A 57,671-nucleotide genomic window follows, 5' to 3' on the forward strand; every position below is an offset into this window, starting at 1 on the left:
TGAGAAACCAGAATCTAGTCCATGGTCTGATAGCGAACAGCCTGCTTCTTGAAAATAATCTAGTCTTTTTTTAATCGACTCTTGGAATGTTTTAAGGTCTGTTATTTTTTTGTTTGTTAATTCCTCTAACTTTTTAAGCCATTGTAAATAGCCATCTGTTTCGAAAGCCAGAATTGAGTCACTTCTTAATGATGGCAACACCGTAATTTTACTTTCACGATTAGATATGGTACGATGCGCTTCCAATTGATCTAGCAAATCATCAGACGTACATAAAATTTCGCTATTCCATTTATTCAATATATCAATTACACTAAAGCCTTCTTCACCCAACATGGCATTACATTCATCCCAAATTTTTAATGGATCATCATTCAACAAATCTATTCCGGGGCCAAAAATATCCTTTATTTCTAATTGCGACCAATGATAAAGGGGGTTGCCCAATGTTTTCGGATAAGTTCGCATCCATGCTAAGAACTTCTCTTCATCTGTTGCGTTACCAGTTATAAAATCTTCCGAAACGCCATTAATCCTCATCAGTCTGTGCTTATATTGATCATCCCTGATCCATAGTTCAGTAATATTTTTAAACCTCCTATTTTCCAACATCATTGCCGGGCTTAAGTGATTATGATAATCTATAATGGGCAGTTTGCATGCTACTTGGTTGTAAAGTGTTTTGGCTATATGATTATTCAAAAGAAAATCTTCGGCTAGCGGTGAAGTAATTTCTCTTAAATCAGAATGGTTGGTGTTTAGCATGATCAGAAAAGATAGGTTGCTATGATGTTTAGATAATTTGGTTAGTGAATGCAGTATTATTAATGCTTGATTAAAAAATTAAGCGATTAACAATCAAATGTATTCTTTATTAAATGTTTTAGTTTTCATTTTTTTTGCAAAGAATTGAACTGTATTTGCGAACATGTGCTTAAATTATTAATGAATTGTTTCTAATAAGCCATAAGCAAATGTATATATGATAAAATTGAACTATATTGCGGCAAACTAACCAAATTATTAATTTTAGGGCATAAATATTATGGAACCAAAATTTTTGCAGAAAAACACTAGGTCTGCAGAACATTCATTCTTTTGTAAATATGCTGAGGTTCCCCATACCTACGACCAATTTCATTACCATAAGGAATATGAGTTGCTATATACGCTTGAAAACAAAGGAACAAGATTTATAGGTGACAGTGTTGAGTCTTTTGCTTTTAAAGACCTGGTTCTAATTGGACCTGGTTTACCCCATTATTGGCAAAGTGATAAGGAATATTACGAAGAAAACCCTCTTTTAACAGCAAAAGTTGTATTGGTACATTTTGAGATTGATTTTGTGGGCAATGATTTTTTTAATGTTCCAGAAATGAAAAATGTAAATGCGATGTTGTCAAAGGCAAATCGTGGAATTCATTTCAGTGCTGAACACGCTATTCAATTAGAGCCTATCATTACAGGTTTAATTGCTAATAAGGGATGGAGACAGGTTATTGACCTGATAGAGATCTTATCGCTAATGTCGGAGAAGCCCTATACCTTATTAGCCTCTGAAGGATTTTCAGAATCTTACCACGGATCAAATAATGAAGAGCGGATAACTGGAATTTATAATTATATGATTAAAAACCATGACACAAATATTTCCCTAAACAATATAGCGAATTATGCTAACATGAACCCCGCCGCATTTTGTAGATATTTTAAGAAGGCTACCTCCAAAACCTTTTCAGACAGCCTAAATGATATTCGTGTTGGAATTGCTTGTAAAAAACTCATCAATACAGAGTTGAGCATTGCAGAAATAGGTTATGCCTGTGGCTATCAAAGTATTTCTTACTTTAACAGACAGTTTAAGAAAGTAAAAAAAGTCAATCCCTCAGAATATCGAATGAAATATTTGGTCAATAAGTAGTCAACCACTTAATTACTTCAATTCTTTAAGCTTGAAATAACAGAACAATGGCCAGGTATGGGGATGAGAGCAATAGCCTTGAAATGCGGTTTTCAAGTTAGGGACACCGACCCAAAATGCATAGATGCCTTCCCTGTACAAGGTAGAATTAATTTCATCTGGAGCTGTCCACTGCCCTACCCAATAATCAGGATATTGCGTGGCGAAATTCTGGAAGGAAAACTTCATCAGAAGAGCCATTGCCTCTTCCTTATCAAAACTAGCCACACCCAAAAGCAAAGGATATTCTAAAGAATACCAAATCCCTCCATCCTCTCCATCAGGGTTTCTGCCCCATAGCGGCCTCTCCCTTGTCCTTATACCAATTTTTTCTGGAGCAGATATTTTACGCTTTACATATTCATAAATCTCCTTTTTTCTATCAATGGGCAATGAAGGAATCTGTAGCAGATACCCTTGTGGTTCTATGCAGACCTCATCTACGCCAAATTTTAAATTATCATTCAAAAAAGCTCTTGCAGCAAATTTTCTATTTCCTAGATCATTCATAAAAGCTATATCTAAACTTTTTCTATAATTTTCCATTGCGATGATCAATTCCTTGGCATTAGAATTACCCGAGCTTTCCAGTGCCTTGATCAACTTAGGAAACACAGCAAGTACCATTGCAGAGTTAAGGTGCGACTCGGCAGTGCCAGCATAAACATTTGGTGAATATTTATGAAAAAAACTATCACTCCAGTCAGAATTTAACATTTTCACCAAGCCATGAGATCCTGTGCCTACTTCATCCCTTAGGTAGATAAAATACTTTTTTACCCTATTGATAAGCAAATCCTGTTTTCCATCCTCGGCTGGATAATAGGTAACCTTTTCATTTAAGAAATTGTAATCCTTAGTAATCAAAAGATATTCGGCCAACGTATTGAAAAGGTACAGCTGAGGATCACTTTCTTTATATATTGAGGGTGGTGTATAGCCAAACCCAGAGTTTCCCCTTTTAATTTCCCCGTCGGCATCTGAGTGCTTAATGACGTAACGAATGCTCGACTTGGCCAATTCGGGATTAGTATAACAGGCAGGTAATGCCCCCTGCAAGTGATCTCTCATAGATATGTTATCGCCATAATGGTAGCTGTACACCGAACCTTGAGGAATCATTGTCTCTTTATAATACTCACTATACTTGGCAGAAGCTTCAATGACATGCGCATTCCAAAGCATTTCCCTACGTAAGATTTCGTTTTTTTCCTTAGAGAGGTCAGGCAGTTTTTCCTTCCATTGTTGAGCAAATAGCCCGTCATCGGCCAATGTAGAACCTGCACCAGCAAACAAATCCATTACCTGCCTTTCAATCCCATCAAAATTTTTGACGTCCGCAAGACCAATTACAACGCTAAACACCTTTGTCTCATTGGATTTGATAACAAGCTCAATATTGCTTGCCAAAGTATCCTTTTGGGCTGTTAACGTTGAAACATCCTTAGGATTATCGTTTTTCAGTACCATAAAAACCGAAGGCGGAGCTATATCATGCATAAACCTTTCTCCTTTATCAGGTATAACAAGAAAAGTATTAGCCTTGTAATCAACTCGTGCTATTGCCATTTTTTTCTGTTGATCAATAGCGATGTTGGCATGGTACACAATAGGCCTATTTTCTGCAAGGGTGTATTGTGTCCTATTGGGAACATAATTAACCAGCATTTTCTCTGAATAGGTTAAGCGTTGAGCCTGCCTACCATTATTCTTTATGTTTATAGTAACAATAAAAGATGGATTGCCTGTATTTATTTTTTCAGATGGTTTTATGGAAAGGGTACGTGTACATTGGATGGAGTTAGGTAGTTGATAGCTATATCTTGCAAAACCCACCCCAAACAACTTTTTTACCAAAGCTTGGTTTGCTGCAATTGTATTTATGCCAGTTAAAACTATTTCCTTTTCCTTTTTATTGTTATTAAAGGTTAGACTTGCTTCATTCCAACCATAGTTGGTTTGATCGTCACCATTTATTCTGGCCCATACCCTTTCGGCTGTAATAAACTGATACCGCCCACTGGCATGGGTAATTAGGGTAGACCTATAATTACCCAATAAAAAAAAAGGATCTTCAGGTTGTTCAGCATCCTTGCCTTGCTTATCCACCGCCGAAAATGGCAATTTGCCAGTGTACTGATAAACCGGCAGACCCTTACTCGAAAAGCACCAACTCCCGATCGTTTGTGCATCAGCTTTAATATTAACCGATAGTATCAGCAGTGAAAAAAAGACGAACTTCATATTTATATTGGTTAGTTAGGCAAAAAATTGTTAAATGATAAGGTTAAATTGAATATCTATCTTTCAATAAATCTTTCATCCAAAGGTTAATATCCCATTGATTGGTAATTGGCAATTTACTAAATGGCATTAGATGTTGGTAGGGAGGCGCACCAAATTCTGGTGTAATCGTAAAGTAAGAATTTTCTTGTTCTCTCTTAAGTGAGATTAACTTATCCCAAATATTTAAATGCCTAAGCAGTATTGTTTCATTTTCGGGCGACCTGGGATCTATTACTTGAGGACCTTCCTGAAACCCCACCCTTGCATGTAGATGATCTGTATGCTGAATAGCTAACCCTAATGCCGCTTCTTGATCTTCCAACAGGCTTTCTGCTACGGCAAACCAATGTGAAACATCAAGCGTAATTCTTAATCTAGGATCAAGCTCTAAATAAGATTGAGTGATATGTGCCGCAAATGACCATTTGCCCCTATGTGTTTCGTGGATAATTTCAACAGCATGGTTTGTACTTATCTTATCTGCAATTGAAAACAGCATGAAATTCTGGTCAATGGAGTAGTAATCTTTTCCAGTTTGAGAATTTATAAAAAGTGGCTTCAAACTCACTAAACTTAACAATTGTTTCTTGAAGTCTTGTTTGTGTGCTTCAAAATCACTATCGACCGTTTGCCAATGCTGTCCAATTACCTCTAACTGATTAACTTCAAGACCATTTAAAATCTCATATTGCTCAGCCTCATCTAAGTCATACGGAAAGCCTATTTCTACACCATCATATCCTGCAGACTTTACCTTGTCAAAAAAATCTGCCCAAGACAACGATTCGCAGCCCCAACGGGGACAAAAGAATTTTAGTTTCATCACAATTAAAGATTATCGTTTATTTCTTTACGTGCAAGGTTATTTCTTGCTCTTTCGATAAAAAATCAGCACCATCAATCTTTTTCATGCCACTTTCTAATAAACAGCTATCAGCTACCACATCAATTGGGGTAATGCAAGATTTATTTTTTTCTCTAAATGGAATGTTGTAACTTAAGTTATATGCAGATATAATTGACCAACGTGACTGCTCAGATGTGTTTGCCGCAGAACGATGTAGCAAATTACTATGAAAAAACAAGACATCACCAGGTTTAAGCTCCACGTATACAAGATCACAAACTGCTGATGCGGCATCTACAAATGCTTGATCTGCTCCCTGCTGTTCTCCTGCAAAACTATGCTCAAACCTTTGCATTAAATGGCTTCCCTTTAAAACCTGCAAACAACCATTATCTACGGTAGCTTCGGTTAACGCAACCATTACTGAAATCATGGCTTCAGGATATAAAAAGCCATTTTTGTACCAATAACCATAATCTTGATGCCACTCCCAAGCACCACCAACTTTTGGTTCCTTTTGCATTACCTTTGAATGAAAATGACAAACCTCACCTTCATCTCCCAAAAGAGTTTTAACAGCATTTACCATCCTTTCAGATCTTGACATTAGTCCAAAGGAATCATCTCCGGGAGTAAACCATAAGGTTAGCCTAGTTCTATTCCCAGCCATATCGTTAAAATCCATAGAACGATCTACAACCGATTCATCACTTGCCAATTTATAAAGCAAGTCGGTCTCTTTCTTTGAAAAACTACTTCTTACAATGAGAAAACCATCTTGTTTATACTTAGCCTCATCTTGTGGGCTTAATTTAAATTTTTCCATGTCAAATTTATATTTCGTTACTCAAATATATCCTGCAAAAAATTAACGGTCTACCACTTTTTTATTTAATACTTAAACTATATTGACCATATTTGTATTTATAAAACTAAAAAAGGATAAAGAAACAGTAGTATGAAGCCATTGGTTCAGAAATTACCATTAAGCGACCAAGCATCCTTTGTAGCAAGAAAATATACTTCGCCATTTTTTGAAACAGCATGGCATCAACATGAAGAATATGAGTTGGTGTTGCAATTGGATGGAAAAGGGATGTGTTTTATAGGTAATTATATAGGTGAGTTTAATGCTGGAGATATATTTTTCTTAGGATCCAATGTACCCCATGAATTTAAAAAAGATGATGACATTGAAACCTGCAGTGCTTTGGTAATCCATTTCAAGCCTGACTTTTTAGGAAAGGATTTTTTGGCACTTCCCGAATTTTCTGAAATAAAGATATTGTTAGCTGATGCTGTACTGGGCATTAAATTTAAAGGAATAATAAATAAGCAGCTAAATTCACTAATGACTACACTTTCTAGCGCAACAGGTTTTGAAAGAATAACCTTGCTTTGCCAATGTATGTTGTTAATGAGCAGGGTAAATGAAAAAGCCACATTATCTACAATTACAGAATCTAATCAATTCTCCAATCATAAAATAAATAATGTTTTTGAGTATACCATTTTAAATTTTAGAAATCAGATTAGCCTGAAAACGATTGCTGATATTGCCAATTTAAGTATACCAGCATTTTGCAGGTATTTTAAGAGAAAAACAAAGAAGACATATATAGAATTTGTAAATGAAATGAAAATAGGTTACGCCTGTCAATCATTGATAGATTCTGAAGAGACAATTTTACAAATAAGTTATGCAAGCGGATTTAATACCATTGCCAATTTTAATAAGCAGTTTTTAAAAGTTAAAGGCATAAAACCCTCTGTTTACCGTAAAAATTTAAGACCCATAGTATTAGAAGCTGTTTAAAAATGACTGCCTATTTATTACCATCAGATTTAGTAATATACCCTTGTTGGCGGGGGCGCCAACAAGAGTCAATGCCAACACTGTCGTCCCCGCAAACGTGTTAATTTAACCTATGCCAAAGGCATCCCTTCGGGATAAATTTAAACATTACATGTCTGGTTGCTCAACCTGCAGGTAGTTGAATACCCTATAATAACCCTTCGAATGTACTCAGGGTGACGACCACTCATTATAAACTTATTTAGTTGAAATTTAAACAGCTTCTAAATGGCTTTAATTAAAAACTTAGCCATTACCAACTATTTGATAGCAAGTGCGGTCTTTCCTCTGCTATTTTTATGATAAATTCGCCAAAGAGGGTGTTAGCCCAGGCAAACCATTTTCGTGTAAAACTATTTGCATTGTCTTTATAAAAAGATTCATGCATAAAACCTGTACCTGCATGGGTTGCTTTTAACATTTTTAGGCTATCTATAATTTCGTCCTCTTTATCTGACGTCATCCCTCTAATGATGATGCTCATTGGCCAAATATTATCCTTACCTGCATGTGGACCAGAAATTCCTTGTGCAATTTTTCCTTTTGCATAATATGGATTGTCTCCGTAAGAGAGTAAAAACTTTCTGGTATTTTGATAAAGTTTTTGATTTACCTTACTAATGGCACCTAGATAAGGCAAAGAAAGCAAACTTGGCACATTTGCGTCATCTGCTAAATAAGATGATCCATAGCCATCTACTTCATAAGCCAACATTTTTCCAAATTTTTTATGATCTACAATCGCATGATCACTTAAGGCCTTGTTCACTTCACTAGCTAAACTTGTACATTCATTTGCAAATTCTGTATTGTTAAAAATAACCAAGCTCATTTCTGCCAGTTGCGTTAAAGATGCTACTGCAAAAAAATTGGATGGTATTAAATAAGGAAATATTGTGCCATCATCCGAAGGACGAAAAACTGAGCAAATTAAGCCATTAGGTTTAACTAAATTCCCGAAACCACCACCAGCCGCCGTATCACTTGTGCGATTAGTTGTGCGCTTAAATTTATATGGGCCATTGTTCTCTTTTCTTTGTTGTTCTTTAAATGTTTTCACAATTACCTTCATGGCTTCTAACCAACCCTTGTTAAAACATGACAAATCACCGTCAGCTTTCCAATAACCATGTGCCAACCTAATCACATAACAAAGAGAATCTACCTCCCATTTACGCTCATGAACCCCAGGTTTCATTGTAGTTTCCTCTTTGCGCCATGCTGCTATTTGAGACTCATTTTCATAAAACGCATTGGCATAAGGATCTATCATTATACTGTGGGCGTGCCTATTAATTACCCCTGTAACTAATCTTTCTAAAGCCTTATCTTTTTTTATAAATGGCAAGTAAGGCCAAACCTGAGCCGATGAATCCCTTACCCACATGGCATCTATATCACCCGTAATTACATAAGTATCAGCCTTACCACTTACTTCACTAAATGTTACAGTTGTGTCTAATGTATTCGGAAAGCAGTTTTCAAACATCCATGACAATTCTGGATCTTTGATTTTTTTCTTGATTTCCAGTATTTTATCTTCAATTGCCTTACTCACAAATTTTCTATTTTTAAGGACAGGACGCTGAGAAACAAAAGGTTTATCTTCTTTTAGCATTGCAGCGTATCCTAATGTTGGTGCAATAGCTAACCCAAAACTTAATATACCTGTATCTTTTAAAAATCGTCTTCTTTTCATTTTGTTTTAAAATAGGTTAGCACTTAAAATGAGGCCATACAAATAAATTCTTCGTTAATAATGATGTTTATGAGCAGATGAGTAAGTGTTTATTTACGTGTTGATAATATGTTCGTTGTTGATCTCACCAACGCATACATGTTTTATTTCCAATACTTATTTTTTTCGATGAAAGCAATCAAATCATCAGCCATCATTTGCTGCTCCTTAATTTTTGGATGTCCGTTACTGTTTTTATAGGGAAAGAAATGAACCACCACTTTCTGATCACTTAAAGATCTTACTGCCTGTTCTACATAGGATGGCCATTTAGATCCTTCTCTAGTAATGTCCATATTACCTAGGCTACAAATGATTTGTGCTTTTGGATATTTACTGCGAACAGAGCGTATAAAATCAGCATAAGCTTTAATAATAAAATCTTCTGTTGGTTTAACGGTACCAAACCTGGCCTTAAATTGCAAGTGCTCTGGCTGGTTAACTATCCAACTGTCATTCTGAAATAGATTAACCACCACAATATCAGGCTGATATTTAGAGAAATTCCATTTACTATTTGGGTTTTTTGGATTTAAACGATCAAAAATTTCAGGCATGATCTCCGGAAACCAGCTTACGGTCAAGCCAATCCCACTTTTGGCAATACAATGATATTGTGCATCAAAGTGCCTCGCCGTTAAGGCACCATAAGTTTTATAGTTGTTAAAAAATTCTGGCTTGCCAGAATCTGCACTATCAACAGGCACATCTACCCCATGGCCGCTGGTAATAGAATTTCCATAAAACTCTATTTTACGTTTTGGCTTTTTATCTGCTTCTAAAACCATGGCATTTTTGTCTAATTCAAAGCCAAATAAACGCGTGGTTGTAAAATCAGTATTACCTATTTTAAACAGTTCTATTTTATGTTTTTCCTTATTAAGATTGCTTGCCAAATGGTAAACTTTCTTGCCTTTGTCAAATTTAACCTTTAGTGCATTGTTAACTTGTCCATCGATAATTACATAGTAGTAAGAATTATCCCTTTCATCAGAAATTAGTGCGCTTACGGTTTGTGTTTTGGAAACATTGATACTAACACTTGAACCATTCCAATAAATCTCTGTACAGGAATCTGTTAAATTTACCCGCCCCATGGTACTAATTTTTTTATTGTTAAAACCGATAAATTTATTCTGAAGACTTGTTTTAGAAGCATTATCCTGGCTATTAACAATTGTAAAACTTAATAAAGGACAGACAAAAGCTATCCATTTAACAGTTTTTATAGCACTTGACACCATTTGATACATATTTATTAACGGTTATAATTCTATTCGAACTGGTTTAGAAGTTTTATTTAATTGATAAGGAACTTTAACCGTTTTACTATCTTTTGTAACCGTGATTTCATAAAGCCCAAAATGCCCCCTATCCGAAATTTCACCCTGAGAATTAGTGATTTTATTGATATTTGTTCGCCATTGTTTCAGGACTAAATCCCTCCATACGCCTGCATTAGGTTTTGGCGTCCAATTTTTGCGGTACATGGCCGCATCGGGCTTCCAGTGAGCAGGTTCCCAAAAACCCCACATGGTAAAACCTGTAACCAAGTGATGGCTATAACAAGCAATTAAAAAATCCCTTGTATAATCGGCCTGAAGATCCTCATCTGGTGTGTTTACGTCAAATTCTGTAATTTGAATTGGCAAGCCTAAATCATTAAACTTATCTAAATCAGTAATTACTTGAGCAGGATCACGGGGTTGCCTGCCTACATGTCCTTGAATACCAATAGCCTCAACAGGTGCACCGCCCTTTTTTAATTCATCAATTAAGGCCAAAAATTTATCGATGTTCCTTAAACTAGCTACACTATTCAACATACTATACTCATTGAGATACAGCATCGCTGCAGGATCTATGCTTTTAGCCTGTTTAAACCACTCAACGGCTTGGCTGCGTGGCATTACTTTAAAATAGTCGGTTTCATGCATCATTTCGTTAATTACATCCCAGCCATACACCTTTCCTTTTGTAAAACTCACAATTTCCTGAATATGGTTACGAATTGAATCGGTAAAACCAAGACCAAAATCCTTTTGCCTACTAAAAAAATCAGGTGTAAATTTCTTACCTGGCCAAACTAGGTTATGCCCTCTTAACCTTAGTTTATTTTCTTCAATCCATTTTATGGCAATTTTAGTTTGCTCCCTTTTCTTATTGTCTCTCCACCCAGGCCATTTTAAATTATTATCAATAGTGACAGCATTAAAAAGCGCTTTAAGGGAATCGAGATATTGTACAGACTGATTATCCTTCTTGTACATATAGCTTACTGTAGCGGCAGTACCAAAAATAAATTCAGGATCTACAAGACGAGCAGTTACACTAGCGCCTTTTAACGGTATTCCATTAGCATCAATTACTTGTATATTTAGTGGAGCGGTACGAATTTCTTCAATTCTTTTTAAAGCTTTTTGACGCCATTCTGCATTTGCTTCCCGACCGACATAAGAAAATTTTGTAGTTGGTAATTTTTCCAGGGCAACGTTGTTCTCGAAATTTAAAAGCTGTATATCAGAAATTTCTACCTTTTGCACTAGCGAACCATGAGATATACAAATAGAACCTGCCCCAACAGGCATATCATTTAATGCCTTAAAAGGGATGTCAATTGTTTTCCACTCCGGTCCAACACTTAATTCTATCATGATACTTTTTTCTTGCGGTGGATTTGCTTGTTGCACATAAAAATAGAGCACTGCCTCACCAGACTCTTGCTTAGCATAAATCGATCGCACAGACAATCTAGCTAACATTACATCTCCTTTTTTTATCGGTTTACCATTTAACCATGATGATTGAATATTGTAATGGCTATTTGTTGGAGAAAAAATTTCTGCCGTAAATACTGGACTACCATTTTCACTCTTCTTTACGCTAAAAACACTTGCCTGTTTATCTTTATTTCCATCATTAAACTTATAGTTTATTGCTGCATCTAGCGGGAATGCATCAACTGGTTTAAGTGCGATTAACTCTTTTTGTAACACCTGATTTTTTTGTCCGTGTACTTTTGTTAGGGCTGTTATAATAAATAAACCAGCTATAATAAATTTTATTTTCATGATGATTATTATCTAATTTTAGTTGTTTAAGCTGTTGTCTAACACTCCTAAAAAGCCTAAAGTATAGGGAGAAATTACCCTAAATCCATTCCGTTGTAAAAGTTCTCCGCCTTTATTAACCTGCGCCGTGCCTTTTAAAAAACCGTCTGGTGTTAAATACGCCCGTAAACCTTTCCAACTTTTATAAGCGGCTTGTTTACATAAATTAGGCAAAAGATTTTTTGAAGCCCCATAAGCTAAGGCAGCGGCAATACTTGCAGAGCCTGAGGTGTCTATCCCTGTTTCTGCTTGGTGTAGAAAATTACTCCATAACCCATTTTTTTGTTGGTGAATAATGACAAATTCTGCCGCCCTTTGCAATTCAGCACGAAGCGGCTGGGCTTCTTCGTTGTTTGGCAGCACCGCTAATGATTTTGCCATGCCCAATAAGTACCAACCTACACCTCTTGCCCAATTACCATATTCTGGCTTACCCTTTTCTTTGGCGTTTTGATAAATGAAATTAGGTTTTGCCAATAAACTAACCCTGGCCTTTAAGTTTGCTATAGCTAAATCTGCTAATTCTGGCTGTTTAAATTTTTGCGCCAAAATTGCCAAGGGATAAGAAATGGTATAACATTCCTCCGTTTTTAATCGTCGGTTATTTCCTGTTTCGTCTGCTATTACTCCTTCTGCATTTGTATGGGTTTTACAAAAATCAATAGCTTGTTGCAACATGGCATGTTGGGCATTTGTAGCAGCGAGTATGGCAAATGGAAGAATACTTTCTACAGTGGTTATCTTTTCAAAAGAGCGCTTATTGTTAAGGTTTTCATAGACCAATGTATCATTAGCAAAATATTTATCTAAATGTAGGTTTAAAATTTCTTGTGCGTTGATGTGTTTTTTTGACAAAGAAGAGATACCATCTAAAACGCAGCCCTCCATCCAACCAAAAGTTGATATGGAGGCCAAGGACAATAGCCTATTTTTCCATTCATGCAAATTTAAATTTCCATCTGCCAATAATAAATGAGGCAAAAATTCTTTAGGAATGTCGCTCTTAAGGTTTGCGTGGGTAAAAAACCAAAATGGTTTAGTTCCCCTGATCATTTTCAGGGTAATTCCTTCCTGTATGACCAATGGCAATAAATCAGCAGGCATTACCAATTCAAATGGCTGCATGTAATGAGCATACTGAATATCTAGTTGTCCAATTATTTTCTTGGTATTTGCTAGGGAAAGCTCAATTATACACTCTTCCCTTATGTCTGTTGCACTAGTTAATCTAAAATAGGCACTGCCATTACCTTGCAGTTTATCTTCCCAACTCAGAGATACACTAGATCCATTCGGTTTAATTTCTGATACCGACCAGTCAAATGGAAATGTATGATTACCATCAAACAACTGAGATGCAGGCTTTACCTGTGCCATCAAGTACATTAATTGTTTATGCATACTTTTTGCCCATAACTTATCTCCAACCAATAGGGTAGCCAAAGCAACAGACGAGAATTGAAACCACTCTTTTCGATTCATTTTAATTAAAAATCATTGCCCTAATGACGTAAAATGATAAACCCCTATTCTATTTATCATATAATTTTTCCATTTCATCATAATAGGCCTTTAAAACATAGAATGCCTTTTTCTTTTTTCCATTATGGTCAAATAAACCCTTATTGTTCCATCCTTCCTGATAAATAGGATGATTACGACGTGGAGAACGGAAATCATTTAAAATCCAAGGCGATAAACCCGCAAAATTAGCAGGCATACGTTTAAACATCCCTACTTGTTCCCTGTAGTACCACTCTTGAAATTCTTCTGAATAACGAGTTAAGCTATCTGCATGAAAGCCTGAAAAACCTTCTGCCCCTGTTTCACTAAAAAATATTGGCTTATCGAATTTTGTGGCCCAGCTTACCTTTCTACTGTTATCTGGCAAGCCGCCATACCAACCTATATATTGGTTTACAGCTACCACATCGGTAAATTCACCCAATGGATCTTCAATTGTCTGAACACCCTGGATTCCAAAACTCTCTAGAGCAGCAGCCACAATCCGGCTTTGGTCCATTTCCTTGGCTTTCTTTACCAGTTTGCTCATGAATAATGTCCTGTCTGCATTTACAGGCGTTTCATTACCTACAGACCATATAATAATGCTGGCCCTATTTCTATCGCGAGTAATCATTTCTTCCAACTGGGTCTTTGCCTTTGCCAATACGTCGGCACTTTTAAAGTCAATTGTCCAATATACTGGTATTTCAGACCAGACCATGATGCCTAAGGAATCTGCCGCTCTTGTCATATACTCATTGTGCGGATAATGCGCCAATCGAACCATATTTGCATTTAATTCTTTGGCCTGTCCAAGTAAATGTTGCGCATCTTGATCACTATAAGCTCGACGAACTTGGTCTGGTATTTCTTCATGTACAGATATGCCCCTTAAAAAAACAGGTTTGCCATTTAAAATCAACTTACCTGCTTGTATTTCTATATTACGAAAGCCAATTTTGTCAACTATCTTTTCATTCTTAGTACTGATGATAACCTGATATAACTTAGGTGATTTTGGAGACCATAACCGTATGGTAGAAGACTTGACATTAAATGCAACGCTATCTCCAATTACGGTCAATTCACGTTTAATCTTTAACTCTGGAATTTCCAAGGTAACTTTCTCCTGCCCCTTTCTATTCAATTTTAACCATCCTTCAATAGTCTTGGCTTTGTTGGCATAACTGCCCTTGGCAAGTTGCAAACTGTAATCTTGCACAAAATCTTGTGGCACAAAAACAAGGTTTACATCTCTTGTTATCCCACCATAATTCCACCAGTCTGTATTTATGGTTGGTATTTCGTCAATGGATCTTTTATTATCTACCTTAACAACCAAAAAATTACCTTTTGCCTGTAATAATTTAGAAGGGATTTCAAAGTTGAATGCAGTAAAACCACCTTTATGCATCCCTAGCTTTTTACCGTTCAAATAAACATCTGCCCTATAGTTAACGGCCCCAAAGTGTAAGAATATCCTCTCACTGCTCGTTCCCAAGTCAACGTCAAAAGATTTTTTATACCAAACCGTACCTTCATAGTACATGAATTTATCGGCTTGTGAGTTCCAATCACCCGGAACCTTAATGGCGTATTTATCCGTGAAGCCAAATTCTTTCCTATCTGTTTTATTATCAAACTTCTCAGTATTCCAGTAAGCTTCCCTGTCATTTACATTTCTTTCCTCACGACGATAATCATAAAAACCAGTTTCGTAAGGATCGATAATATATTGCCAGATTCCATTTAAACTAATCGTTTTTCTGTTTAGCACATTAGTAATTAGATTTGATTGGGCCTGTGAATTAGTAAAGAATGATATTGCTATTAATGCAAATAGTAAGGAAATTTTTATTTCTTTCATTTGTGTTGTATTTTTTTAATATGTAATTAAGCTTTTATCAGCAATGAGTATGGGTCCGTCATAAACTGGAATTTTTTTAAAATTGAAGATATTACCTTCTTTACTCCAATTACTTTTTGGAATTTCAAATACTTTACCTGTAATGATATCTACAAGAACAGGTTCATTAAAATTGCCATTTATGAAAGAAAAATCAAGGATCTTTACATCGTTGATATTTGTCGGAATGCCTTCATCAGACCAAATGGTATAAATTTGTTGCTTAGTTTTTCGATGTATGTATCCGTACACAGCTAAACTTCTATCAGTTCCCTTTGTATATCTCACTGCATCTTTTGCAACCATAACTTTTTTCTCATAGGTAGGATGTATATCTGTAATACGTTCTAGGCTATGGTCAAAAATTGAGGCAACAACTTGTACAGAACGGTAAGCCAACTTTGGACGGAGGATTTTTTTTGTAGAGTCTGATTGCAGTAGCCCTTTTATGTTTAACAATTTAATAGGCCCGCTAGTGTAAGCAATATCTGAGATCGTAAAAACGCTCGATTCTACATCATGACCTAAATTGCTCAGCATTCTACGTGTATTCCATTTTGCTTGAGAAAGCTCCGTCCAATTGTAATCTCCAAGAGCACCTCTGCCAAAACCAGGACCAGAGGGTGCCCCGTTTTCTCCCTGCCTTAATTTTACCTTGCTATCGTATTTTTTTAAAATGTCCCTAAGCTTTTCTACCAATAAATCATTAGCATCAGGATTATAGACATAATCATGGTAAGTAATGTTATCAAAAAGATGCAGTTTGTTTCTATCCTTCAGAATTTTAAAAAATTGGTCTGCATATTTTAAATCGATGTGCCCTAAAGATAAGCCAGATACTTTTGCATTAGGCTGTAGTTTTTTGATGATGTCAATCGTTCTGATATTAATTGCAGCTACAAAATCGGGGGTGTTTTGCAGGTTGTCTCCAAAATTTCCTTCATTCCAAATTTCCCACTCATCTACCCTATCTTTATACCTACGTACCATTGCAGTCGCAAAATTATCCCAAGCTGTTAATGCTTCTTCAGAATGAGGCAAACCTGCACCCAATGCAGAACCTCCTCCGCCAGGGTAAATTGGATTACCATACGAAATTTGCAGCCAAGGCTTTAGACCACGTTTTACGGCATCATTTATAATATGATCTAACCATTTCCAATCATATTGACCTTTAATTTTTTCCGTTTTTGCCCATCCACCTTGCAATCTAATTTTCCTGATCCCCAAAGGAACCAGATATTCTTTGTAAGAATCGTAATTTGCAAAATCACGATCCAAGGTTTCGCAACCAATTATCCAATTAGATGAATCAATCTCATTTGCCATTTTAGGTTTTACGTTACCCAAAAACGGGAAAGAAACAACTAATTCTGGTTGGTCGCTTTTTACTGTAGCAATTTTGTTTTGCTGTGCTTTACAACTATAAAAAGCAATTAAAAACCCTATTAAAACAACTATTTTTTTTGAATTATCCATCATCTTTTATTTTATCTTTTCTAACTTAATTGCAAAGCCGCCACCGTTGGCCATTTGTATTTCAAGCGAAGAAGCTTTATCAATTTTTTGAGTAGTTTTTTTATAATCGCTTCCTATTCTGTTGGCGTTAATACCGTCAGAAAATATGGTGGCTTGGTAATCACCTGCATCTAAAAAATCGAATTTAATTTTAACATTTTTACCCGTCCAATTATTTAAGCCCGCTATATGCCAAGTACTGCCTTTTCTTCTAGCAATCACCGCATGATCGCCTATTTTACCCTCTAATGGAATGGTATCATCCCAAGTATTTGGCATAGCAGCTAGGTAAGCTAGAATTTCTGGCTCTTTTTGATATGCAGTTGGCGCATCTGCAAGCATCTCAAATGGAGCATAATACATGGTAAACATAGCCAATTGATTACACCTTGTCCCTAAGGTCATTGGTCTGAAAAAGCTCTTTCTATAGTCTATTAAGTTTGAATTGTACAAGCCACCAGGTGTATAATCCATCGGCCCAGCCAACATCCTGGTAAAAGGTAAAATTGTTGCTTGGGTTAAAATATCAACCTCAGAAAATTTGTTCCATTCCAGGCCTTGCACAGCTTCAAAGTTAAGTATGTTAGGGTAGGTTCTTTCTAACCCTGTTGGTTTATAAGCTGCATGAAAATCAATGATCATTTTACGTTTGGCAGTCTCTTTAGCCAGCCTCTCATAAAAACAAACAACAGTTTGATCATCGCGATTCATGAAATCAACCTTCACCCCTTTAACTCCCCATTTCTGAAATTGATCTAACGCTTCAATCATTTGTCTGTCTAAGGTATGCCAAACGCACCACAGAATAATTCCAACACCTTTTTGCTTTGCATAGTTAAACAGATAAGGCATATCTAATGTGCCCGACAAAGCTGTTGTACCACTGGTAACTACAGAACCATCGTTTACTTTTAATAAATCGAATTGATCACTCCAACCTTCGTCCATCATGATGTACTCTAGCTTGTTCTCAGCTGCGAAGTCGATAAAATATTTATAAGTTGCTGTGTTAAAACCCGATTTAAAATCAACTCCAGTAAGGTTATTCGCATTCCACCAATCCCATGATACTTTACCTGGCTTAATCCAGGAGGTATCTTCAATTTTATTTTCGCTGGCTAGTAGATACACTAAATTGTTGTACAGAAGATCCTTATCATTTTCTTCCAAAATCATTAACCTCCAAGGAAAATCTCTGATACCTTCTGTTTCAGCAATGTAATCTGCATCCAATAAAGAAAGCTTATTAAAATTGTCTTGTCCGCCAATGGTATCCTTTAAAATAAATTTTGGAGAAATTCCTTTTAGTGTGTTATTGCCAGCATAGGTTAAATAGTAACCTGGATAATCTAATAAATCTGATTCCGTAATAGCCACCTTTATGCCGTTACTCTCTGTAACAAAAGGCAATGAGGCAATTGGCTTACCTATCAGGGAAGAAATTTTTTTCTTAAAAAACTGTTCTTCGTAACTAAACTGAAACGAATTGGTGGTTTGTATCCAAGCATCGGCGTCAGCAGTAAGCTGATAGTTAATCTGCTCCTCCTTTACTTTTATTCTGCCTGGTAGAGATGTTCTAAAACGATAAGCTACTCCATTATCAAAAACCCTGAATACGATGTCATAGTTTTCTTTAAATTTAATGATAATCTCATTGTATGCATCTCTGTAATTGGATGCCATCCCGTACAGCGGTTGAACATTTTGATTGACGTTTCTTCTGGAAGTTTTTACAACCGTATTATCTTCCCCTATTATTTTACCATCGCTTAGCAAAATAGCTAGTTTACTAGGCAATAACACCTGCTTTTGATTATGGGTTACGCTATAGGAAAGCGTTTGACCTGCCGTGATTTTCACCTCTGTTTTTGCATCAGGTGAGAAGAGGCTAAAATGCTTCTTCTGTGCAACCACTCTACTGCTGTAAATCAAGCAAATAATACCTAAGAAAAGTTTATATCTAGAGTTCATTGTGAGTTAATTATTTCAATTAGTATTTAAAGTATATCATTACTTTAAATGAATAATATAATCATTTAAAAACCGTTCATACGGGAATTTCTATGTTGGGTTAGTTAAAAATAAATTGCTTTTGGATGGATTTACCTTGTGAAATTAACACTGCGTTAGGTTGAGCACCGCCTACTGCTATATCTAAACTACCTTTCATAAGTTCTAATTTCCCAAGGCTGTTTACTTCGCTAAGTTCGTTGTAGCCCAATTTGAATTGCAATTGTTTTGTTTCTCCAGCTTTAAAATAATTACGTTGATAACCTTTCAATGTTCTAATAGGCGTTTTATACGAATTATTCTTATGAGCCAAATAAAGTTGAGCCACCTCATCGCCAGCAATTTTACCAGTATTTGTAATATCTACCGAGACCAATATTTCATTAGATTTTGGAGACTTTGAAATTTTAAGGTTGCTGTATTTAAAAGTGGTATAACTTAATCCATGCCCGAATGCAAATAATGGTTCTCCTTTAAAATAACGATAGGTTCGGTTATCCATACTGTAATCCTCGAAGTCTGGCAAATCGCTTATGTTTTTGTAAAATGTTATCGGCAAACGCCCGGCTGGGTTGTAATCTCCAAACAGAACATCGGCAATTGCTTGACCACCTGCCTGGCCACCATACCAAGCCTGTAAAATAACAGGCAAATTTGCAGCTTCCCACTCGAAACCCATTGCTCCACCACTCATGTTTACAAAAACTACTGGCTTCCCTGTAGCTTTCAGAGCTTTCATTACATCGGTTTGTATTTTTGGCAGCTCAATGTTTGTACGGTCTCCTCCTTTAAACCCCTCAACTGATACCGGCATCGCCTCACCTTCTAAACTTGCAGCTATCCCACCTACAAAAACAATCACATCGGCATCTTTAACTCTTGATGCAATGGTTGCGGGACTAGCTGTTTCGATAGTACCCATGTTAAATTCGATTTCTGCGTTATCGCTATACTGCAGGTAATCGATCACGAGTTTATATATTTTACCTTTTTGTACTTTAAGCGTATAGTAACCTCCCTTTAAATCCGTATCGATTTGCTTTTCGCCATTTACAAATAACTTTACATTATCATCACCTTTTAGCTCGAACACTACCTCTCCAGATTCATCAGCTTTATAATCCGCGGTAAAGCGCATTGAAAATTGATTGGCAATAATTCCTTCTGCAACTTGTTCTCCATCTCCCCATTGGAAGTTGATTTTTGGCACTCTTGAAACAACCGCGGGTTTGCCTTCCCATTTATTATTCTTAAAATATGCTACTTGGAATCCTGGCTTGCCCTCAAAGCTAAAATTATTACCCTTCCAGTTTGGCTTAAAAACCTTGTTATCTATCAGATTACAACCTTTTTCGTAAACAACCTCGATACCTTGTTTACTGCGAATACCATCTAAAACTGATGAAATATACGATGGAAAACCGTAATAATTGGCCAACATTACAGTTTTATCATCAGCATTTGGGCCAACGAGTGCAATCTTTTTAACTCCTTTACCGAAAGGCAAAACATTAGCACTTTTTTGCTTGAGAGGTTCATTTTTTAACAACACCATCGACTGACGAGCCATTTTTAAGGCATGTGCCTTGTGTGCAGCGCTTTCCAAAACAGAAGTGTCAATTTTAGAAAAAGGAACTTCTTTATCCTCATCAAACATACCGAGCCTAAAACGGATGGTAAAAAGTCTTTTAACAGAAGTCGTGATTTCTTTTTCGGTGATCAAGCCATCATTAACTGCTTTTAACAATGCCCTATACGTTGGGTCGCCTGAACACTCGCAATCAGTACCGTGTAAAACGGCATCAGCGGCGGCGGCCTCTTTGCTTGGATGAGTTTTATGTGTTCGCCAAAAATGACTAATCCCACCACAATCTGACGTTACATAACCTGTAAACTTCCAATCATCACGCAAAATTTTCTGCATTAATTTATCGCTTCCACAACATGGTTGACCATCAAAAGCATTATATGCACACATTACGCCACTTACTTTAGCATCAACTATCAAATCTCTAAATGCCGGCAAATAAGTATCCCATAAGTCAAAATCAGATACTTTGGCATTAAATGTACTTCTGTTCCATTCTGGACCGCTATGTACTGCAAAATGTTTTGCACAGGCTGATGCTTTGAGGTATTTGGGATGATCGCCTTCTAAACCCCTAACAAATGCTTTTCCCAATGTTCCGGTTAGGTATGGGTCTTCGCCATAAGTTTCTTGTCCTCTACCCCATCTTGGATCTCTAAAAATATTAATGTTAGGTGTCCAATAAGTTAGCCCTAAATATATACCGGTTTTCCCTTGTCTTTTAGAATCGTTATATATCGCTCTACCTTCTATTGCACTATAATTCGCCATAGTTTTAAGCGATGTTGTATCCCAAGTGGCAGCCATTGCAATAGCTTGCGGATAGGATGTTACATTGTATGAACTACGGGCTACTCCGTGTAAAGTTTCGTTCCACCAGTTGTAAGCAGGAATGTTTAATCGCTTAATGGCCGGAGAATTATTAACCATTTGAGATATTTTTTCTTCTAGCGTTAACAGGCCAACTAAGTTATCTACCCTTACTTCTGTTGGTAAAGTGCTATTTTGAAATGGGTATTGATGCTTCTTTTGAATTGAAAATGAAAGGAAGGTAAAAATTGAAATTACAAAAGCTATTGCTAAAATATTTTTAAATGACATCTGTGTTTTAATCAAATTTTATATTAAATAAACCATTTCTACAAATTAATTATTGCAGGATTTCGTGCCAAAATATTTGCAAAAAATTTCTTAAGATATTGATTAAATACAGAAATTAAATATTTGGCCGTGCATCTTTTGAAATAATCAATAATTTGATCATTATCCTTAAATGCTTGTTAACAAAAATAGAATAGAATAGCGCATTGGCATTTATCTATATTTGCACTTCTTATTATTATATTTGCTTTAGTGATAAATTTCCAAAAAAAAACTCCATTTTTTTCTTCTTATGTAAATTTTGTGGATATGAACTTTTATGATTATTGTCTACTTAAGATTATTAAATTCCGCCATTCGCTAAAAACCCTCCATCAACAGCAATGGTAATTCTAGTTACAAAACCTTAAGCTTCATCATCTAATAAATAATAGTTCCTAATTTTCCATTTTAAGTTTGAAATTAGCTCTTATAAAATATTAAATTAAGTTATAGTACTCTAATAATTCCAGAACCAGGTACATTAATTTTTACCAGTCCATTAAAATTTATCTTTTCTTTTCTAAGCAAAACCCCAGTACAGGTATACACCATAATGGTTCTTGTGCCAAAATTCTTGCTGAGGTCAAGTACCAGTTTATCTTGATGAGTTCCATTCACAATCAATGCATTTTTTTCTAATTTTCGAGGGCTCAAAATAGTGGGTTGGTAAGCAACTACCACGGTTTGATCCTTTGTTGAGGTTTCCGACCATGTGTAGTGAGAATCGGGACCGTAGTTAAATGCTTCACCCCTAGTCAATGCAAAGTTAAAGGTTCGCCACTGCTTTAGTAAAAAAGTGAGCATTTTAAGGTGTTCAGCATTCATTTTAGTTAAATCGGTAGATACTTGCGGTACCGACAACATGGTATGTAACAATTGTAAGGCAGCAGCTTGCACGTTTTCATTTTCATTCCAGGCCAACGGATCAGCGTGAATTACCTGATAGTTTAAATTCCTGGTATCAAGCGTACGTGTCCTGTTTTCCATCACATCGTTAGGGCAATCTACAGCTCTAAACATATTGGCATATTGTTGCATCACAGGACTGGTATAGAACTGTCTAAACTCAATCAGCACCTCTGGATTTAAGGCTAGACAACCCGTATAAATTTCTGAAAGCAGTTTTACCGTGGCTTCCTCTACGCTTTCATAGTCACGCCCATTTCCCTGCGCCAAATTTTTGCCGGCATACCTGGTATTTATAAGATCCATAAAATCTATTTTGAAGCCATCGATACCAGTTTCCTTCATCAAGTTTATTAGACGTTCGGCCAAGTATTTCCTCACTTCTGGAAATCGAGGATCTGCCACCCATGCCTTCGCCCATTCTGCTCTGTAAAGCATTTTATCCTTTAATTTCTCATAGATTTTGGAATTTTCTCCAATCATGCTAGGGCCGACCCAAAGCATGTAGTTCATACCCATTGACTGTACCTTTTTCACATGACCCTTAAAATCCGTAAATCTAGTTTTATCTATTTCCCAATCTCCATTATACAAACAATATCCTGCCTTTGCATCTTGTGCCTTCTGCCAACCATCGTCTACAATAATTGTTTCGCAGCCTAATTGCTTGGCCAGCCTAGCCTGATCTTCAACGTTTTTTGCATTTACACCATCAGCCTTTAAAGCATACCAAGTACAATAAAATGGCATATGAGCTTTTGGTGGAACATTCGCAATCCTTAACTGGTTTTCATCCTTCCACCAAGTTAATAAATCTCGTTGCGCTTGATTATAATGTATATCCCTAGTATCAAAGCGCATTTTAACTTTATAAACTTCTACTGGCTTTTTTGCATATTCAAATAAACCAATCTTCAAATCAAAACCTACGCCATCTTGCTCATTTTCTCCTGCATTAAAGGTAATTGGAAAAATTAGTTCAGACGCAGCAATGGTTAATCTATTTTGGCTATTTGTATTAAAAAAAGTCATACTGGGCTGATCCATTGTGGCTGAGGTGAATTTTGTCTTTGCATCATAATTCACAGGAATCATCCTAGAAATCTCATAATCATATAACGAAGATGCGTCACTAGCATTGGTGCCATGGGGCGTTAAATAACTTTGAATATCAATAGAAGGCTGTTTAAAAGAAATTACCACTGGCTTTGGAACTCCAGAGATTGTGCCCTTTAAACTAATGGTAAGTTCGCTAACACCGGGTGCAATTAATGTTACACTTAAACTTCTCTTAAAATTATCATCTTTCCCATCAACCTTAACTTTTAAATTACCCACTTGAATGGTTTGGCACCATGCAAATAGTGGCATAAACGTGATCAGAAAAGCAATCAGCGTTTTAGATGTCTTTAACATACCAGCAAATTTTATAGGGTAAGATTCTTTCATAGCAGTAATGCGGTATTAGGTTGATGTTGCTCAAGGGCAATCTTCCTACTGTTTATAAATGGTATTGGACAAATGTATTTTTTAATCAATACATACACTTTACCTTAATTTGCCATTACTTGAACTCTTTTTGCGAACATAAAATGCTCAATATATAACAAAAATAGATTTGTAAAGCAAAAATTGTATCAGTCCTGGAAACACACCAGCTGAAAAAGCAATCAACCCATAAAAAAGGGGATGTGATCATGGCATATTTTATAATAAGATCTACTTATGCCAAGCACGAGTGTGGTGATGGCATGGTTAATTTTATGCACAGCAGTCTTTGCCTCTGTGACACCAAAGTAACTATAAAATTGTCTTCCTTCTTTTTAAGGGCTAATGACTTACACTCTGCCCCTCACCTTTATTCGGCCTAGACCTCACCCTCTTCCTCGTCTCCTTCACCTCCACCTTCACCTCCTGCTTTGCACATTCCGTTTTCAACAAGTCAAAAACCTCCCTCTTGATCTGTTTGTAATTCTCCTCCACCATCTCCGCCGTCACTTTTTTCACTATCGGAATATCCTTATACCCTTTTTCCTCCAACGCAATCGCCCCATGGTCATTCTGAATTTCTGAATGTAACATCTTCAGCTTGATCTTCTGCTCGGGATTATCCGACACAACACCAACAAATTCTCCGGAACTCAGAGTTGCAATCTTGCTCGCCGGAATGGCATAATCCTTTGCCTAGACCACGCGGGCTACAAAACAAAGCTCCTTACCGGGTGCTAATAACATCGGCTTAATGGATAAATGAACGGTTGTGGAATAATTAAACGATGGCTTTTGCAGGTAGTTTGCCTACAGTTAATTCGACGGCATTTCTGAGCCGTTGCTTTATCGTTCGCCTGGGTGAAACGTGAACCTTTTTTAATTTGAGGTAAGGGGTTCCGTGGAAATTTCCTGCCTTTTACTTTTGGGTCTTTACCGTAGTTCATAAGATTGATTTTTGTTACGGTTCAAAGTTGGAGAGGTTAAAAATTAGTTTATGCCTAGTAGGTATAAATAAAATTTAAAAACCGGAAGGGCTAGCTGACGCTAGCCCTCTATTTTAGGGGAATCTCTCTAGTCAATGCTCATGGCATTGTCGTCGGCTTCAGATGCAAGTTGTATAACATGACCAACTAAAAAGGCATCGATCAGAGATAGCGCATAGTCCTTGCTAATTGGCAACATGTCTTCTCGCAATAGAATTTTATCAATATAATGCTCCGGATTCCATAGTTCCCGTGTTTGTTCGGGATGCTCAGGTTCGATGCTTTCTATAATTCTTTCAAATGCATTTCTTGCCGTGTCGATGAACTCTTTACGATTTTCAGCACTTAAAGGCAGGGAAGTAATTTGCTCCGATTCTTTAGTCTCGTAACTACGCGGATGCTTTTTTTCTGTTATCTTAAGCTTGCCAGTGGAAATGCGATAATCATAATGAAGGCTTTCAATACCCTCCGCAGGTACCCAAACATTGGTAAAGATTTCGAGTTTTGTTTCGGCATCAAATCTGGTATTATTTTCTTTTTCACCATGAGCAATGTAGTCTTTCCATTCCTCTACGCTGACCTTGTGCGCATTCTCGAAGAGCAGCTTCGCTAGTTCCAGTTCTACTGGTGAAGCTTTTGCCATATCTGCCCATTTGTTAAATCCTGCAAATTTAGAAATAACGTGTTGGGCATTCATTAGACTGAAATTGTCCTCTGGAATGTTAAAGTCAATAATAATCCCTTTTACGTCAAAGTATTTTGGGCTATACCGATAAGAATTACGGCGTGCTACTTTGTCGAAATAAGACGTTTGGGTTTTGTAATCTTTGTGAAGATTTTTAGCTTGAAGCTTTAAGAAGTCGATAGGTTTCATAATACATCCCTTTATGTTACCAATTTTATTATCTAGTTATTTAGCGTTCGTAATCTTGGTTAGATAATAAGCTTGGCAGGTTTGCATTATTAAACTAATTGGCTGATAAAATCTTTGCACGAACGGGCTAGCTTGCCAAAAGCATACACAATTATATGAATAATTTTCTCTGAACCAAAATCTAGTTTTTAATAGTTACTCCAGCCATACTAAGTTAAGCAGTAAGCTATATCTAGTAGTGATAAATAAATAATACGGATAAAATATTTATGCCTACTAGAGTAAAACACATTTGCGGATGCCCCATGTTTGCAGGGTAAAAATAAAAGTCTATGCTACCACAATATAGAAACGAAAAATTCAGCCTCACGCCGGTAAAAGCGCAACGAATGTTAGCAGAATACGATACACATATCACCTTGGAAGATGCAGAAATCATGTTGGAATTGTTGCGAAAATTGAGTAAATTGTCTGTGAGCGAAACGCTTAAACACGTTATCGCTTGTCAAAAAGAAGCCCCATGAAGGGGAAATTGTTAAACTTAATTTAATTGCCTATGCAGGTAGCAGATTTGTATGTCCGGGTGAGTACGGACGAGCAGACCAAGGGGTATTCTCCCCGAAGTCAGGAGGCAGTATTGAGACAATACTGCCAGTTGAGAAACATTACGGTGCGCCAGGTTTTCGTAGAAGACTACACGGCCAAGCACTTTAACAGGCCCGAATGGCGAAAGATCATGATTATTTTGCGCAAGCAAAGAAACCGAACCGATCTCTTGCTCTTCACCAAATGGGACAGGTTCAGTCGGAACACATCCGATGCCTACCAAATGATCGATGTGCTGAAAAAACTGGGCGTAGAGCCACAGGCAGTGGAACAGCCGCTAGACCTTACGGTACCTGAAAACAAGATGATGCTGGCCATTTACCTGACCGCCCCCGAAATTGAAAATGATCGTCGTGGTCTGAACACCAAAGCTGGAATACGCCAGGCTAAAAAAGAAGGCCGGTATATGGGGAAAGCGCCAAGAGGCTATATTAACAAAGCATACGAAGACGGCAGGCGCTATATCACCCTTCACGAACCGGATGCAACGATCATGCGCTGGGTTTTCAATGAAGTAGGCGAAGGCTTGTATTCATCGGAATCCATTATGAAACAAGCCAATAAGAAAGGGCTGAACATTGACAAGAATACATTTTTGATCAATCTTAGAAATCCCGTCTATTGCGGAAAGATCAGGGTTGCTGCCCATAACGATGAACCTGCCTATTTGGTTCAGGGACTGCACGAGCCATTGATTTCTGAAAGTTTATTTTACAAGGTGCAAGACATTATGGACGGTCGTTCAAAAATCTTAAAGGGACTGGCTATCGCCACGCCCAAAGATTTACCACTGCGAAACTTCATCAAATGTAACAGGTGCCCAAGAATGTTGACGGGTAGTGCCTCTAAAGGCAAAACGACCTACAGGGTATATTACCACTGCCGATCATCCTGCGGGGTAAGGTATAGAGCTGAAGATGTGAATAATGCCTTTATGGACGAGTTAACTACATTTATTCCCCGACCTGGTTATCCAGAGTTATTTGTCGCCAGCATTGCGGAGGCTTACGGCAACCAGCATAGAGCAATTAAGGAAGAAAGTGATGAATTAATCTTGCAAATCAGCACAGCCAATAAGAAAGTAGATGCTGCAAGGGAATTATTGATCCTGAATGAGCTTGAACCAAGTGAATACCGGAAGATCAAAGAAGAGAATAGTTCGATCATTGCACGCTTGGAGATGCGGCTAAATGAAGTAAACGTGCAGAAGTCGACGCATGTGAACATTAAAAAGCTTGCTGAAATGGCCGTTAGGGCACTATGTGAGTTGGACAAATTGTACGATATATCTTCAATTGAGGCGAAAAGATACCTAGTAGGCATTTTATTCCCTGATAAAATCACCTATGCAGAGGGGGCCTGTCGAACTCTGAAACTCAACCGGGGAGCTGAGCTAATATACCTGGAAAACAAGGCGTTACGAGCACAAAAAAAGGGGCAAAAACCTTTAAAAAAGTCTTTGCCCCATACAGGGTCAGTGGCGGTGCGTAATTCGAACCATTTTGTGGACGAATTGATTGAATTAGGCAGTTTTTCGAAAATTTTGAAAGCATAATATACCATTGAAAACGGTGACCATTACATTGGTTCTTTAACTTAATTTTGAAGGTTACTTTTTGCCATACTTCCTAAAGGCAGCAATAAATTGATAAATGATAAATCCAATTAAAAGTTTATGTAAATAATCTATTGCAAGTGCAGCACCATTAAGTTGGTTCTTTTCAATTAGAAAATCACTTCGGTGAGTTATATCAACAAAGGAGAAATAATAGCCAATTAGATTGGGGTCAAATTCAGTACATTGAAAAATGCGACCTATACTCCATAAATAGCTAATATAAAATATCGAACTGAAACCAAGGAACCACAGAAATGGTTTTTTTATAGACAGACCATGATTGTTTGATTTACTATTAATCCAAAGAATAACCTTATCCGCCGGAGATATTGACTTTACTTTATTTAAAGCAGTATGTGATATACCCTGCAATTTAAGTGATTCATAAACATTTCCTGTTCCTTCAAGTGCCTTTTTCAGTTGTAGGAAAATCTCGTATTGATCCTTATGATGGTTGGACGTTCTGTTCTCTGGATAGTGAATATTTTCTACTGGTAAAAAGTTCTCGTACGCTTCATACTTCTCGGGAAAGCTACAGGATGTAAATACGGAATTCGAAAACTTTGAACGGTAGAAAGACAATTTCTGAAAATCACCAAAATCAACATTATCGAACCAAGTATTGTCCAAATTACATTGATGGATACTTATTCTTGTTTCTTCCCCTTCTTCGTCATAAACAGGGCGAGGGGTAATGTTATAAAAACTCGCATCCAATTTTGGTGAAAATTCAGTAAGGTACAGGCTACCAATATTTGAATTCTGTACTGAAAATTTTCCACTGGGATTTCCCGATAAGGACAAAGACCGTAATCCAAAGTTATCAATTTCAGTTAACTCGTCCTCTGAATCCTTAGTATAAACGATATGGATTCCGACATTAAGTAATTTCTCTTCATCCGCTGTGAGCCTGTAGCCTAATCGATATACTCCAGTATTGAACTGCTTGATATATTTACCCGTTGGCTCCGTGGATTTTTTACTGGATGTGATTTTGATGATTTTAGCATTTTCGATATGATAATGTTGTTTTTCACGAAGTACTACCTTATGGTCATTTATCTGACGCTCACGGAATAATCTTCCCCACCAGTAGGGGAAAATATTTTCAGTTGTATAAGAAACATCTACTCTGGGAACATTTGTAACGAATATTCCATATTCCAGTAAACAATTATTTAAGGATACGGTTGTCAGATTGCTTGCTAAAATCCTTCCCCTTAACATAGAAGCATGAAAGTGAATAGATATATTTGTTGACGTTATATTTTCTATTTCAAGCTCTTTAATATAGCAGTTGTTAAAACTTATTGAAACTTTTTCAAAATCAATATCTTCTAAATTATCTATTATCAGCTTACGGAAAAAGCAAAATTGGAACACCACGACAATGCGTCCATCTTTAAAGGGCACACCCGCAAAATCCTTATTTCTAATCCTAATAGTAAGTTCATCAAATGAAATATTGCATATTTCTTTAAACGGCTTAGGGTAAAGTTTTTGCATCATAAGCATTTTCGATTGGCTTTCTAAACGTTAATATTCTCTCATTGTGCCAGATTTATCGAAAGTTACAGATAATTCCCTCTTATATCTTAATAAACCATGCATTTGGTAGTTAGTGATAAAATTGACAATTTGGTAAGACTAAATTTTAAGGCTGAAATCATAATTCCATATCAGGGTACCGGAGTTAATCCACAGCGATATCTTTGGCATTCATTCGAGTAAACATCTCTTGATAAGTCCATTTCATGGAATTAAATTCCATGCCAATCCTATCCAAAAAGTGTTGGCCAACACTGAATTCGACTACGCTATTTCCCTTCCATAGTGCTTTAAATGTGAGAACATAGTCTTCTTTAGTAGTGGGAACAATCTTATAACCAAAATTTTGTGCATACTCCTCCAGAACTGCCTGTTCCATAAAAAGTATAATGATAAGCCTGCCCTCAAGGAAATTTATATATTCTTTTGGATCTTGAATGGATAATGAAAATGGATAATATCCCATTTCTGAAAACTTTCTTGCATTCAGGTAATGTGCAATAGGTTTTAGCATTTTTTGGCGAGCAAGAGCGGAGGTAATTTTTGCATCAAAACCTTCTTCATTGTGCCCAACCACATATAACAGACCCCGTTCCGCTAAAGCAATTGCCTGTCCCTGGATTGCAGATCTTTTAATCAATTTATTTAATAGACCTATATGGTGTATTTCCTCGCTTAACATTTCGACTCTCACAATCTTTTGTTGAGTACCGAATAGACATTCCGCCTGGTCATTATACAGATATTCGAATAACTGGTCAGCGTTCTCCTTCTGGCGCGAAACACGCTGGTTAGTGTTGCTACTCGTTTTAACTTCAATGGGAACATAGCCCTCATCATCTACAAGGGTAATATCCCTAAACCGAAGCACCGAAGTCAAATCATGAATTATCGCCACCATTCCAACTTTAAAAGCTTGATTGAATAACTGTTTCTCAGCTTTATATCCAATCTTTCCTGACATAAATCCAGCATCTTGCTTAAAAACTTGCGGCTTGATATCATAACGGGAAATAAAGGTGTAAGCGATTCCATCACCTATAGATTTATAACAATTTATTAACCAATGATATTCCTCATTCTGGTATTCAAGGTAGTCGATTGAATTTTTTGCATTGACAGATTCTTCCTTTGTTAGGCGTTCAATGGGATTTTTACGGATTTTGTTAATGTGCTTTATTTCTTCTTTATTTTTTTTAATTCTGCTTTCTAGATAAAAATGTCTGCGGATAAGCTTTTCCTGCAGGACTTTCCATTTTAACGGATCTTTCATCGGATCTTTCCTTGCCTTATGTAGGGCTTCTAAGCAATCTAAAAGGGATTTCTTGTAATAATTTACCATTTCTAAGCGATTATTGGCCTATAATTATTGAATTTACAATTTGGAAAGGCAGGCATTCTAGGCAGCGACCAGGCGTGCGTAATTGAACAATAAACAAGTCTAATCATCCAGAAAATCGTTAAATTCATCATCACCATCTTCTTCCCAATCCGGTTCATTTTTTTCGCCCAATACCGCTGTTTTAAGCTGTTCATATTTCTGCAATTGCAGGTTCAATAATTTTTCAATCCTTTTGAAAACCAGCTCAATTTTTTCAGGCTTTCTTCCTTTCTTTTTGCTGCCAGCAGGAGTATATACAATCCTAATGGGATTTTTATCACGTTGCAGAACTTGATCGATAAAATCTAATATTTCTTTTTCTTCTACTGATAATAGATTAGGAAACTCACTCCACTCCTTTTCCTTCAATAGCATCTCTTGTCCTACACTCGCTAATAAGGTCAGGTCAAAAACATTCTGGGAGGAGTTCCTCATTGTCTCTGCGAAATTCCCCCATTCAGAATGATCTTCATAACTCCTACTTCGAGCCCAATAATCAATATCAGGATCATTCTTTCTCAATGAATTAATAACTTCGACAGCTGATGAAAGACCAATCAATGGCCTGGTTCCTCGTGGAAAGTCATTGCGGTTTTTCCATATCCCTAAAATTACTTCACATGCTTTCGCCTGCAACACTGTCTTTTTTTCTCCATCATGTTCGTTTTCTACAGAAATAATCAGTTCCGACAGATAATGTGCCATCCAACTTAAGGTAGTATCCCTTTGGTCATGCTTTGAAAACTCTTTGACGAGCTTTTTACCAAGATCTATAATTTCCTGAGAGTGTTTCGATTGTTCCATTGGCATTGAATAAGTATATTTTGCTGTAAGGCGGATAATATTTGTGGTCTCGTCGATCTACGCGGCGACTGATTTCAATTTTTACGATTAGATCCTTGCCTATATCAGTTAAAAAAGATTTTAAAGCATCCCTCTTTATCTTCAAAAGCACTCCACCACTGGTAAAATCATTGTACTCGGGTTTTTCTTTTAGCGTTGACCAGCTCAAAAATGATGAGATCCAATCATCAAACCCCTCGTTCTCGCGAAAGCAATAGGAGTAATCATCTGTGGATTTACAGCCACTCCATTTGAAAAATTCATTCCCGGGGCGTATCCTTGAAGTTGACACATCCCTGAACAAAGGGTCATTATCATCAATTCCTTCCGCCTCTGTCTTTTCTTCAAATAACCAGCTATCCAGTTTAAACTGTGGGAAACGTTTTTTCATAGCATGCTTTGCACTATCATCATAATCTTGGTCATTTTCCAGGTTTATGTAGTTATCGTTAGCATTCCGAGTTTGGAACATCCTAAGCAGAGCCCTGCTTGTGGAGGTATTTACCAGCCCGGAACGCACACTTATAGTCTCATAATCTTTTCCATAATGTACCTTTGCTCCCAGGTGAACGACCAATGTCTGTTCGTCCTCCAAACCCAAATGGCTATCGAAATCCCCATGGCCAATATCCCATTCCCAATCAGTATTTCCATCTCGATTTTCAATCCAATATTTTTCAATCAAGGGCGTAGGCTCGTTTAGATCCGACAACCAGAAGTCTTTCCAGCATAGGGCCCATCCTTCAAGCCATTGCTGCCAGGTTTCCCTCCAGCTATCTTCCACCACCACTAATTGCTTTGTATGCAATAAGCTCGTCGCTGCACAGAACATCCCATGGTATTCATAATATGCACTTAAATCTTCGACCCTTGGTTCAGAACCATGCCGATTACTGGTGTCGTTATAATCCGCATCCCGGATATGGTTATCCTTTCTTACTTCTCCAACATACCCCCAATTTTCGGTAATGAACTTGTCTGCTATTGTTGCAACCCCATATTGGCTAACCTTGAATATTCGACCAAGCGGCTCATACCAGTAAGGGAGCGTATCCATTGTATCGAAATCAAAGGTAAGCTCGGTTCTGTCTCGCTCTGTAGGGTATTCACTTCTTTCTACGTTTAAGGTTTCAAATGGGGTAGAAAGCGCATTGATGATTTCCTCGATCTCCTCTTCAGAAAAAATGCTGGCGTCATGTTTTATTATTGATAGTGCCGCAGATTGAACAAAATACCTTATTTGCGCGTGTGGTAAATCGGTGTTACGTATTTCAGCAATCATATAAGATGAAAGTGGCGCAATGACATCTGGGCTTTCCTTACTGATCCTTTCAATCGCTATCCAGAGATATAATTTGGCCGAAATCCAGTAAAAGGTAAAGTTTTGATCTTGAAATGGATGGCACCAGTGCTCATTTTGCATTTCCAGCAACAGTTTTAACACCACGCCATTTTTCAACCGTGACAGGCGGCGTAGGACATGTGCGCTGATCCACCTGATCTTCTTCTTTGGATGCCCCAAATTATATCGGATAAAATTAGCGATGACCTCATCAGGTGTACCACTGGTCAAAATCCCCTCAAAATCTGTACTGGCGAAATCCTCTGGTACTCGTTCGATCCACCTGTTTAGCATCCATGACAATATCTCGTTACGGTTTTCCGGCTCAAGTAAAGGATAAACCACAGATAACATCTGATAGAGGACGCTAGAAGAGAAATCATCCAGCTCCTCTGGAATCATTTTAATCAACGACATGGCAAATTCCTTATGATCGATCTCCAGAATATTTGCTAGTCTTTTCAAAGTTTCATAACTGATATGGTCATCATAGAAGAATATTGAGAACCATTTACGAACTATTTTTTCGTAGGCGGTTGACTTCCATTCGTTTACTTTTGAATTCTTTTTCCATGCCGTCAAAAATATACCGAGGCCAGTTTCAAAATCACTATAACAGATACCATGATCACCGATTTCAACCAGTGCATTCAAAAAGGCGACATGTTGTTGAATATCTGCATTGATTCCAACTTCCTCAAACAGTATTTGGAAATTGACAAACTCACTTTTTTTTCCTGCCTTTATGCTTGCAATGAGATTTTTAAAGACAGAAGCATCAACCACCTTTTGTTTTTGAATGACCGCCCTATAGGATTCACCTTTTTGTTTATCGTTTGTTTTGGCTGCCACCTCAATTGGCTTTTCCGGAATAATAGTCGACAATCTTGAAATGTACTTTTCAAATTCAGTTATAATATTTTTGTCGGTAAATTTGCCGCTTTTGAACAAGCTTAAAAAATTGCTGACAAAACCTGTGTTATTGATGCTTGGCCGGTGTAACTTGATATCACGGATCATTTGACGCAAAGCTTCATTTTTTAATTGATGATCCTTTTTCAAGTCAATCTTATCCATCAAAATCCTGTAATAATGCTGCAGATCATCATAATAATATCTGTTCATTGCCAGAAAAGCTACTCCGACATCTACAGGAAGGAAGTCCATTGCCAAAGCCTCAGTAATCAGTTCCAGAAAATGTTTGTCTGTGGCTTTCACATAACGGTGATCCCACTGGCAAACTCCCGCAAATGCGGTTCGAATGTCCAGTTTTGCCAAAGTCGGAACAATTATATGCCACGGAAAACCGTCCCAGTTACTTAACTTCTGTGCGCAGTATTCTGAATATCGAAAAAACTTAACGGCAAGATCTGGATTGTTCAGCGGAGGCGATTTTTCCATAAAATCCCGAAGACTTCTAATTTGATCGAAGACTTCAAAGTCAATTTCGCTAGACGCAATAACCATTTTATCGAAATAATATTTCCCCATTTCAAGAGAGCAGGTGCTTCCCATTACCGCCGCTCTGGTATAGTTTTCCACTAGCTCCCTGCCTGAAAGGTTGGCGTTATCAATGATATCCTCCAAATGACCAAGCATTTGCCCAACTACTTCAGAAAAACGTTTTTTCTTGCTTAATTTTTCGCAAATGGAGAGCAAAAGGTCTATGTTCCTAAGATCTCTTTTTTCAATTTTCTCCATAATGATATCCACGAATGCATTTCCTCGCTGATGGAAAGAAATATCCAAAAGTTTAAGCAGTATAAACTTTTGCAGACCCGTAGCATCATGACGTCCATAATAATTTAATTCCCAGTCATTGGCAAAACTCTTAAGTTGATCTTGAATCTTTTGTGAATGGGATTTGACAGGTAACTTTCCAAAAAAGTAACCGGCCCTGATCTGGTAAGCAGGTAGTAAATGCGAATAGATTCTTTCAAATCCTTTCACCTGATCTTCCACTTTTGATTTGATCTTGTTGTCATTGCTATCAAATTTTTCCTGAAGGTCCTTTGGATAAAAATCACGGTTGACAAACGAGGCATTTTCAAAAAACTTAAGAATCACTCCCTTTCTCAACAGGATGTCCAGATTTACCAGTTCGGATTTCCCCGTTGAGTAAAATCCTGGTGCATGGTTTGGTACTGGCACTTGGATATTTGGCAGAATAAACTTTACCCTTTCATATTTGACACCTGCCTTTAAACAGTATTCACAAAATGCAATGACAGCTGTTAACAACTCCCCTTCCCATTTGGTCTTGACGCGGAAGAGAACCTGAATATCCTTTAACATCTTATCTATATCTAAAGGCGGCTTAAGACCATTGAGAAAGTATAGCTGAACAATCAGAAGTCTAAGATCAATGCGCAAACTATCGCCATGGATCTTAAGCCATTTATCCGCAAGGTGGGTACTTCCGTTTGCAATAAGGTTTCTTAGCAGGGTTTCTGCAACTTCGAATAGAGTCTGTTTAGGTTTCCAGCCTTGTATCCAATCGACCGCTTTGTCAGCTCCGGAAATATGCAGGATCGCCTCGGCACCGTAAGCCAAATCTGATGCTTTCAGCTTATATTTCTCCAATTCATCTTCTTCAAGATTTCGACGGTAATCCACCCATTCCTTTGCCTTTTTCAGGTGTTGCTTGGCTAGTTCTATCGTTTCAGGTTGGCGGGCATATATAGCTGCATTCCTATAGTGTACGGGACCGAACCAGCCTGGATTTCCCGACTGGAAGTAGATTTTCTGATTAGTCTGAAGATTGCCATATTTAGCTGCAAGGTCAGGTCTTTCAAATAGTATGTTCTCTAAAACTTTATTGGTTTTCGCCGCTTCGGCAGCCACAACCTGTAGTTTAATAAAATCCTGTGGGTTAAAATCCACTGAGGCATTCCGCATCGCCGTTTTTGCACGGTCGATGAACACCTCCTTGTTTTTTACCGGGTCCAACGGATAGTCCAGGTAATTTCTATCAATCACTAATTCCCTGAGTTCGCTAAATTTCTCGGCTTTATTTAAAAAATTAGCAAGATGGGTACTGGCATATTCATCCTCACCTGCCCGCTCCAATAGTGCAACTGCAATCTTGGCATAGTCTTCTTTAGCCAACTTATAGGTTTTTCTAAGGTATGTCTCAAAATCTTCATCCCGGAAAGTGAATTCTTGCTGATGTTCCAACACTTCCCTCCAGAGATCTACTCTTATATCATTCAGATTCCCTTCTGTGAGTGCAGTTGTGTGTTTTACAAAAGCAAAAGGAATGGGTCGCGGCAGTGCGATTAAACTTTTCAAAAAGACCGTAACTTCCTTCTTAGATGCTTTTCTTTCGGCTTCTTTGACCCTTAATCGAAAAATCTGTTCAAGTGTTTTACCATTTGGTTTCAATGGCATCATTTTTTCGGCAAGGCTTTTCCCAGGAAGCTCCAGTGCATAGGCCATAACCCTTGGAACAGAATTCGTGAGCTTTCTAAACTCATTAACAACCTCTTCAGTGATATCCGTGAACTGTCTTTCCAAAAACACCAACGTCTCTGAATACGAGAATGGCAATAACTGAATTTCTTTTGTCTCAAGGGGAAGATCCAGTGTGGCCAGGCGTTCAGTGCGTGCAGATAAAATAATTTTGCAGCCTTCTGGAAATTCCATCTGTATTACATCCTTGACAAATGGCCTACCATCGAAGACTTCAGCAGCAGTAACACTATTATCCGCCGCGTCAAATATTATTGCAAGAATTGCCTCTGGATTTAATGTTCGGATAATTGCTAGTGCCGCAATGACACGCTCCTTGAATTGCTTTAAATAAAACTCATCAGTCCCAGCTAAGTTTAGGAGTAAATTTGAACCTGTTTTTACGGATAGTTCATTACAAAGTTGGATAATTCCCGCACCATGCTTATGTCTCCTGTCCTCTGGATCAAGATAACTTCCTCCCCCGTAACAATCAAAAATGATCGTAACGGAATTTTCCGGTAGCACATCGGGAATCATATTCACGATGGTCGACTTTCCGATTCCAGCACCCCCATGCATGCAAATTATCGAATTTTCTTTGCATACAATTTCATCTCCAATGGCTAAAAGCTGTTCTCTGGCAATCAGGATTTCAGGCTTAATTATCTCATTTTTTACCGGAAAAATGGTAGAAATATCGTGAAAACCAAATGCATATAATACATCAGGCAGACTTATGGTATTTATTGCCTTCTGTTCTGGCATCATTTTGCCCCAGATAAGCTTATGCAGGTATGTATGCTCAACAGAACTTCTAAATGATGTTAGAGAGGAAATTGCCGAAATAATTTTCTGCTCAATCTGAAACCGTGAGCCTTCATCGCAATCAGAAAAATCAAGTACATTGATAAAATCAACAAAATCTGACTCCGATAGCTTCGATGCCTTGTACAATCTGGCCAATTCCTTCTGCTGTGCTACACTAAGAACTTTATTCACAGCATTGAGATCAATGGCATTAGGGGCCTGAAGTTTTGAGAATTGTTTTACTGCATTAACTACAGCAATAAGTTTTTCAGCCGCAGGTCTATTGCTCACCAATTTAATAGATAATTTGGACAGAACTGTTTGCCTATCTACCTGAGCGGATAGTTTAGTATAAAATACTGCTAAACGATCTATGATTGAACCATCTATCCCGCCTTTTCTACTGATGCAGAGTCTCGCGGGCGTCCAGTCCTTATCAGGTGTACGCGTACTATATTTGAGTTGTGAAACTACGATTCTTTCAGCTTCACTGAAATTTAGGCCACCGTAATATTCCGTTAAGTCTACGCCTAAATTCATACCACCTGATGTATCGAAAAAGGAAAGATCCTGATTTGAAAGATTTTCCACAGCAATCGCCTTTAGACCATCCTTATGAAAGTTGATGAGCTTTAGACTTTTCTGGATAGCCCATAAAATATGAAAATCATCACCCGCACTGGATTCGGCAGCATCTGGTGTAGTATCTTGGAGCATTATTGTTATTTTATTTGGTTCAGTTTCTTTAAGTCTGTTAAATTACTAAACTAATCTCAATAAATTAGGATACGTTTATACTACAGGTTATAGCAAGGTAAATTGCTAAGCTCTAGGTATAAATTTAGATTTGTCGAATAAAAAACATGTAATTATGTATATCCTTTTCAAGAGGCACAAACAAGCTGAGTATTTATATACTGTTATGGGCAAAGCCCTTACGATTTGTCAAAGGTTCGAAGAATCCGTTAAGTTTGTAATGAATGTTGTCCTATCTTCTCACGGGTACAATATGAACAAAATAAACCTGGATGCCATATTCGACGTTAACAGCCGCGACCATAAGAAAATATTTAATTTGACGCTTGGAAACCGACTGAAGCACCCATGGTTGATTGAGACAGTCTATTTTAACGACGAAAACTTAAAAATTCTGACTGAGGGTAAGGAAGCAAGAAATTATCTCTGTCACGAAAGCACATTGGGCTTCTCATTTGGATTTGATCTCATAGAAAACTATAGGCCTGTTGAAGATTTTCTGCTAATCAAACAAAATATTGATAAACTTTGCAATGCTTTTGTTCTTATTTCAGAATTCCATTACCAAATCCAAGAGAAAGAACCCTCACAATATACAGGAGAGAATTATATGGAGCAATTAAAGGAATGGATTTTTATAAATGACGCATCCATTTAGCACTTTAATGATCATTTTTAACCTTATTGCCCGCAAGGGCCGCCCGAAATTTGGGCATAGCAAAGCACTAAGAACAATCTTTCCCTAGTGCCTAAATTTGCTATATAACACTCCTAATTCAACGCATTCACGCCCACTTTTGCAAAATCAATGCACAAATCTAATATCGCTTGAGCTCTGTTTAATGCGTTACCATTCATAATTGAATTAAATTTTGCTGTTGTGGTCTGCGATTGATAAAGCTCGAACCAGAAATAAGACTATAAAATTGTCAATAATAGCAAATTGAGTATAATTTTTCAGATTTTATTTTTCTTTACACCGTCAGGGTACCCATATAGGGCTCGAACCAAAAAACATTCTTTATTGGCTCTATTCGACGATTTGAATATCGCTTAAAAACAAAAAAGCCCTTTAAGATAACTTAAAGGGCTCACGGGTCGGCAACGGTGCGTAATTCGAACCATTTTGTGGACGAATTGATCGAAATAGGCGGGTTTTCGAAAATTTTGAAAGAATAATTCTGGCGAACTTATCTCAACATGTCATTGTGTTTTTAATAATGTATAAAGGAATCTACAGAAAAATTAATGGGCTTAATTTATTTCATTCTCATCTTTGTTTTCTTATTAGAATCAGGATATTTTTCTGCCCTGACTAAAGCATTTATTGCAGAAATGGTATGAGAGTGATTATTACCAAATATTTCTGTATAAATTTCAATCGCTTTCTTAAGGTGAAAAATTGCAGAATTTTGGTCGCCTTTAAAAAAGTATGTTGTTCCCAAATTGTAAAGGGCTGCTGCCTCGCTTTGCCTTATCCCAATTTCTCTTGCAATTTGCAGTCCCAAACTCGAATATTTTAAGCAATTATCATAATCCTCTAGTTGGAGAAAAAAATTTGTTAGGTTTTGCAACGCTATACATTCCCCTTGCCTGTCACTAATCTGCTGTGTTAATTTTAAGCTGTGCAATACCGACTCAAATGCTTTATCAATATCACCTTTTAGAAAAAGAGCCACCCCTAAACTGCACAACATACTCCCTTCTGTTTGTTTATTTCCTCTAGAAAGAGCTATAGGCAATCCACGTTCAAGTATTTTAATTACATTGTCATAATCTCCAATTTGATTATAAACGTTTACAAGATTTCCTATACATGAGCATAAACTTTCAGGCTCATGTAGTGAAGCTAATCCCAGTGCTTTATTAAAGGCGGTAATTGCTTCATCAAATTCTCTTAAATTTCTATAAACGTTTCCGAGTGCTTGCAATTGCGATATCTCAGCTTGGGTATTACCAATTTCACGGCATGCCTTAACTGATTCTTCTAAACATGATTTTGCCTCTTTATATTTACCGATGGCGTTTAAGGTCATTCCAATACTGCCAAGTTGTGCATAAAAAAATATTTGATTATTTTCTTGTTGAGCAATTTGCAGACCCATTTCCCATAGTTTAATAGTAAGATCATATTCACCAATATCGAAAAATAACCTTGCCGCAATTTGATTTTTCATACCTAACGAATATGAAGATGCTTCGTGGAACCATTTGTTGACGTTCTCTTTCCAAAAATATTCTGATTTTCTAAATTCATAATCTTGTGGTATGATACTTTTCCACAGTAATTCAGTGAATAAATTGATATTTAAAAAAAATCTTTGCCCTGTGTAACTTTTGAACGGGTTTTTAAATTCCTTGGCTGAAATATCTTCGCTTTTTACTTCTTCAATAAAATGTTCTAAAAATAATATTTGACTTCTATTCTCTTCGATAGATTCCACTAACGGTGAAATATCGAACACATCAGAACAGCTGTAACCGAGAACAAGTATATTAGGATTAATCAATCCCGAAAAAAAAGAAGTAATTACATTATTTTTGTGTTGGCTGACCGTTTTTCTAGCGACTAACTCTAAAGTAATCGCCATTTCTTTTTGATTTGCAATAGAGCCATGTATCTTTATAAGCCGAATGGTGTCAGTCTTCCAATTAATATTTCCAAATTCCACATCATTCGAAAATACTTGATAGTCGTTCCCTTCTACTAACCCAATTTCATTTAAAGCATTTTCAATTAACATATCGAAATTTGTTGTTAAAACAGTTTTAACATGTCCTAATTTTAATAGCTGCGCAATAAGGTCGTGATTTGTGTTCGGTATTCCTTTTGAAAAAATATCTAAAATATCCTCTATATCTTGTTCTTCGGTTAAAGTCTGAATAAATGATTCGAAGGGCAAATTCGATTGTAAAATCTTTTCTGCATCATTAATATTTACTTGGAGTAATGTTAAAATATATTTAATTAAGTCATTGGCTAATGGAAGTCCAGAATTGAATGAAATTCCTGCACCACAGAAAATCGCCGTGTTCCCAAGATTTAATTTCTCAATTATTGCAGAAATTATTTCTCTAATATTTATAGCATCATTTTTAGAAGCAGTCAATTTTAAGTAATTTATCAGATCTAAATATAATGAGAGGTTTTGTTATCAAGAAACTAACATCTGGAATTGCCTTATTTAATAGCGGCAATTGCTTTATTCGATAAACGAAATGCCAGGGCGATTAACATGTGAAGATAATTGAGCTATAATATCCAAAAGCAGTTCTCTCTTTAATCTGTATTTTACCTCTCTTTTCTTTGCATTAGCTTTATCCAATGCATTGAACAAATGATAATCAAATATCAATTTATATTCCAATTCATCAATATTAAAGCTGGGAGCTACTGGATATATATGAGCACCACCTCTAGCATCATCCTCATATTTTTTTGGATACATTAAGCCAGGTAATGTTCTTGATCTTTTCCACTTTTGCTGTGCATAGTCACATATTGGAGATACTTCAAGATCAATCAGAAAATATTCTTCAACCTTCCCGCTCATTTTTTTAAGAAAACTACCAATATACTGCTCTTTTTTCTTCTCTTCTGGATTTAGATAAATATTGCCAGGTATTAATTCTTGGCTAGGAGAGAGCTCAATGTGTAATTTTGTATTTAGTGAAGGTGGTAATAAGTGATATTTTTCTAGAACTTGTAATGAAGATTTTTTATCATCTGCGTTCATTTTTGTATCTGCGTTAAAACCGTTCCTTAATTTTACTTGGTTAACAGCTTTTTTAACTGATATATTGTTTTTAAGAATTTCTGATTCAGTGCTTGATAATTTTAGAGAGAAGTTGTCAGTCCCAACCATATCAATGTAAACAATATCATTTTGAAGTGAAATATGATTTGGTATTTTAATACCTTTCATTTCATGTTCAACATTATCGACCAGTGAGATATTTAATGTATTTATTGCTTCTTGAATTAATACATCTTCAGAAACCTGATTTTGCCCGACCCTTGCAATACCCATTCTCTTTAACACGTTTCTTGCATTAATTTCCCAATGCTCATTGTTATCTATTAAAGTTGATACTTCGTAAACCATTCGTGCCGCTGCTTTCTTTACTAGATTTTCCCAAATGACAAATAAATGGAAGGCTCCAGCCTTTTCAAGTTCTGTTTTAAGTTGCTTTTCTATAATTTCAATCGCATCTGGTTTTGCTTCATACTCTGTTGTATATTCTTCTTTTAATGCACCTGTTACTGCTGAGATAACCGTTTCAATATCTTCATCATGAATTTGTCCTTCCAATAAATCATTTAACTTATCAATAAATGCATCATTCTCTATTGAAGGGATTTGTTTGCTTTCTAAGCAAGAAGCTTTGTCGAAGTTAACTATACAAGCGGGAATAAGATGGTCGTGTTTATATATCTCATTTTTTACGGCTTCCGAGTAGGTATTAAATTTTTTGCTCCATATAACCAATAGATATGGGCCATTTTTTTCAGAGATTACTTTTAGTAAGACATTTATTATTGATTTTGCAATTTGATGCTCATCGTTAGTTTCAATTATCTGAAGATCAAGAAATAATAATCTAACATTTTGAACAGGGGTTTCAGGTAAATCTTCCTTTACATTACCTTGGTAATATGTTGTAGCTATACCCTTTTTAGATAAAGCTTTAACTATTGGCAATGCTTCTGTAGGCTGGTCGTCAATTACTACAACAGACCCATTTTCAGGTATTAACTGGGCTTCTGTTTGCGTATCTGTTTTTGGTGCCATTTTATTCCTATTGCTTTGAAATGTAAAAACCGAGACCCAAGATTGCACCTGCATTAAAGTCTTTTGGAATATTGACATTATCAGCTGAAGGAAAGAGTAATTCTCCGCCATTGCTTTTCATTATTTCATCTGCAATATGTAAACCAATCCCAATACCATCTTCTTTATTAGAGATGAATGGACGGATTGCGTCCTCATAAGGGATTGTAAATCCTGGACCATTATCAGCTATTATTATTGTAATAAAGCCATCTATTTCTTCAACAATATCAATAAAAATTTCTTTATTTTGGACTTTACCGAAGCTCATCCAATAAATTGAATTGTCAATAATATTAATTATTGTTCCTGTTATTAAACTATCAGAACATTTTGCCTTTGTTGCAAACCCCTTTTCATCTTCAAATGCGCGAATAATTTTCACACCGTGAGCCTTTAATCGATATTCGACGTTCCACAGAGCATTACTTATTATTTTAGTTAGATCGGATTCTTTCCTAGATTTTCTCCGGATTAGTCCGCTGTAGCCATCAACAAGTTTACCTAAATGCCATGTAAGGGCTTTAACCCTCTCTTCGCTGTTTGGTTTGCCTACATCATCTACAACATAAAGTAATTCTTGAATGATTTTTTCTATCTCATGAATTACAATGCTCAAGCTTAGTCCAGCACTAGCACTCCGAATATAAATGTCACTTATAGTTTTATAATCAGCAGCAATTTCATCTATTATACCAAGGATTTCAGATCTGCTTTTGTTATCTGGTAATACACCATTAACCTTTTCGCGTAAAACATCAAGATTATCTACTACTGGAACTTTTTTTGACTTACTTGAATAATGGCTTCTTAATTTATCCTTATCAATATTCCTTTGTGTTATAATTCGGTTTATTGCAAAGTGTATAGCTTTAAAAAATTCAGCATATGCATCATTTTCTAAGAAACCTTCACGATTGGTTTTTTCTATTAAGTCTTTACTTTGTATTCGGCTTAGTTGTACTGCACCAATAACAATGTTATTGCTTATTCTCGCAGTTGGAAGATTAACCCGGTCAATATCTAGACTTAACCAATCATTTCCAGGTTCCCCATAGTCATAAACACGGATTCCATCCCTATAAATGCGCATCCCTCCGTTTAGTTTCAGATAATCCTTCAATCCTTTTCTGTCAGCTACTCCGAGCGACAGAATATTACTGTCAAAATCAAAAATCAACATTTTAATCTTTACTTCTCCAACTCTAAAATGTGAGAGGTCGATATCTTTGATGACTTTCTTCTTTAAGGTCTCATCATATACTCTTTGAACCATATCTATGTTCACCTCTGAATGAGTCCGTTCCCTAAGATGGGTCATTGTCGCATAGGGACTGAATTTATAGTCAAGTCTTTTAATCTGATTATCCTCAATATCCATTTCAGCTGAAAACAGTGCACTGTCTTCAATCTCCTTGAATTTAAGTAACCCAGATAGCCATTCTTGGCGGTCGATTTTAAATAATACCTTGAAGGAGTTTATAGATTCAAAAGGAGAGTTTAGAGAATTTACGGCTCTATAAATTTCTCTTACAGACCCTCTAGTCCAAGTAGTTCTTAACGATCTGATTATAATTTTGGTCCCATGTCCATTATTAGAAAATGTCTGTGGAGTCCTTGCTACCAAGTTGATTGGGATTTTATCTAACGATTCATCATTATCAAAGTCTTTCCAGTTTATTTTCAAAACTGCTTCATCACTCGCTTGCGTTTTACTTATAAGTTCAATTTCTTCACCAAGTTTGTGTACTCCGAACCTTCCAATTCCTTTTTCTCCTAGCGGTATTCTATTACAAGCACTTACAAAATTTTCATCATCAACTTGCTTTTTCTTGAAGGTAGTTCCGGGTTGTAGCCATACATTTTTGATTAAATCATAGTCCATTCCAAAACCATCGTCTTCAATTATAATTTGGCCAAATTCCTTACTGTGCAAGTTAGATAGGGTTATCGTTACCCTATTTGCACAAGCGTCATAAGAATTTTTTATTAATTCAAGTAAAGCAATGCTTTCGCTTCTTATCAACTGGTCTCCCAGCTGTAAAATCAATCTTGCTTTTGGTTTGAATCCTAATTCGTCACTCATTATTTTTGTTTACAGGGATTTAGTGTTTTATAAATGTATTCAATTTTTTAATAATGAAGCAAGGTTTTTATCATCTTAATCTGAAAGCTTACATAATTGATTTCAATACATCGTTTACAATACCAGAATTTGATATGCTACATAAGTAGTTACTGGTTGGCGTACTTGATCGAGCTGTGGGTTCTACTACCACAGATATAATATTGGTTGGGAATGTCTGAACTCTTGCAGCTTCCCCTACCGCAAAACTTCTACACTGTACGGGATTATGATGTATATGTCGACCTTTTGATTTGTGGCTAGTTATCTACACCCAAGAAGTACTGAAGTGGAACCAGTTTTATGTTTAAATTTAACTCAATTACCACATTAATCATTTATATTAAATTGAAAACGATTTTGCACGCGAAAGAGAATTATTTAACTAATCTCAACTCCTAATAATTTAACAATTATTCAATCAAATCGTCAATAATTACTTCGAACTGTCCAAGTATCCTTCTCGCTATTTTAAACTTAATAGTTTTTGATTTCAAATGAACTATATTCATAAGAGCTTCTCTTTGTGAATTAGGCATTTTTTCTCCAATAATAATACATTTAAGAGATTGGATAGGATATTTTAAATTTACCCCGCTTTTATCAATGCAACTAGTTTGCATAATTAAACGAAGTTCTTCTTCATATTGCCATTCAATTGATTTAGTAGCTAGCATTTTCTGGTAGATTTCTCGATTTTTTAAATATACAGTATCAAGATATTCTTTATACATTCGAATTTCAGAATGTGCATTGTGTTTTTGATTTCGATTTAAAGTTGTGAATTTAAGTCTACCTTCTATTTCATATATAGTATCTTCGTGATAATTTACTTGATCATTCAAAACTGCCACCACAGCTGTATCAATTATCGGTGGCTTATTTGCGTATAAAACGTCAAATATTTCAGCATTAACTTCATTTGTCAAAAGTTTATCTCTATCATATTCTATACAAAAACCCCGTAAACCATTAGCGTAGTGAGCCCACATTAATAAATTGTTAGGGCTTTTACTAAAGCAGCTTATCCTAGCTCCATCAATAGTAAGAGGAACACTTGGTTCGGTATCTTCCAAAGACAAAACTAAATCTTCATAATATTCCAAAGCATTTGAATCTAGGGCATCATCAAAACCCCAAGCTTTTATAATTTCATTAACTCTAGGTGAGTTTGATGCTTTGTCGGGAAAACCTGTATAAATTTCACTTCTACATTCAAAAGGATCATTAAAACTTTCGTAATGATTCATGTAAAATTGATTATTTAATAAATTCATTAATGAATAATCAGTGAATGAAAAATATTTAAACATATTAATTCGATGTATTTGAGTTATGATATGAAATAATTTTAAGGAAGTCTCTACATTATTTAAAAGCCTTTGCTTTACCCTTTTTTCTTTTTAGTGAGACTTCTTGCTAACATTTAGCATGTGAATAATCACATCCTTCTAAATTTAATAAAAAAAGTGATATTGTACAATTAAGACATTAGATGTTTTTCGTAACGTTTATAAACTGTTTTATGCTTTACCCACAAAATGTATCTTATTACTTTTTTATTGGTAACTTTAAAAGCTTATAACCGATTTTTAAATAATATTTTTTGTTGCTTTATGGCTATTCCGATCATAGATATTTTTGCTGGCCCTGGAGGATTGGGAGAAGGCTTTTCAGCATTAATTAATGACGAAAACCAACGAGCTTTCAAAATTGCGCTTTCCATTGAAAAAGACCCTCTTGCTCATCAAACCTTAACGCTGAGAAGTTTTTTCAGACAATTTGAAGTTGGGGATGTTCCTGAAGAATATTATGAATTTGTACGAGGTAAGATTAGTATCGAAGACCTTTACCGTGCTTGGCCAATTGAGGCTGAACATGCCCAAAGAGAAGCTTGGTGCGGAACATTAGGAGACCCTGACGAACATGACCAGAATGCTGTTTCAGATGATGAAGTTGATGACAAAATCCGTACCGTACTAAATGGAGAACAGGATTGGTTACTTATTGGTGGGCCGCCATGTCAGGCATATTCGCTAGTTGGTAGATCGAGAAGACAAGAAAGAATATTAAACGAAGAAACTGACAAGCGTGTTGGATTGTACAAACAATATTTAAGAATTTTGGCCAAACACAGTCCTTCAGTTTTTGTTATGGAAAATGTGAAGGGTATTCTTTCTGCTGAAACGTCAGAAAATCAAGTATTCTCGAAAATACTAGAAGACCTATCTGACCCATCGGCTTGTTATCCCCAAAATGGTGAAAATGAATTCAATTGTCCAGGATATAGGATATACTCTTTAGTCACTGAGCCCGAGAACTTCGATGAAAATGGCAATCCGACATATAGACCGAAAAACTTTGTGATCCAAGCTGAGAAATACGGTGTTCCGCAAACACGTCATCGAGTTATATTATTAGGGATAAGACGCGATATTGAGATCAATCCTCAAATAATTTACGGTAGAGATGAAGTTTCCATAGGTTCGGTAATTAACTCATTACCAAAATTAAGGAGTGGCCTTTCCAAAGGTGTAGATAGCTTTAATGCCTGGTTCTCTTTAATTGAGGGAATTTTGGAAGGAGATACACTAAATGATGTGGATGCAGAAATTATTACAGACATTCGAGAAAAGATCTTACAAATAGAGGATCCTCATTTTGGAAAAGGAGCTGATTACATAGAAATAGAAAACCTACAAATTGGCTATTTACCTGAATGGTATCTTGACAATCGACTTAATGGTGTTTTAAACCATGCTTCAAGATCCCATATGAATAGCGATATTCATAGGTATCTATTTGTATCCTGCTTCGGAAACATCAAACAACAATCACCGAAGCTGAGTGATTTTCCAGAGGGCCTTCTCCCCGCACATTTAAATGTAAGACAAGGGATAGATGATAAAAAATTTGCAGATCGCTTTAGGGTACAGATAGCTAACCGGGCATCGAAAACAGTAACCAGTCATATTTCAAAGGACGGACATTATTATATACATCCTGACCCTACCCAATGCAGAAGCTTGACTGTTAGAGAGGCGGCTAGAATACAGACTTTCCCAGACAATTATTTTTTCTGTGGGCCAAGAACATCACAGTTCCACCAAGTTGGAAATGCAGTACCACCTTATTTAGCTTTTCAGATTGCCGAAGTGGTCAACCATGTCTTTGAAGAGATGGAAATACTAGCTGTTCATAACAATTAGCACAAAAGATTTAACACTCTCAATAATGCAAAACAAGATCGATGAAAATTACGAAGATGTAAGTCCCAATCCCGAATACCTTATTAAGTCGATTGCAGAACAAGGATATAGCTTGGAAACTGCATTAGCTGATCTAATGGATAACTCAATCTCGGCCAATGCAACAAAGATTGAGGCTCTGATAAAAATGGATAAAGAGCCCTTTACACTATATCTTACGGACAATGGTAATGGAATGAATGAGGAAGTATTAAAATCGAGTATGCGATTTCCTAGCAATTCCCCAGAAAGTGAGAGAGGTATTATTGACCTAGGCCGTTTCGGTCTTGGAATGAAAACCGCCTCGTTTTCCCAGACCAGATGTTTTACTGTTATATCAAAACAGAAAGGTACTTTAGAATATTCTGGGAGGACTTGGGATGTTGCACACCTAAAAAAAGAGAAACGTTGGGAACTAAAGATAAACAGTCAAGCTGAGATTGGCATTTTATTGAAGGATTATTCTGAATTGAGTGATGGACATCTCAACCGCTTTGAAAATTTTGAAGCAAATACAATAGTAATTTGGCAAGGTCTATATAAATTCGAGAACTATCTTGAAGATGATAACCGCCAGAAAGCCCTCAAAAAAGAAATCACCGAAGTGACATCTGATTATCTTTCTCTTGTATTTCATCGATTTATGGAGCGTAAAGAATATCCGCTAGAAATACGCATAAACAACAACCTCATTATTCCTTTTAACCCTTTCCCCACTGAACAAAAGGATTTTAGGCCTATGGAATATAAACAAAGGCACTTCAGCACCGATACGATAAAAATGGAAGGATTTATCCTGCCATCAAGAAGTGTAGAGGAAAGCAAGCAACGACATTCAATCTGGACTACAAAAAACCGTGGGCTGATGGATATGGAAGGGATTTATATTTATCGTGCTGATAGGATTATTCTCTTTGGGGGTTGGAATGGATTGATTAAAAAAGGGCCTCGTCTTCAGTTGGCAAGGCTTAGAGTAGATGTAGGAAATAGTGTAGATCACCTTTTGCATTTGAATGTTGCAAAGTCACAAATTGTCATTCCTCACGACCTTAAGAATGCGTTTGAAAATTATATAGAAGAACTTAAAATTGAAGCTGAGCGTGAATACTTCAATAGAGGAATTAGAAAATTTGCAGGTAATAAAAAAGGAAACGTCGCTCAACTCTTCGAAAGAGTTGCTTCCAATAAAGGCATATTGCTAAAGCTTAATGCGGAATTTGCCTTAACCAAGTCATTCAAGGCAACACTTAATGATGAACAGGCTACTCTTTTCAGGTTAATATCAAAAATGGTAAATACCCAGATTAATGAGATTCGTCAAGCTCATCAGGATACGGCTTATTCTGGTGTTTCAGAAAAAGATGAGATTGAACCCATGGATTTAGAAAAATGTATTATTGAACTAAAGAAAAATGGACTTTCAGTTGAAAGTATACGTGAAGATATATTACCAGGACTTGGTTTTAACCTATCTTCATTGCCAGAAGCCATCATTAACCTCTTAAATAGACCATGAATTATAGCAACTACATTGAGGTTATAAAAAACCTCATCTCGAACAAAGCTAAAGAATATTCAGTCAGTAATAAGCTAGACCATCTTTTTTTTGAAAATCTTCTAGAACAGATTAAACAACCTGTATTTACGATATTTAATCTTTATAGTTTTCCTGTAATAGATGATACAACCTTAATGCAATATTATCAGATTGCTCTTAAGGAATACCTTTCCATAAATCCGATAATTATAGAACCTAGTCACGCCCTTACAAAGGAAGGATTTAAGACTTGGCTTACCAAAGAGTACCTTGGAGTTGACTTCAAGTGGAATTATACAGATCGCTACCTTACCCAACTTGCAAAAACTGGTCGTAGTGAGAAGGTTGTATCCGAAATAGAATTATCTAGTCTTTCAATTGTTGAAAAAATGGGGAATCCTAAATCTAATGAATCTTTCTACACCCGTGGACTAGTAGTAGGAAGTGTGCAATCTGGAAAAACTGGAAATTTTAATGCTGTTATCAATCGATCAATTGATTTGGGCTATGGACTAATAATCATTCTTTCTGGTATAATGGAAGACCTCAGAAGCCAGACCCAGCTCAGAATAGAAAGTGATGTAATTGGTGAAGGTCAAAATTTAGAAACTCAAAAAAATCAGACAAAAGGAGTTGGCAAAATTAGGAGATTTGGAAAACTGGGAGACACCGCAGTTGAACAGGTGATTTCTATCACCTCTTCAAAATCGGATTTTAACAACAACTTGGTTAATGCCGATTTTTCGCTCAATCACACAAACATTTTAGTGTGCAAGAAAAACGTTGGAGTGCTCAAAAACTTGATCATTTGGCTTCATGATTATATTGGAGAGGATAAGACTAGGCACGATATTCCCATGTTGATTATTGATGATGAGGCAGATAATGCTTCACTTAACAATGAAGGGAAAAAAGGTCGTGAATATGCTTCGAAGATTAATGGCCATATCAGGGCGCTTTTGAGTCTTTTTAACAAAAAGACATACTTAGGATATACAGCAACTCCCTTTGCAAATGTACTACAAGATAGAAATCCCGCAAGTGAGGCAAAATGGGTGATTGATACCAAACTTTTGGAAGCTGACGGAACATTCAAGAGGAAACTTCTTGAACAGGAAGATTATCTATTCCCAGACGACTTTATCATTCTTTTGAATCCGCCGTCGAATTATATTGGTGCTAAACAAATCTTTGAAACCGCAATTGAAGAATACCCGAATGACAAAATACCCTTAGTAGAGGTTGTGAGTGACCATATCCCATCATTTCCGACAAGAGTTTGGACAAATGAAGATGGTGTACTTGTTGGTATTAAGCATTATGAGAATAAAGATGCCTTTGATGATGATGGAGGATATCTTGATTTTATTGATTACAACGATTATAAAAGAAGTACTAGAGCGGGTAGATCGGGAGACATATTCCCAGAAATATTACCAGAGTCTCTAAAAGAAAGCGTTATTTGTTTTATTCTCGCAACTGCAATTAGGGAAAGCAGAAAGAAAAATATGCTACAGTCGGCATTGTATAACCCACATAATACAATGCTCATCCATATATCTAGGTTTACTTTATGGCAAAATAGAACGAGAGACCTCGTGCAACAATTCGTATCCGATCTAGAATCAAGTATTGGCACAGATCTACCAAACGATCCTAAATCAATTTACGCAGATTTTGAAAGATATTGGTACACATACTATGCAGGGATAATCGAGTCAATTCAGAGCTATCTTCCGGTTAATTATGAGGATAAGTTTATGGCTCCAATTAGTTTTGAGGCCTTGAAAAAGTATATTCCTGATGCAATTAGGAACATTGAGGTCAAAGCCATTAACAACGTTACCAAAGATAAACTTGAATATCCATCTAATTCACCAAAAAAAGTAATTGCAGTTGGTGGGAACAGGCTTTCCCGTGGCTTTACCCTTGAAGGTCTAACTATTAATTATTTCATCCGTTCAACGAATTATTCTGACACCCTTCTTCAAATGGGAAGATGGTTCGGTTATCGTCCTGGCTATCTAGACTGCTGTAAATTATTCATAACCCAAGATTCTGTAGACAAATTTGATTCTACTACCCGGGCAATCGAAGAGTTAGAGATTGAATTTAGAAAAATGGAATCCAAAGGCAAAACGCCTGAAAATTTTATCTTAAGGGTAAAAAAGCATCCTGGGACGCTAAAAATCACTCGTCCTTCAATATTAAAAGGCACAAAAGAGGTTAACTGGTCTTATCAGGATCAGCTCGAACAGACTACTAGATTTCATGTTAACAATAAAAAAATTAATGCTGTCTGGCAAAGTTTTAAAGATAATATCGTAAAGAAGCATAATTTTTCAGAAACGAAAGATGGTTTTATGACTGCCAATACCGATGCAAATGGGGCAATTGAGATTATTCGAGGGGAAAACAATTTCCCTGAAGAAGATCGAGCGAGCATGATTAAGTTTATTGAACTTTGTCAAGTGAAGAAATTTCTTGGCAATTGGACGATAGCTATCAAGAGCAATGGGCAAGCAAACTCTACTAGAGGCAAAGGTAAGCTGACAAAAGCGGAATCAGGACTTCCAAGTGATCTAACTCTTAGTATTAGAAGAGGTCCGAAACTCAATACGAATGGTGATACAACAAGGTATAGGCTAAATTTTTTAAACAAAATGATTTTCGATGCTTCTGGTAAGTCAGCCAATATTATTTCTTCAGGAGGCGACTTGAATCTCCTTTTAGATGAACCACAGATACAAGCCGCAATTGCTGAGTTTAGAGTAGAACGCACCAATAATTTTCTTAAGAAAAATAAGGATTGGGATTTGGCAGAGGCAGAAGAAGCAGCAGCTAAACTAACTGTTCCGGAAAGAGTTTTTAGAGAAAAAATGAAACCGCAAGAAGGGCTTATGATTATTTATCTGTTTGATTCATACTATACTTTTTTGCAAGAGCGTGGTGGCGAAGATGAAGAATTTTCTGAACTCGTAAAGGAGCAGAATATTAATTTAAATGTTCCTATTATAGGTATTGCGATTGGTTTTCCTCCGATAGAGCCGGACCCAGGCGGCGTATACGTCCATGGAGACTATGAGCTGGAAACTGATGAAGATCTTGACAGCATTGAAGACGCAGAACTTTCCATTCCTCAAGACTCATTTTAAGAATATGAGATTAGAACAACTTGAAACACAATGGAAAAGAATAGATAATAAGGAAATACAAGGTGGTTTTCATTCAATTCGGATTTCCCCAGATAGCATTCCTGATTTATATATAGGATTTGACAGAGATGGATTAAGAAATCTAATACTCTCTATTCCAAAACCACATTCTTTTCGGTTTAAAGGGGTTGCTAAACAAAACTTATCTATCGACTTTTTTGAAGAAAGCAATCATATTGTTATCAAATTGGTTAGTTCAGTTTATAGCGATCTATTCAACGACCTTATACTTTCTCTTTATAAGAGAATTTGCTATATGAGTAATGCAGAAGATTATGGAAATGAACTCATAAAGGCATTTTACAGATGGAGTGGATTTTTTACTGATTACACTACAAATGGTCTTACTGATGATGTTATCAAAGGACTATTTGGAGAGCTAACCTTACTTAAGGAATTGGTTAAACAATCAGATTCCTTTAGTATAGATGAAGTATTAGAATCTTGGAAAGGGCCTTTTGATGCTAGGAACGATTTTGAATCAGATACAAAATGTACAGAGGTTAAAACTAAAGAGGAAACAAAAACCGAAGTTAGAATTTCAAGTGAATTTCAGCTCACCTTAACACCTGATAAGTCACTTTCATTATGCATCGTTTCAGTGAGTGTAAATCATGAAGAGGGCTTAACAATTTCGGAGCTGATAGATTCTGTCAAAGAATTAATATCGGAGCGAAATGGCGAGATGGGCATTTTGATTAATGCACTTTTACAAAAAGGACTTTTTGGTGGTTCACTTCCCCTTTATGACCATTTAAAATTCAAGCCTTTGGAAATGTCTTTTTATGATTGTTCAGCAGATAACTTCCCCAAGATAACTTCACAAAATATTACCTTGGGTATTTTCGAGGTATCTTATAATCTCAGGATTAGCCAGCTTGAGGAATTCAAAATTTCACAAATCAAGTTATAATGGAAGTAGAAGAATTTTTAAAATTTCGCAAAAACCTGTTAAGAGAAGCCTGTGACAGTGAAGGGTTTGTAAATCAAAACCAGTTTATGACACAAACATTACCTTTAATGTATGACGCCAAACTAATAGACAGCGAAGAATGCAATGAGAGTTACTACTTGTATAATGAGGACAACTTAAAGATAAATGGATATGCAGTAAACGATTCAGGGGAAAGACTTCAATTATTTCTGGTTGATGAAGCTAAGATCGACCTAGCTGCAAAGGCTGAAAATCTAAGTATATCTACAAAAGCCTATTATGAAAGTCAATTTAAAAGGGCAACTCGTTTTGTTAATAAGGCAATAAAAGGGCATCTTAATGATGAGCTTCAGCTCTCCAGTCCAGTCAGAGCATTAGTCGCAAAAATGGCATCAGCCGAGGGTACGGAGCAATTCGATGTCGTTGAGATATTCCTGATATCTGCAACTGCAACTATTGAAACCAGAGGATCTACGCCCCAGCCGAAAAAATTTGATTTTGAGGACGAAGAACTTTCAGTCAGCTTTTCTAAAAATCGTTCCAAGGTAATCAAGAATGTTTTGATCATTAAAAGATTGATTGACTTGAACTTTCTATATAATGTGGAAATTTCTCGTGGACAAAGAGAAGCCCTAGTAATAGATTTTGAAAAAGATTTCAATTACAGAATAGAAGCAATAAAAGCTGCAGATGAAGAACATTTTGAGTCATATCTCTGCGTATTACCAGCAACTATATTAGCTGACCTTTACCGTAAATATAGCACAAGGTTGTTAGAAAAGAATGTTCGTTCCTTTCTTCAATTCAAAGGAGCAAATGCTGGAATAAGAGAAACCATTAGATTAACTCCAGAGAAATTTATTGCATTTAATAATGGAATAACAATTACATCAACTGGGAAGACAACATTAGAAAAAGAAGGTAAAGTCTATATCAGTTCATTAACCGACTTTCAGATTGTAAATGGTGGGCAAACTACCGCTAGTATTTTTTTTACTAGAAAAGATGGGTTTTCAATCGAAAAGGTCAGAGTAATGGCGAAAATCAACGTTGCAAAGAATGTGACCGAAGAAGGCCTTGATGATTTAATCTCTAAAATAAGTCGCTATTCCAACTCTCAAACCAAGGTGTCAACGGTTGACTTAGGTTCTCGAAACCCACAATTAACCAAAATCAAAGCACTATCAGATAGCGTAATGATGCCAAGTGGCAAAAAATGGTTTTTTGAAAAATCCAAAGGCGAATTTAGTACGCTCTTGCGAATGGGTGGAAAGGCCGAAAAAGACTATCCAAAAGATGTACGATTCTCCAAGGAGCAACTAGGAAAATATTTTACGGCATGGGGAGATCAACCTTATGTGGTAAAGAAAGGTGGGGATAAAGTATTCAAGTATTTTATTGATGCATTGAGTGGTGATGAAAATGGGAAAGGGAAATTGGATGTCGACAGGAATTTTTATGAAATGCTCATTTCCAAGGTTATTATCTTTAAAAAATTGGAAGACATTTATGGGCAAGGTAAAAATGCAATTGGTCAAATTCGTTCTGCTGTCGTGCCCTATTCTATTTCAATACTTTACAAATTTACGGATGGAAGTAAAAATGGGATAGTATTCGATCTTTCAAGGATATGGCTTAAGGGAACTTTAGAGGATGATCTTTCAACATTTATGAGCGAGATGATGTTTCTAATGAATAATTTGATAAAAAAATATGCGCAGAGTGATGATCTTGGAGAGTATTCTAAACGTAAGGAACTTTGGGACAATATTTCGCAAAGCTCAGAGATATCTAATTATATGGAGTCTTCAAATGCCCAAAAAATTCTAGAGAAATATACCATAACAAAAGAGGCACTTAAAGCAAAGCTTAATAAAAAGTCAAAGCAAAAATTTGCCGACCTTGCTAGCCTTAAGCACAATGTATTAATCTTTAGCAGAACTGCTGATTATTATAAAAAACTGGGGTTGATTATTTCAAGTCAGATTTCCCAATCACAACGTAACAAAATCGACCATATTATTAACTGCATTGTAAATAAGAATGACATTACAGACGAGTATTTAAGCTTTGAAAACGAACTAATACACTTAGTTAGGTCAACTAACCCTGAAACTTTCGATAAGATTGAAATCTCTATGGATGAAAGTTGGCAGGCTTCTTTTGACCTTATTACAAGTATTTATAATAACTGCTTGGAACAGTCTGAAAATATTCTATCAGCATTTCAGCGTCAAAGAGAAATTGTAAAGGCTAAAGGTGCAAAGTTTTACTCCGTTTATGATGAGATTGGAAAACTATTAAATGAGGGCAAAAGCCCTAGTATAAAGCATTTATTTAGCGTAAGGTCAACATTAAACAAATCAGTGGATGCCTAGAATTTTATTCAAACTATTACAACATAATCAGAATTTAAAGTAAGTTTCAAAACGTTATTGCCCGCAAGGGCCGCCCGATATTTTTGAGAATATCAGGTTGCCCTTGCACAATGTGGGATTGCTTTAGTTCAATGCATTCACGCCCACCTTTGCAAATTCATTGCACAAATCAAATGTGGCTTGCGCCCTGCCCAATGCATTGCCTGTCATAATGGATTTAAACTTTGTTTCGGTGTCCTTATAGCTTTTCACATTCTGAAAATAACCCGTTACAGCATTATAAACGCCAAACAAGCTACCTTTTGTAGTTTCAATCTGCTGGGTCGGACTTGTGGCGGAATACTCTAAAACCTTATCGACCATATTGGTAAATACACTTGAAAATTCATCTTGCTTTCCTGTTTGCAAATTTTGTAACATTTCCTTGTTTGGAGCCATTGCCATTTGCACCAGTTTTTTAACCTGCTTATCGGTAATTTTCACTTTAGACCATTGGTTAAAAAGCCCCTCCATTTCTTTTGCCAATAGATTGGTAATGCCGAGCAATTTGCACGCTTCTTTTAACCTATCGTGTGCGCTTGCGGTGTGGCGTATTTTAACCGCATTGCTCTGATTTCTCAAAGCGGCATTCAATGTATTTTGGCAACAAATCCTAATTGGGGTAAATGATGCGGTAATGCTTCCAAAACCATCGTGCGAAGTAGTTAGAAACAAAAACTGTTCGATTAAATCGTTCTTTCCCACTTTGATGTATTCAGGCAGTTTTGCTGTTATAAAAATGCGTTCCCCTTTTCCCAATGCCCCTGCTGTTTCGTATTTAATCCCATCTTTTCCGCCTACAATGCTATCGAAAAACGAAAAGGCATCTATATTCTGTACAACGTGGTAATCCCTGCCAACTACGCCCAAAACCTCATCGGTATCAGTTCTAACCGTTGCATAATGGTTAGGTACATCTACACGCCATTCCATAACAATATCGTTGTCCTCGGTTTCGGGCGTGGTATCGTCCCCATAGGTAAACAGGTTACGTTTTTCAACGATATAATCCAGACCTGCGTATTTTATTGCTTCTGCACTTGTCGGATAATTTTCTATGATTGTACCCAATCCGTGCCACGCTTTTTCCTTGACAGAAAAAAAGCTATGGTTTTCGGTCTTGCTGTTATAGTTTAGGTTGTGTGCCATGATAAATGTTTTTAGGGTTTCTAACTCTTGATAATAGAATTTCAGTTTCCAAAATATTGATGTTAGCGGTATCGCTAAGGCTTAATTTTGACTGTGTTTCTATTTCATTTACAATTTCTGATAATTGGGTATGGTCGGC

At 36.5% G+C, this 57,671-nt stretch carries 35 protein-coding genes (2 of these 35 only partly in view); 10 read left to right on the forward strand and 25 right to left on the reverse strand.

What is annotated here, in order from left to right:
- Nucleotides 1-765 carry the 5' portion of a glucuronate isomerase gene (gene uxaC, locus EZ428_RS19150; protein WP_131554810.1) on the reverse strand. The gene continues 678 nt to the left of window position 1, outside the view, so the window shows 765 of its 1,443 coding nt (coding positions 1-765); the start codon lies at nt 763-765; its stop codon lies off the left edge, out of view.
- Nucleotides 766-1,045: 280 nt separating this feature from the next.
- Here uxaC and EZ428_RS19155 point away from each other — a divergent pair, with 280 nt between their 5' ends.
- The gene (locus EZ428_RS19155) at nt 1,046-1,921 is read left to right on the forward strand and encodes an AraC family transcriptional regulator (protein ID WP_131554811.1); all 876 of its coding nucleotides are present in this window, start codon (nt 1,046-1,048) and stop codon (nt 1,919-1,921) included.
- A 12-nt stretch (nt 1,922-1,933) separates the two neighbouring features.
- Here EZ428_RS19155 and EZ428_RS19160 read toward each other — a convergent pair whose 3' ends face one another.
- Genes EZ428_RS19160 through EZ428_RS19170 form a run of 3 tightly spaced genes read right to left on the reverse strand, consistent with a single transcriptional unit; the run spans nt 1,934 to nt 5,919 of the window.
- The gene (locus tag EZ428_RS19160) at nt 1,934-4,204 is read right to left on the reverse strand and encodes a GH36-type glycosyl hydrolase domain-containing protein (RefSeq protein ID WP_131554812.1); all 2,271 of its coding nucleotides are present in this window, start codon (nt 4,202-4,204) and stop codon (nt 1,934-1,936) included.
- A 43-nt stretch (nt 4,205-4,247) separates the two neighbouring features.
- The gene (locus EZ428_RS19165; protein WP_131554813.1) at nt 4,248-5,069 is read right to left on the reverse strand and encodes a sugar phosphate isomerase/epimerase; all 822 of its coding nucleotides are present in this window, start codon (nt 5,067-5,069) and stop codon (nt 4,248-4,250) included.
- A 19-nt stretch (nt 5,070-5,088) separates the two neighbouring features.
- Nucleotides 5,089-5,919 (reverse strand): phytanoyl-CoA dioxygenase family protein, encoded by an 831-nt coding sequence (locus EZ428_RS19170; RefSeq protein ID WP_131554814.1) that lies wholly within the window; start codon nt 5,917-5,919, stop codon nt 5,089-5,091.
- Nucleotides 5,920-6,051: 132 nt separating this feature from the next.
- Here EZ428_RS19170 and EZ428_RS19175 point away from each other — a divergent pair, with 132 nt between their 5' ends.
- The gene (locus EZ428_RS19175; protein ID WP_131554815.1) at nt 6,052-6,909 is read left to right on the forward strand and encodes an AraC family transcriptional regulator; all 858 of its coding nucleotides are present in this window, start codon (nt 6,052-6,054) and stop codon (nt 6,907-6,909) included.
- 292 nt (nt 6,910-7,201) lie between these two features.
- Here the strand turns inward: EZ428_RS19175 and EZ428_RS19180 are convergent, their stop codons facing one another.
- From EZ428_RS19180 to EZ428_RS24130, 11 genes are all read right to left on the reverse strand, one after another.
- The gene (locus EZ428_RS19180; protein WP_131554816.1) at nt 7,202-8,647 is read right to left on the reverse strand and encodes a glycoside hydrolase family 125 protein; all 1,446 of its coding nucleotides are present in this window, start codon (nt 8,645-8,647) and stop codon (nt 7,202-7,204) included.
- 143 nt (nt 8,648-8,790) lie between these two features.
- The gene (locus tag EZ428_RS19185) at nt 8,791-9,783 is read right to left on the reverse strand and encodes an SGNH/GDSL hydrolase family protein (RefSeq protein ID WP_205945761.1); all 993 of its coding nucleotides are present in this window, start codon (nt 9,781-9,783) and stop codon (nt 8,791-8,793) included.
- A gap of 168 nt (nt 9,784-9,951) precedes the next feature.
- Entirely contained in the window at nt 9,952-11,757 is a 1,806-nt protein-coding gene (locus EZ428_RS19190; RefSeq protein WP_131554818.1) for an endo-1,4-beta-xylanase, read from the reverse strand.
- Nucleotides 11,758-11,775: 18 nt separating this feature from the next.
- Nucleotides 11,776-13,278: a glycoside hydrolase family 88 protein gene (locus tag EZ428_RS19195; RefSeq protein ID WP_131554819.1), complete on the reverse strand. Its 1,503-nt coding sequence runs from the start codon at nt 13,276-13,278 to the stop codon at nt 11,776-11,778.
- Nucleotides 13,279-13,327: 49 nt separating this feature from the next.
- Entirely contained in the window at nt 13,328-15,169 is a 1,842-nt protein-coding gene (locus EZ428_RS19200; RefSeq protein ID WP_131554820.1) for a glycoside hydrolase family 2 protein, read from the reverse strand.
- A gap of 15 nt (nt 15,170-15,184) precedes the next feature.
- Nucleotides 15,185-16,687 (reverse strand): alpha-amylase family protein, encoded by a 1,503-nt coding sequence (locus EZ428_RS19205; RefSeq protein WP_205945762.1) that lies wholly within the window; start codon nt 16,685-16,687, stop codon nt 15,185-15,187.
- 6 nt (nt 16,688-16,693) lie between these two features.
- A complete protein-coding gene (locus EZ428_RS19210) occupies nt 16,694-18,697 on the reverse strand; it encodes a glycoside hydrolase family 97 protein (RefSeq protein ID WP_131554821.1) in 2,004 nt (667 codons plus the stop codon).
- 100 nt (nt 18,698-18,797) lie between these two features.
- On the reverse strand, nt 18,798-21,425 hold the full coding sequence (locus EZ428_RS19215; protein WP_131554822.1) for a glycoside hydrolase family 3 C-terminal domain-containing protein: 2,628 nt from the start codon (nt 21,423-21,425) through the stop codon (nt 18,798-18,800).
- Between the two features lie 489 nt (nt 21,426-21,914).
- Nucleotides 21,915-23,822: a glycoside hydrolase family 36 protein gene (locus tag EZ428_RS19220; protein ID WP_131554823.1), complete on the reverse strand. Its 1,908-nt coding sequence runs from the start codon at nt 23,820-23,822 to the stop codon at nt 21,915-21,917.
- Nucleotides 23,823-24,203: 381 nt separating this feature from the next.
- The gene (locus EZ428_RS19225) at nt 24,204-24,455 is read right to left on the reverse strand and encodes a hypothetical protein (protein ID WP_131554824.1); all 252 of its coding nucleotides are present in this window, start codon (nt 24,453-24,455) and stop codon (nt 24,204-24,206) included.
- A 480-nt stretch (nt 24,456-24,935) separates the two neighbouring features.
- Nucleotides 24,936-25,721 carry a hypothetical protein gene (locus EZ428_RS24130; protein WP_205945763.1) on the reverse strand — a complete coding sequence of 262 codons (786 nt, stop codon included), beginning with the start codon at nt 25,719-25,721 and terminating at the stop codon, nt 24,936-24,938.
- A gap of 332 nt (nt 25,722-26,053) precedes the next feature.
- Between EZ428_RS24130 and EZ428_RS19235 the strand changes: the two genes are divergently transcribed.
- Both EZ428_RS19235 and EZ428_RS19240 read left to right on the forward strand, forming a co-directional pair.
- On the forward strand, nt 26,054-26,245 hold the full coding sequence (locus EZ428_RS19235; RefSeq protein WP_131554825.1) for a hypothetical protein: 192 nt from the start codon (nt 26,054-26,056) through the stop codon (nt 26,243-26,245).
- A gap of 32 nt (nt 26,246-26,277) precedes the next feature.
- On the forward strand, nt 26,278-27,882 hold the full coding sequence (locus EZ428_RS19240) for a recombinase family protein (protein ID WP_131554826.1): 1,605 nt from the start codon (nt 26,278-26,280) through the stop codon (nt 27,880-27,882).
- Nucleotides 27,883-27,936: 54 nt separating this feature from the next.
- On the opposite strand, the gene EZ428_RS19245 is transcribed toward EZ428_RS19240, so the two are convergent.
- From EZ428_RS19245 to EZ428_RS19260, 4 genes are all read right to left on the reverse strand, one after another.
- Complete coding sequence (locus EZ428_RS19245; protein WP_131554827.1) at nt 27,937-29,454, reverse strand: hypothetical protein; 1,518 nt, start codon at nt 29,452-29,454, stop codon at nt 27,937-27,939.
- Between the two features lie 184 nt (nt 29,455-29,638).
- Complete coding sequence (locus tag EZ428_RS19250; RefSeq protein WP_131554828.1) at nt 29,639-30,835, reverse strand: hypothetical protein; 1,197 nt, start codon at nt 30,833-30,835, stop codon at nt 29,639-29,641.
- Nucleotides 30,836-30,934: 99 nt separating this feature from the next.
- Nucleotides 30,935-31,678 (reverse strand): hypothetical protein, encoded by a 744-nt coding sequence (locus EZ428_RS19255; RefSeq protein WP_131554829.1) that lies wholly within the window; start codon nt 31,676-31,678, stop codon nt 30,935-30,937.
- Nucleotides 31,635-38,036: a hypothetical protein gene (locus EZ428_RS19260; protein WP_131554830.1), complete on the reverse strand. Its 6,402-nt coding sequence runs from the start codon at nt 38,034-38,036 to the stop codon at nt 31,635-31,637. Before EZ428_RS19260 ends, EZ428_RS19255 begins: the two co-directional genes overlap by 44 nt.
- A 292-nt stretch (nt 38,037-38,328) precedes the next feature.
- On the opposite strand from EZ428_RS19260, the gene EZ428_RS19265 reads away from it, so the two are divergent.
- Nucleotides 38,329-38,733 carry a hypothetical protein gene (locus tag EZ428_RS19265; RefSeq protein WP_131554831.1) on the forward strand — a complete coding sequence of 135 codons (405 nt, stop codon included), beginning with the start codon at nt 38,329-38,331 and terminating at the stop codon, nt 38,731-38,733.
- A 601-nt stretch (nt 38,734-39,334) separates the two neighbouring features.
- On the opposite strand, the gene EZ428_RS19270 is transcribed toward EZ428_RS19265, so the two are convergent.
- From EZ428_RS19270 to EZ428_RS19285, 4 genes are all read right to left on the reverse strand, one after another.
- Entirely contained in the window at nt 39,335-41,185 is a 1,851-nt protein-coding gene (locus EZ428_RS19270) for a tetratricopeptide repeat protein (protein ID WP_131554832.1), read from the reverse strand.
- Nucleotides 41,186-41,278: 93 nt separating this feature from the next.
- On the reverse strand, nt 41,279-42,868 hold the full coding sequence (locus EZ428_RS19275) for a hypothetical protein (protein ID WP_131554833.1): 1,590 nt from the start codon (nt 42,866-42,868) through the stop codon (nt 41,279-41,281).
- A gap of 7 nt (nt 42,869-42,875) precedes the next feature.
- Nucleotides 42,876-44,993 (reverse strand): ATP-binding protein, encoded by a 2,118-nt coding sequence (locus EZ428_RS19280; RefSeq protein WP_131554834.1) that lies wholly within the window; start codon nt 44,991-44,993, stop codon nt 42,876-42,878.
- Nucleotides 44,994-45,445: 452 nt separating this feature from the next.
- Nucleotides 45,446-46,309: a DUF2971 domain-containing protein gene (locus EZ428_RS19285; protein WP_165501828.1), complete on the reverse strand. Its 864-nt coding sequence runs from the start codon at nt 46,307-46,309 to the stop codon at nt 45,446-45,448.
- Between the two features lie 264 nt (nt 46,310-46,573).
- On the opposite strand from EZ428_RS19285, the gene EZ428_RS19290 reads away from it, so the two are divergent.
- From EZ428_RS19290 to EZ428_RS19310, 5 genes are read left to right on the forward strand one after another with little or no spacing between them, the layout of a single operon-like run.
- On the forward strand, nt 46,574-48,241 hold the full coding sequence (locus EZ428_RS19290) for a DNA cytosine methyltransferase (RefSeq protein WP_225871098.1): 1,668 nt from the start codon (nt 46,574-46,576) through the stop codon (nt 48,239-48,241).
- Between the two features lie 25 nt (nt 48,242-48,266).
- Entirely contained in the window at nt 48,267-49,796 is a 1,530-nt protein-coding gene (locus EZ428_RS19295) for an ATP-binding protein (protein ID WP_131554837.1), read from the forward strand.
- Nucleotides 49,793-52,972, forward strand: a complete 3,180-nt coding sequence (locus EZ428_RS19300; protein ID WP_131554838.1) for a Z1 domain-containing protein — start codon at nt 49,793-49,795, stop codon at nt 52,970-52,972. The genes EZ428_RS19295 and EZ428_RS19300 overlap by 4 nt, the downstream gene beginning before the upstream one ends.
- A 4-nt stretch (nt 52,973-52,976) precedes the next feature.
- Nucleotides 52,977-53,945 (forward strand): PD-(D/E)XK motif protein, encoded by a 969-nt coding sequence (locus EZ428_RS19305; protein WP_165501829.1) that lies wholly within the window; start codon nt 52,977-52,979, stop codon nt 53,943-53,945.
- On the forward strand, nt 53,945-56,344 hold the full coding sequence (locus EZ428_RS19310; protein ID WP_131554840.1) for an AIPR family protein: 2,400 nt from the start codon (nt 53,945-53,947) through the stop codon (nt 56,342-56,344). The genes EZ428_RS19305 and EZ428_RS19310 overlap by 1 nt, the downstream gene beginning before the upstream one ends.
- A 123-nt stretch (nt 56,345-56,467) precedes the next feature.
- Here the strand turns inward: EZ428_RS19310 and EZ428_RS19315 are convergent, their stop codons facing one another.
- Together EZ428_RS19315 and EZ428_RS19320 are read right to left on the reverse strand one after the other, a co-directional pair.
- Nucleotides 56,468-57,532: a DUF932 domain-containing protein gene (locus EZ428_RS19315; RefSeq protein WP_131554841.1), complete on the reverse strand. Its 1,065-nt coding sequence runs from the start codon at nt 57,530-57,532 to the stop codon at nt 56,468-56,470.
- Nucleotides 57,510-57,671, reverse strand: partial view of a hypothetical protein gene (locus tag EZ428_RS19320; protein ID WP_131554842.1) — the 3' portion only. The gene runs 45 nt beyond the window's last position; the window shows 162 of its 207 coding nt (coding positions 46-207); the start codon falls outside the window, past its right edge — the gene reads right to left on this strand; its stop codon occupies nt 57,510-57,512. The genes EZ428_RS19315 and EZ428_RS19320 overlap by 23 nt, the downstream gene beginning before the upstream one ends.

Source organism: Pedobacter frigiditerrae, assembly GCF_004331645.1.
In the GTDB taxonomy this organism is placed as follows: Bacteria; Bacteroidota; Bacteroidia; order Sphingobacteriales; family Sphingobacteriaceae; genus Pedobacter; species Pedobacter frigiditerrae.

What these genes read in the sequence shown, in the direction of transcription:
- EZ428_RS19155 (WP_131554811.1), top strand. Translation starts at nt 1,046, where the DNA reads ATGGAACCAAAATTTTTGCAGAAAAACACTAGGTCTGCAGAACATTCA.
- EZ428_RS19160 (WP_131554812.1), bottom strand. Translation starts at nt 4,204, where the DNA reads ATGAAGTTCGTCTTTTTTTCACTGCTGATACTATCGGTTAATATTAAA.
- EZ428_RS19165 (WP_131554813.1), bottom strand. Translation starts at nt 5,069, where the DNA reads ATGAAACTAAAATTCTTTTGTCCCCGTTGGGGCTGCGAATCGTTGTCT.
- EZ428_RS19170 (WP_131554814.1), bottom strand. Translation starts at nt 5,919, where the DNA reads ATGGAAAAATTTAAATTAAGCCCACAAGATGAGGCTAAGTATAAACAA.
- EZ428_RS19175 (WP_131554815.1), top strand. Translation starts at nt 6,052, where the DNA reads ATGAAGCCATTGGTTCAGAAATTACCATTAAGCGACCAAGCATCCTTT.
- EZ428_RS19180 (WP_131554816.1), bottom strand. Translation starts at nt 8,647, where the DNA reads ATGAAAAGAAGACGATTTTTAAAAGATACAGGTATATTAAGTTTTGGG.
- EZ428_RS19185 (WP_205945761.1), bottom strand. Translation starts at nt 9,783, where the DNA reads ATGGGGCGGGTAAATTTAACAGATTCCTGTACAGAGATTTATTGGAAT.
- EZ428_RS19190 (WP_131554818.1), bottom strand. Translation starts at nt 11,757, where the DNA reads ATGAAAATAAAATTTATTATAGCTGGTTTATTTATTATAACAGCCCTA.
- EZ428_RS19195 (WP_131554819.1), bottom strand. Translation starts at nt 13,278, where the DNA reads ATGAATCGAAAAGAGTGGTTTCAATTCTCGTCTGTTGCTTTGGCTACC.
- EZ428_RS19200 (WP_131554820.1), bottom strand. Translation starts at nt 15,169, where the DNA reads ATGAAAGAAATAAAAATTTCCTTACTATTTGCATTAATAGCAATATCA.
- EZ428_RS19205 (WP_205945762.1), bottom strand. Translation starts at nt 16,687, where the DNA reads ATGGATAATTCAAAAAAAATAGTTGTTTTAATAGGGTTTTTAATTGCT.
- EZ428_RS19210 (WP_131554821.1), bottom strand. Translation starts at nt 18,697, where the DNA reads ATGAACTCTAGATATAAACTTTTCTTAGGTATTATTTGCTTGATTTAC.
- EZ428_RS19215 (WP_131554822.1), bottom strand. Translation starts at nt 21,425, where the DNA reads ATGTCATTTAAAAATATTTTAGCAATAGCTTTTGTAATTTCAATTTTT.
- EZ428_RS19220 (WP_131554823.1), bottom strand. Translation starts at nt 23,822, where the DNA reads ATGAAAGAATCTTACCCTATAAAATTTGCTGGTATGTTAAAGACATCT.
- EZ428_RS19225 (WP_131554824.1), bottom strand. Translation starts at nt 24,455, where the DNA reads ATGTTACATTCAGAAATTCAGAATGACCATGGGGCGATTGCGTTGGAG.
- EZ428_RS24130 (WP_205945763.1), bottom strand. Translation starts at nt 25,721, where the DNA reads ATGAAACCTATCGACTTCTTAAAGCTTCAAGCTAAAAATCTTCACAAA.
- EZ428_RS19235 (WP_131554825.1), top strand. Translation starts at nt 26,054, where the DNA reads ATGCTACCACAATATAGAAACGAAAAATTCAGCCTCACGCCGGTAAAA.
- EZ428_RS19240 (WP_131554826.1), top strand. Translation starts at nt 26,278, where the DNA reads ATGCAGGTAGCAGATTTGTATGTCCGGGTGAGTACGGACGAGCAGACC.
- EZ428_RS19245 (WP_131554827.1), bottom strand. Translation starts at nt 29,454, where the DNA reads ATGATGCAAAAACTTTACCCTAAGCCGTTTAAAGAAATATGCAATATT.
- EZ428_RS19250 (WP_131554828.1), bottom strand. Translation starts at nt 30,835, where the DNA reads ATGGTAAATTATTACAAGAAATCCCTTTTAGATTGCTTAGAAGCCCTA.
- EZ428_RS19255 (WP_131554829.1), bottom strand. Translation starts at nt 31,678, where the DNA reads ATGGAACAATCGAAACACTCTCAGGAAATTATAGATCTTGGTAAAAAG.
- EZ428_RS19260 (WP_131554830.1), bottom strand. Translation starts at nt 38,036, where the DNA reads ATGCTCCAAGATACTACACCAGATGCTGCCGAATCCAGTGCGGGTGAT.
- EZ428_RS19265 (WP_131554831.1), top strand. Translation starts at nt 38,329, where the DNA reads ATGAACAAAATAAACCTGGATGCCATATTCGACGTTAACAGCCGCGAC.
- EZ428_RS19275 (WP_131554833.1), bottom strand. Translation starts at nt 42,868, where the DNA reads ATGGCACCAAAAACAGATACGCAAACAGAAGCCCAGTTAATACCTGAA.
- EZ428_RS19280 (WP_131554834.1), bottom strand. Translation starts at nt 44,993, where the DNA reads ATGAGTGACGAATTAGGATTCAAACCAAAAGCAAGATTGATTTTACAG.
- EZ428_RS19285 (WP_165501828.1), bottom strand. Translation starts at nt 46,309, where the DNA reads ATGAATTTATTAAATAATCAATTTTACATGAATCATTACGAAAGTTTT.
- EZ428_RS19290 (WP_225871098.1), top strand. Translation starts at nt 46,574, where the DNA reads ATGTATCTTATTACTTTTTTATTGGTAACTTTAAAAGCTTATAACCGA.
- EZ428_RS19295 (WP_131554837.1), top strand. Translation starts at nt 48,267, where the DNA reads ATGCAAAACAAGATCGATGAAAATTACGAAGATGTAAGTCCCAATCCC.
- EZ428_RS19300 (WP_131554838.1), top strand. Translation starts at nt 49,793, where the DNA reads ATGAATTATAGCAACTACATTGAGGTTATAAAAAACCTCATCTCGAAC.
- EZ428_RS19305 (WP_165501829.1), top strand. Translation starts at nt 52,977, where the DNA reads ATGAGATTAGAACAACTTGAAACACAATGGAAAAGAATAGATAATAAG.
- EZ428_RS19310 (WP_131554840.1), top strand. Translation starts at nt 53,945, where the DNA reads ATGGAAGTAGAAGAATTTTTAAAATTTCGCAAAAACCTGTTAAGAGAA.
- EZ428_RS19315 (WP_131554841.1), bottom strand. Translation starts at nt 57,532, where the DNA reads ATGGCACACAACCTAAACTATAACAGCAAGACCGAAAACCATAGCTTT.